Annotated in this window: 57 protein-coding genes (2 of these 57 only partly in view); 32 read left to right on the top strand and 25 right to left on the bottom strand. The window is 66.9% G+C overall.

Annotated elements, in window-relative coordinates; genetic code table 11:
- The 5 genes from BCO18175_RS03135 to BCO18175_RS03115 all read right to left on the bottom strand — a co-directional run.
- Positions 1-76, bottom strand: partial view of a CaiB/BaiF CoA transferase family protein gene (locus BCO18175_RS03135; protein ID WP_174979320.1) — the beginning only. 1,163 nt of this gene lie to the left of the window's left edge; 76 of the gene's 1,239 nt are visible here — the first part of the coding sequence; it begins with the start codon at positions 74-76; its stop codon lies beyond the left edge, outside the window.
- A 130-nt stretch (positions 77-206) separates the two neighbouring features.
- Entirely contained in the window at positions 207-1,373 is a 1,167-nt protein-coding gene (locus BCO18175_RS03130) for an acyl-CoA dehydrogenase family protein (RefSeq protein WP_174979319.1), read from the bottom strand.
- 23 nt (positions 1,374-1,396) lie between these two features.
- A complete protein-coding gene (locus tag BCO18175_RS03125) occupies positions 1,397-1,858 on the bottom strand; it encodes a MaoC family dehydratase (RefSeq protein ID WP_174979317.1) in 462 nt (153 codons plus the stop codon).
- A gap of 33 nt (positions 1,859-1,891) precedes the next feature.
- Complete coding sequence (locus BCO18175_RS03120; protein WP_174979315.1) at positions 1,892-2,779, bottom strand: HpcH/HpaI aldolase/citrate lyase family protein; 888 nt, start codon at positions 2,777-2,779, stop codon at positions 1,892-1,894.
- A 569-nt stretch (positions 2,780-3,348) separates the two neighbouring features.
- Positions 3,349-4,239: a LysR family transcriptional regulator gene (locus BCO18175_RS03115; RefSeq protein WP_254607948.1), complete on the bottom strand. Its 891-nt coding sequence runs from the start codon at positions 4,237-4,239 to the stop codon at positions 3,349-3,351.
- Between the two features lie 182 nt (positions 4,240-4,421).
- Here BCO18175_RS03115 and BCO18175_RS03110 point away from each other — a divergent pair, with 182 nt between their 5' ends.
- The 18 genes from BCO18175_RS03110 (at position 4,422) to BCO18175_RS03025 (ending at position 22,344) form a co-directional block, all read left to right on the top strand.
- Complete coding sequence (locus tag BCO18175_RS03110) at positions 4,422-5,843, top strand: MmgE/PrpD family protein (RefSeq protein WP_174979312.1); 1,422 nt, start codon at positions 4,422-4,424, stop codon at positions 5,841-5,843.
- A gap of 42 nt (positions 5,844-5,885) precedes the next feature.
- Positions 5,886-6,227 (top strand): DUF4286 family protein, encoded by a 342-nt coding sequence (locus BCO18175_RS03105; protein WP_174979310.1) that lies wholly within the window; start codon positions 5,886-5,888, stop codon positions 6,225-6,227.
- Positions 6,228-6,327: 100 nt separating this feature from the next.
- The gene (locus tag BCO18175_RS41100; RefSeq protein WP_438820481.1) at positions 6,328-6,567 is read left to right on the top strand and encodes a hypothetical protein; all 240 of its coding nucleotides are present in this window, start codon (positions 6,328-6,330) and stop codon (positions 6,565-6,567) included.
- A gap of 155 nt (positions 6,568-6,722) precedes the next feature.
- Entirely contained in the window at positions 6,723-7,532 is an 810-nt protein-coding gene (fabI, locus tag BCO18175_RS03095; RefSeq protein ID WP_438820480.1) for an enoyl-ACP reductase FabI, read from the top strand.
- A 61-nt stretch (positions 7,533-7,593) separates the two neighbouring features.
- A complete protein-coding gene (locus BCO18175_RS03090; RefSeq protein WP_174979309.1) occupies positions 7,594-9,936 on the top strand; it encodes a DUF3141 domain-containing protein in 2,343 nt (780 codons plus the stop codon).
- Between the two features lie 19 nt (positions 9,937-9,955).
- A complete protein-coding gene (locus tag BCO18175_RS03085) occupies positions 9,956-10,894 on the top strand; it encodes a phosphate acetyltransferase (RefSeq protein WP_174979307.1) in 939 nt (312 codons plus the stop codon).
- A 4-nt stretch (positions 10,895-10,898) separates the two neighbouring features.
- Positions 10,899-12,077: an acetate/propionate family kinase gene (locus tag BCO18175_RS03080; RefSeq protein ID WP_174979306.1), complete on the top strand. Its 1,179-nt coding sequence runs from the start codon at positions 10,899-10,901 to the stop codon at positions 12,075-12,077.
- Between the two features lie 29 nt (positions 12,078-12,106).
- Positions 12,107-12,361: an RNA-binding protein gene (locus BCO18175_RS03075; protein ID WP_174979304.1), complete on the top strand. Its 255-nt coding sequence runs from the start codon at positions 12,107-12,109 to the stop codon at positions 12,359-12,361.
- Positions 12,362-12,631: 270 nt separating this feature from the next.
- Positions 12,632-13,675 carry an alpha/beta fold hydrolase gene (locus BCO18175_RS03070; protein ID WP_174979302.1) on the top strand — a complete coding sequence of 348 codons (1,044 nt, stop codon included), beginning with the start codon at positions 12,632-12,634 and terminating at the stop codon, positions 13,673-13,675.
- Positions 13,675-14,217 carry a cytochrome P460 family protein gene (locus BCO18175_RS03065; protein WP_174979301.1) on the top strand — a complete coding sequence of 181 codons (543 nt, stop codon included), beginning with the start codon at positions 13,675-13,677 and terminating at the stop codon, positions 14,215-14,217. The genes BCO18175_RS03070 and BCO18175_RS03065 overlap by 1 nt, the downstream gene beginning before the upstream one ends.
- 304 nt (positions 14,218-14,521) lie before the next feature.
- Positions 14,522-14,848, top strand: a complete 327-nt coding sequence (locus BCO18175_RS03060) for a DUF4148 domain-containing protein (RefSeq protein ID WP_174979300.1) — start codon at positions 14,522-14,524, stop codon at positions 14,846-14,848.
- Between the two features lie 84 nt (positions 14,849-14,932).
- Positions 14,933-15,724: an alpha/beta fold hydrolase gene (locus BCO18175_RS03055; protein ID WP_174979299.1), complete on the top strand. Its 792-nt coding sequence runs from the start codon at positions 14,933-14,935 to the stop codon at positions 15,722-15,724.
- Positions 15,725-15,806: 82 nt separating this feature from the next.
- Positions 15,807-17,207 carry an amidase family protein gene (locus BCO18175_RS03050; protein ID WP_174979298.1) on the top strand — a complete coding sequence of 467 codons (1,401 nt, stop codon included), beginning with the start codon at positions 15,807-15,809 and terminating at the stop codon, positions 17,205-17,207.
- Positions 17,208-17,630: 423 nt separating this feature from the next.
- Positions 17,631-18,101, top strand: coding sequence for a rhodanese-like domain-containing protein (locus BCO18175_RS03045; RefSeq protein WP_174970542.1), 471 nt, complete (start codon positions 17,631-17,633; stop codon positions 18,099-18,101).
- Between the two features lie 28 nt (positions 18,102-18,129).
- Positions 18,130-19,068 (top strand): serine O-acetyltransferase EpsC, encoded by a 939-nt coding sequence (epsC, locus tag BCO18175_RS03040; RefSeq protein WP_174979297.1) that lies wholly within the window; start codon positions 18,130-18,132, stop codon positions 19,066-19,068.
- Positions 19,069-19,076: 8 nt separating this feature from the next.
- The gene (locus BCO18175_RS03035; RefSeq protein WP_174915704.1) at positions 19,077-19,298 is read left to right on the top strand and encodes a helix-turn-helix domain-containing protein; all 222 of its coding nucleotides are present in this window, start codon (positions 19,077-19,079) and stop codon (positions 19,296-19,298) included.
- 138 nt (positions 19,299-19,436) lie between these two features.
- Positions 19,437-20,369: a family 2A encapsulin nanocompartment shell protein gene (locus tag BCO18175_RS03030; RefSeq protein WP_021156739.1), complete on the top strand. Its 933-nt coding sequence runs from the start codon at positions 19,437-19,439 to the stop codon at positions 20,367-20,369.
- On the top strand, positions 20,344-22,344 hold the full coding sequence (locus BCO18175_RS03025; RefSeq protein ID WP_174979296.1) for a family 2A encapsulin nanocompartment cargo protein cysteine desulfurase: 2,001 nt from the start codon (positions 20,344-20,346) through the stop codon (positions 22,342-22,344). The genes BCO18175_RS03030 and BCO18175_RS03025 overlap by 26 nt, the downstream gene beginning before the upstream one ends.
- Positions 22,345-22,402: 58 nt before the next feature.
- Here BCO18175_RS03025 and BCO18175_RS03020 read toward each other — a convergent pair whose 3' ends face one another.
- From BCO18175_RS03020 to BCO18175_RS02985, 8 genes are all read right to left on the bottom strand, one after another.
- Positions 22,403-23,296, bottom strand: a complete 894-nt coding sequence (locus BCO18175_RS03020) for an amino acid kinase family protein (protein ID WP_174979294.1) — start codon at positions 23,294-23,296, stop codon at positions 22,403-22,405.
- 48 nt (positions 23,297-23,344) lie between these two features.
- The gene (locus tag BCO18175_RS03015) at positions 23,345-23,866 is read right to left on the bottom strand and encodes a PTS sugar transporter subunit IIA (RefSeq protein ID WP_174979293.1); all 522 of its coding nucleotides are present in this window, start codon (positions 23,864-23,866) and stop codon (positions 23,345-23,347) included.
- 132 nt (positions 23,867-23,998) lie between these two features.
- Complete coding sequence (locus BCO18175_RS03010; protein WP_241020478.1) at positions 23,999-24,217, bottom strand: hypothetical protein; 219 nt, start codon at positions 24,215-24,217, stop codon at positions 23,999-24,001.
- A gap of 58 nt (positions 24,218-24,275) precedes the next feature.
- Positions 24,276-24,647 carry a DUF6697 family protein gene (locus tag BCO18175_RS03005; RefSeq protein ID WP_174970552.1) on the bottom strand — a complete coding sequence of 124 codons (372 nt, stop codon included), beginning with the start codon at positions 24,645-24,647 and terminating at the stop codon, positions 24,276-24,278.
- A gap of 536 nt (positions 24,648-25,183) precedes the next feature.
- The gene (locus BCO18175_RS03000; RefSeq protein ID WP_174979290.1) at positions 25,184-25,798 is read right to left on the bottom strand and encodes a LysE family translocator; all 615 of its coding nucleotides are present in this window, start codon (positions 25,796-25,798) and stop codon (positions 25,184-25,186) included.
- A 179-nt stretch (positions 25,799-25,977) separates the two neighbouring features.
- Positions 25,978-27,618 carry a chaperonin GroEL gene (groL, locus tag BCO18175_RS02995; protein WP_047851824.1) on the bottom strand — a complete coding sequence of 547 codons (1,641 nt, stop codon included), beginning with the start codon at positions 27,616-27,618 and terminating at the stop codon, positions 25,978-25,980.
- A gap of 12 nt (positions 27,619-27,630) precedes the next feature.
- The gene (locus BCO18175_RS02990) at positions 27,631-27,921 is read right to left on the bottom strand and encodes a co-chaperone GroES (protein ID WP_011356207.1); all 291 of its coding nucleotides are present in this window, start codon (positions 27,919-27,921) and stop codon (positions 27,631-27,633) included.
- Positions 27,922-28,063: 142 nt separating this feature from the next.
- Entirely contained in the window at positions 28,064-29,347 is a 1,284-nt protein-coding gene (locus tag BCO18175_RS02985; protein ID WP_174979288.1) for an alpha/beta fold hydrolase, read from the bottom strand.
- A gap of 377 nt (positions 29,348-29,724) precedes the next feature.
- On the opposite strand from BCO18175_RS02985, the gene BCO18175_RS02980 reads away from it, so the two are divergent.
- Together BCO18175_RS02980 and BCO18175_RS02975 are read left to right on the top strand one after the other, a co-directional pair.
- Entirely contained in the window at positions 29,725-30,405 is a 681-nt protein-coding gene (locus BCO18175_RS02980; RefSeq protein ID WP_174979287.1) for a class II aldolase/adducin family protein, read from the top strand.
- Positions 30,406-30,525: 120 nt separating this feature from the next.
- Complete coding sequence (locus BCO18175_RS02975) at positions 30,526-31,644, top strand: sigma-54 interaction domain-containing protein (protein ID WP_174979285.1); 1,119 nt, start codon at positions 30,526-30,528, stop codon at positions 31,642-31,644.
- Here BCO18175_RS02975 and BCO18175_RS02970 read toward each other — a convergent pair.
- Genes BCO18175_RS02970 through BCO18175_RS02955 form a run of 4 tightly spaced genes read right to left on the bottom strand, consistent with a single transcriptional unit; the run spans position 31,635 to position 35,470 of the window.
- On the bottom strand, positions 31,635-32,423 hold the full coding sequence (locus tag BCO18175_RS02970) for an ABC transporter permease (protein ID WP_174979283.1): 789 nt from the start codon (positions 32,421-32,423) through the stop codon (positions 31,635-31,637). The genes BCO18175_RS02975 and BCO18175_RS02970 overlap by 10 nt on opposite strands.
- Positions 32,424-32,439: 16 nt before the next feature.
- Complete coding sequence (locus tag BCO18175_RS02965; protein WP_174979282.1) at positions 32,440-33,255, bottom strand: ABC transporter permease; 816 nt, start codon at positions 33,253-33,255, stop codon at positions 32,440-32,442.
- Positions 33,255-34,361, bottom strand: coding sequence for a PhnD/SsuA/transferrin family substrate-binding protein (locus tag BCO18175_RS02960; RefSeq protein WP_174979280.1), 1,107 nt, complete (start codon positions 34,359-34,361; stop codon positions 33,255-33,257). Before BCO18175_RS02960 ends, BCO18175_RS02965 begins: the two co-directional genes overlap by 1 nt.
- Positions 34,362-34,393: 32 nt before the next feature.
- Positions 34,394-35,470 (bottom strand): ABC transporter substrate-binding protein, encoded by a 1,077-nt coding sequence (locus BCO18175_RS02955; RefSeq protein WP_174979279.1) that lies wholly within the window; start codon positions 35,468-35,470, stop codon positions 34,394-34,396.
- A 455-nt stretch (positions 35,471-35,925) separates the two neighbouring features.
- On the opposite strand from BCO18175_RS02955, the gene BCO18175_RS02950 reads away from it, so the two are divergent.
- The 8 genes from BCO18175_RS02950 (at position 35,926) to BCO18175_RS02915 (ending at position 45,066) form a co-directional block, all read left to right on the top strand.
- Positions 35,926-37,098: an LLM class flavin-dependent oxidoreductase gene (locus BCO18175_RS02950; protein WP_174979277.1), complete on the top strand. Its 1,173-nt coding sequence runs from the start codon at positions 35,926-35,928 to the stop codon at positions 37,096-37,098.
- 50 nt (positions 37,099-37,148) lie between these two features.
- Positions 37,149-38,195 carry an ABC transporter substrate-binding protein gene (locus BCO18175_RS02945; RefSeq protein ID WP_174979276.1) on the top strand — a complete coding sequence of 349 codons (1,047 nt, stop codon included), beginning with the start codon at positions 37,149-37,151 and terminating at the stop codon, positions 38,193-38,195.
- 33 nt (positions 38,196-38,228) lie between these two features.
- Entirely contained in the window at positions 38,229-39,047 is an 819-nt protein-coding gene (locus BCO18175_RS02940) for an energy transducer TonB (protein WP_174979275.1), read from the top strand.
- Between the two features lie 41 nt (positions 39,048-39,088).
- Positions 39,089-39,805: a MotA/TolQ/ExbB proton channel family protein gene (locus tag BCO18175_RS02935; protein WP_174979273.1), complete on the top strand. Its 717-nt coding sequence runs from the start codon at positions 39,089-39,091 to the stop codon at positions 39,803-39,805.
- Positions 39,805-40,215, top strand: a complete 411-nt coding sequence (locus tag BCO18175_RS02930) for an ExbD/TolR family protein (RefSeq protein WP_174979272.1) — start codon at positions 39,805-39,807, stop codon at positions 40,213-40,215. The genes BCO18175_RS02935 and BCO18175_RS02930 overlap by 1 nt, the downstream gene beginning before the upstream one ends.
- A gap of 34 nt (positions 40,216-40,249) precedes the next feature.
- Positions 40,250-41,326, top strand: coding sequence for an ABC transporter substrate-binding protein (locus BCO18175_RS02925; protein WP_174979270.1), 1,077 nt, complete (start codon positions 40,250-40,252; stop codon positions 41,324-41,326).
- Entirely contained in the window at positions 41,323-42,540 is a 1,218-nt protein-coding gene (locus BCO18175_RS02920) for an MFS transporter (protein ID WP_174979269.1), read from the top strand. The genes BCO18175_RS02925 and BCO18175_RS02920 overlap by 4 nt, the downstream gene beginning before the upstream one ends.
- 213 nt (positions 42,541-42,753) lie before the next feature.
- On the top strand, positions 42,754-45,066 hold the full coding sequence (locus BCO18175_RS02915; protein WP_174979268.1) for a TonB-dependent receptor: 2,313 nt from the start codon (positions 42,754-42,756) through the stop codon (positions 45,064-45,066).
- A gap of 66 nt (positions 45,067-45,132) precedes the next feature.
- Here the strand turns inward: BCO18175_RS02915 and BCO18175_RS02910 are convergent, their stop codons facing one another.
- A complete protein-coding gene (locus BCO18175_RS02910; protein WP_174979266.1) occupies positions 45,133-46,092 on the bottom strand; it encodes a LysR substrate-binding domain-containing protein in 960 nt (319 codons plus the stop codon).
- A 184-nt stretch (positions 46,093-46,276) separates the two neighbouring features.
- Between BCO18175_RS02910 and BCO18175_RS02905 the strand changes: the two genes are divergently transcribed.
- From BCO18175_RS02905 to BCO18175_RS02895, 3 genes are read left to right on the top strand one after another with little or no spacing between them, the layout of a single operon-like run.
- Positions 46,277-47,398 (top strand): M20 aminoacylase family protein, encoded by a 1,122-nt coding sequence (locus BCO18175_RS02905; protein WP_174979603.1) that lies wholly within the window; start codon positions 46,277-46,279, stop codon positions 47,396-47,398.
- A gap of 50 nt (positions 47,399-47,448) precedes the next feature.
- The gene (locus BCO18175_RS02900) at positions 47,449-48,237 is read left to right on the top strand and encodes an ABC transporter substrate-binding protein (protein ID WP_174979264.1); all 789 of its coding nucleotides are present in this window, start codon (positions 47,449-47,451) and stop codon (positions 48,235-48,237) included.
- Between the two features lie 51 nt (positions 48,238-48,288).
- Positions 48,289-49,473, top strand: coding sequence for a porin (locus BCO18175_RS02895; RefSeq protein WP_174979262.1), 1,185 nt, complete (start codon positions 48,289-48,291; stop codon positions 49,471-49,473).
- A gap of 59 nt (positions 49,474-49,532) precedes the next feature.
- On the opposite strand, the gene BCO18175_RS02890 is transcribed toward BCO18175_RS02895, so the two are convergent.
- Positions 49,533-50,552, bottom strand: a complete 1,020-nt coding sequence (locus BCO18175_RS02890; RefSeq protein WP_174979261.1) for a zinc-dependent alcohol dehydrogenase family protein — start codon at positions 50,550-50,552, stop codon at positions 49,533-49,535.
- Positions 50,553-50,678: 126 nt separating this feature from the next.
- Between BCO18175_RS02890 and BCO18175_RS02885 the strand changes: the two genes are divergently transcribed.
- A complete protein-coding gene (locus tag BCO18175_RS02885; protein WP_174979259.1) occupies positions 50,679-51,590 on the top strand; it encodes a LysR family transcriptional regulator in 912 nt (303 codons plus the stop codon).
- 30 nt (positions 51,591-51,620) lie between these two features.
- Here BCO18175_RS02885 and csgH read toward each other — a convergent pair whose 3' ends face one another.
- The 6 genes from csgH to BCO18175_RS02855 form a co-directional block, all read right to left on the bottom strand.
- The gene (gene csgH, locus BCO18175_RS02880) at positions 51,621-51,941 is read right to left on the bottom strand and encodes a curli-like amyloid fiber formation chaperone CsgH (RefSeq protein WP_174979258.1); all 321 of its coding nucleotides are present in this window, start codon (positions 51,939-51,941) and stop codon (positions 51,621-51,623) included.
- A gap of 71 nt (positions 51,942-52,012) precedes the next feature.
- Positions 52,013-53,386 carry a beta strand repeat-containing protein gene (locus tag BCO18175_RS02875; RefSeq protein ID WP_174979256.1) on the bottom strand — a complete coding sequence of 458 codons (1,374 nt, stop codon included), beginning with the start codon at positions 53,384-53,386 and terminating at the stop codon, positions 52,013-52,015.
- 146 nt (positions 53,387-53,532) lie between these two features.
- Entirely contained in the window at positions 53,533-54,075 is a 543-nt protein-coding gene (locus BCO18175_RS02870; protein ID WP_174979255.1) for a hypothetical protein, read from the bottom strand.
- A gap of 28 nt (positions 54,076-54,103) precedes the next feature.
- Positions 54,104-55,042 (bottom strand): CsgG/HfaB family protein, encoded by a 939-nt coding sequence (locus BCO18175_RS02865; protein WP_174915690.1) that lies wholly within the window; start codon positions 55,040-55,042, stop codon positions 54,104-54,106.
- A 23-nt stretch (positions 55,043-55,065) separates the two neighbouring features.
- Positions 55,066-55,503: a curli assembly protein CsgF gene (locus tag BCO18175_RS02860; RefSeq protein ID WP_174915689.1), complete on the bottom strand. Its 438-nt coding sequence runs from the start codon at positions 55,501-55,503 to the stop codon at positions 55,066-55,068.
- A 30-nt stretch (positions 55,504-55,533) separates the two neighbouring features.
- On the bottom strand, positions 55,534-55,589 hold the 3' portion of the coding sequence (locus tag BCO18175_RS02855) for a CsgE family curli-type amyloid fiber assembly protein (RefSeq protein ID WP_174968091.1). Its footprint extends 526 nt past the window's final position; 56 of the gene's 582 nt are visible here — the last part of the coding sequence; the start codon falls outside the window, past its right edge — the gene reads right to left on this strand; it ends in the stop codon at positions 55,534-55,536.

Genomic DNA, 55,589 nt, shown 5'->3' with positions numbered 1-55,589 from the left:
GGGAGCCATAGGGGCCCGCGAGCGCGACGGTCAGGTCGAGGACGCGGACGCCTGCCAATGGTTTGGTAACCGACATACGTTGTCTCCGGAAAACCTGTGTGCGACCGATGCCCGCTCTTTCTTCGGCGGGCTCGCGTCATCGACCGGTTTTTCTATTGGAATGCGGGCAACCATCGATCGTCGGACCGACGGTTGGCCACGGCTCGTCAGTACGATTTGGGCAACCCGAGCTTGCGCTCGGCGATGTTCGACAGGATGAGTTGCGGGGTGACGGGCGCGATGTAGCCGATCCACGCCTCCCGCATGAACCGCTCGACGTGATACTCCTTTGCGTAGCCGAAGCCGCCGTGCGTGAGGATCGCGGTCTGGCATGCCTGCATGCAGGCCTCGGATGCCAGCAGCTTCGCGGCGTTCGCCTCGGAGCCGCAGGAAAGCCCCTTGTCGTAGAGTTCGGCGGCGGCCAGCATCATGTGGTTGGCCGCTTCCAGCTCGGCCCAGTTGCGGGCCAGCGGATGCTGGACGCCCTGATTCTGGCCGATCTGACGACCGAACACGACACGATCCTTCGCGTATTGGGTCGCAATCTTGAGTACGGCGCGGCCCATGCCGACTTGCTCGGCGGCAACGAAGACGCGTTCGGCGTTCATCCCGTGGAAGATGTAGCTCAGGCCCTTGCCTTCCTCGCCGATCAGTTCGTCCTTCGATACCGGCAGGTCGTCGATGAAGAGTTCGTTCGTATCGACTGCGGCGCGGCCGAGCTTGTCGATCTCGCGGATGTCGACATACCTGCGGTCGAGCTTCGTGTAAAACAGGCTCAGCCCTTCGCTGTGCTTCTTGACCTGATCAAGTGGCGTGGTGCGCGCGAGGATCAGCATGTGGTCGGCCACCTGCGCGGTCGAGATGAAGACCTTCTTGCCCGAGATCAGGTAGTTGCCGTCGGGCTGCTTCTTCGCGACGACTTTCAGCTTCGTGGTGTCGAGGCCGGTGTCCGGTTCGGTCACCGCGAAACACGCCTTGTGCTCGCCGCGGGTGAACGGCGGCAGCCACGCTTTCTTCTGCGCTTCCGAGCCGAAGTGCACGACCGGCTGCAGGCCGAAGATGTTCATGTGGATGGTGGACGCCGCCGCCTGGCCGCCGCATTCGGCTGCGGCGCGAAGAAAGAGGGCGGCTTCGGTCACGCCCAGGTTGGCGCCGCCAAACTCTTCCGGCATGCAGATGCCGAGCCAGCCGCCGCTCGCGACCGCGTCGAAGAACTCATGCGGAAATTCGTGGTTCTTGTCCTTGTTGCGCCAGTATTCGAGCGGAAACTTCGCGCAGATCTTTTGCGCGGCGTCGACGATCGCCTGCTGGTCGTCGCTGAGTTGATAGTTCATGGTCTTCTCCGGTAGGGGCGAATTCAGGCGTTGTTGGCGGGGCGCAGCAGCATCAGGCCGGTGCGCAACGCGGTGCACACGATCTCGTCGCGCTGGTTCTTCGCCACATGCTTGAACTTGACGATGCCGGAGTCGTTGCGGCTCTTCGACAGCCGCGTTTCGAGGATCTCGGTCTCGACGCGAATCGTGTCGCCGTGAAAAGTGGGCTTGGGGAACGCTATTTCGCCGAAGCCGAGATTGCCCAGCGTCGTGCCGAGCGTGGTTTCGTACACGGTGATGCCGGCCACCAGCGCGAGCAGGAACATGCTGTTCACGAGGCGCTGGCCGTAGAGGGATTGCTTGCTGTACTCGGCATCGATGTGCAGCGGCGCGCAGTTGTAGGTCATCGCCGAGAACAGCACGTTGTCCGTTTCGGTCACGGTGCGGCGGATCGCATGCTCGATCACCATGCCGGGCTTGAATTCTTCGAAGTAAAGGCCTGCCATTTTTTCTGTCTCCTTGGATGTTCGGGTAAGCGATCAGCGATTGAACGACTCGGCGAGCGCGATGATTTCGCGTGCCGTCTTCGCGTGGGCGATGTCGATGTGCTCGCCGTCGTAGATGCACGATGCGCGCCCTTCGGCCTGGGCGTGGTCCAGCGCGTCGATCATGCCCTGGTAGAACGCCACTTCCTCTTCGGTCGGGCTGTAGGTGCGGTTGACGATCTCGACGTTCGACGGATGCAGCACGAGTTCGCCGCTCATGCCGAGCTGGCGGTCGTTCGCGGACGAGACCCTGAGCCCGTCGAGGTCGCGCACCTGCTGCCACACACCGCCGATCGGCAGCTTGCCGGCTGCGCGTGCGGCCATCACGACGCGCGATTTCAGGTACTGGGTTTCGCGGCCTTCGAGGGACCACACGGTTTTCAGTGCGTGGGCCACGTCGGCGTTCTTCGCAGTGGCGCCGACGATCGCCGGCACGCGCTCGTGCTGCGCGATCTCGTACGCCAGTTGCAACGAGCGCGCGGTTTCCAGCAGCGGAATCACCCGGGTATGGCCGACCGGGACGCCCGCGCGGTACTCGGCTTCGGCCAGCATCGACGACACCGTGTGGATGTCTTCCGGGCCGCAGGGCTTCGAAATCACGACGCCTTCGAGCGCCGGGTTCACGATTGCCAGGATGTCGTCGAAGTCGTACAGGTGCGCGCTGCGGTTGATGCGTACCCACACACGCTGCTTCTGCTCGGCGAGCCACGCGAGCTTCGATCGGACGATTTCACGCGCCTCGACTTTCTGTGCGGGCGGCACGCTGTCCTCCAGATCGAGGATCAGCGCGTCGGCCCCGGATTCGACGGACTTCTCGATCCAGGTCGGCTTGTTACCGGGAACGAAGAGGAAGGAGCGGATGAGTTTCGTTTGCGTCAACATGGTTGCATTAGCCCAATTGATCGTCGGTCATCAGGTGATGGCCTGACGATTACGTCTGTTCAAAAGTCGGAACTCGTCGGCAGATGGCAACGTTCATGGGCTGTCTCCTGGGTGGGTGGCCTTGTACGCAGCCATCGCATCGGTCGTTGCGACTATTACATTCGCAAGTCAGGCAGCAAGAAAGGCGTTGAGGCTTATGAAAAAAATAAGCATCAGTTATGGCGCGAGGCGCTTGCCCGGTAGCTGAGCGGGAGACAAGGAGGGGGCGCAGGCGGGAAAGGGGCTCAGGATTTCAAGCCGTCCCGCGTGCTTTTTCCGAGGGGATTTCGGGGGAATCTCGACGACGATGCCTGGAACCGTGCGACCGATGTTCCGTCGCGGCCCGACACAGGGCGCGAGATCTCGTGGATGCACACATGAGCGTTCATGGCATTCGGCGCGTTGGCATGCCGTGTCGGCCACGACACCATGAGCGCCTTATGGAGCGTCCGACCGCATGAATCCGGTCTTCGTGCGAGTCATCGGACTACAGCTGGGGAGTCCGAATTTTTTCACATGCTGCCGGCGAGTCAGACCTGTTCTGACACCCAGTTGCGATAGGCGGTCTCTACCAGCTTGCGCAGCCAGATGTGACTGGCGTCGCGTTGAAATCGCTCGTGCCAGATCATGCGGGACGTGAGCGTTCCGACCTCGAACGGCACGGGGTGCAACCGGACCGGAAACAGGGCCGTCAACTGCCGGCCGGCAGGTTCTCCGACGGTGCAGATCGCATCCGTCTTCACCACGGTCTGGGCCGCGACGAAATCGCTGGACACGCTGGCCACTGCATTCCGGTGAATCCCGGTGGCCTGCAAACGCTCCGAGATCGGGTCGGTGGTGTCGGCGATCCGGCGTACGCTGACATGCCGCCCGTCGATGTAGTCCTGAAGGGTGAGCGGCGCCGCGGCCCATTTTCCCTGGGCTGACACCATGCACACCATGCGATGCTCGGCGAGCCGTTGCTGGCGCAGCGACGGCGCGGCGCCTGCGAGGCTGCCGGCCGCAAGGTCGACTTCGCCTTGCTCGAGCATGGACAGCAACTGGGAGTGGTGCACCCGGATCCCTCGTATCCGGCATCGCGGAGCATGCAGCGCAAATTCGGCCGCGACGCTTGGCAGGACGGCAAACTCCGCAACCTCGGACAGGCTGACGATGAATTCCTGTTCGGCCGTCGCGGGATCGAAGCCGTCCGGCGGGCGCGAGAGCATGTCCATGTCGCGAAGCAGGCGCGCAATGATGGGTTGCAGTGCGAGCATGCGCGGCGTCGGCTTCAGCATGTTTCCGCTACGCACGAACAACTCGTCACCGAAGTGCTCGCGCAGCCTGCGGAGATTCTGGCTGATGGCGGGTTGCGTCACGCCGAGCGCGACCGCGGCCTTCGATGCATTGCCGGTATCCAGGATCGCCTGCAGCGTCGCCACGAGGTTCAGGTCGATACGGCCTGAACGCCCGGATTGCCTCGACCTATACAAAGACATAAGTGCCGATTATGTGTTTCATAAGCATGGGTGCCTTTCTTGTCAGCGGGCTTGCGCATGTAATGGCAGCCAATGACCAGGGCGATGGTTGCGCACGGCAGTAGCCATCCATGACGGAGACACCCATGACTACGATCGTCGAGCAATTGGCGAACTTTAGCACCAACACGTCATTTGACGACATTCCGGCTCCGGTCGTGGACGAAGCCAAGCGACTGGTGCTCGACTCCATCGGATGCGCCCTTGCCGCCGTCGGCCATCCCAAGGGGCACATCGGCATCGAATATGGCAGATCGATGGCAGGCCAGGGGCAAGCCACGATCATCGGCACCCCGCATCGGGTCGCGGCACTGGGTGCCGCTGTCGCCAATGGAGAACTGATCAACGCACTGGACATGGACGCCGTTGTGCCGCCCGGCCACGTGACGCCGTATGTGCTGCCCGGTGCGCTGGCGATCGGCGAAACGACCGGGGCCTCGGGGCGTGACCTGATCCGCGCAATCGCCGTGTCGCATGAAATGTCCTGGCGCATCGGCAAGGCGATGGACTATTTGCGCGACGTGAAAGACGGCCGGCTCGACACCCCGAAAGTGTTCGGCTTCGCGAGTACGGTCTTCGGTGCAACGGCGGCCATCGGCATGCTGCAGCGGCAGCCGGCCGACGTGCTGGCGCATTCGTTGAGTATTGCCGGTTACGTCTCGCCGGTGCAGTCGATGATGGCCTTCTTTCACCACGCGCCGAGCACGACGATCAAGTACACGATGGCGGCGGCGCTGGTGCAGTCGGCGATGCTGGCGGCGAACATGGGGTTGCTGGGCCACCGGGGCGATTTTCAGCTGCTGGACGACGCGGAACATGGCTACGCCCGGTTCATCGGCACCCGGCGCTGGGTGCCGGAGCGGATCACGTCGGGCCTGGGCGAGAAATGGGACTTCATATCCGAGCAACTGTACAAGCTCTATCCGCACTGTCGCGTCCTGCACGGTCCCCTCGACTGCCTGATCGATATCGTCGAGCGCAACGACATTCAGCCTGACGAAATCGAACACATCGACCTGCTCGTGGAAGGATTCGTCGAGAAGCCGACCTGGCTGACGCAGGATATCCGGCACGTACATGACGGCCAGTTCAGCATTGCCCACGGCATGGCCATCGGCGCACATCGCCTGGTGCCGGGACGGGACTGGCAGGATCCCGCACATGTGTTCAGCCCGTCCGTGCTGAGCCTGATGAAGAAGGTCCGACACCGGGTGCATCCGGATTACCTCAAGGAATTGTCGTCGCATGCGTCGGCGCGTCCGTCACGCGTAGAGGTGACGGCGCGCGGCCAGACGTTCGTGGCCGAGCGTCTCTATCCCAAAGGAAGCCCGTCACCCGACCCGTCGAATCTGCTTTCTACCGACGAGCTGATCGCGAAGTTTCATCGGAACGCCGACGGCGTGATGCCGCGCGACCGCGCCGATGCCGTCGTCAACGCGGTGATGGCGCTGGATCGCGACTGCAACGTGCGCGGGTTGATGGCGTTGGTTGTTCCAGCCGCTGCGTAGACCGTCCGTGCACGGTCCAACATATTGACAAGGAGACTCGGCATGAAATTCACGTATCTCGTACTGACCAACCCGACTCCCGGGAACGAGGATGCATTCAATCGCTGGTACTCGGAGCAGCATGTGCCTGACGTATTGCGCGTACCCGGGGTTGTGAGCGCTCAACGCTTCAGGCGCACGGAGCAACAACGGGGATCGGGTGTGCAACCGTGGCAATACATGGCGCTTTATCAGTGCGATGCCGCCGAACCGCAAGTCGTCACGGACGGTATTCAGGCGCGGTACAACACGCACGAGATGCCGATCAGCGATACGTTGGCCGACGTGCGCTATGCCTGTTACTTTGAACCCGTTACCGACGTGGTCCTGAAGCAGGGCGATTGAGCCGCGGCGCTCGTCGCTGCCGACGTGATGCGTGGTGCCGGGCGCGCGGACGTGCACTTGCCCGGAGCACCATGCGGCCGGGAACATCCGGACGAACGCGGTGCTGCCGGGCCTCATCGACCGCCGGCAGGAAACGCCGGAGACCGTCGCGCGGCGGCAGCCGCTGATGAATTCATTTCCCCGCGTTCAGCCTCGTGAATTCACCGCGGCTTCGTTGCCTGTTGCTGGTGTCGTCCATCAAAGTGACCGTTTTATGGCGGAAGCAGCATGCCACTTCCGCACACGATTGAATGACATATCGATGAAATCCACTCCTCCCGATCGAAACATTCCATCGTAATTATCTGATTCAAAAGCGATTTTGATAAAAATCAAAAATATATCGCATGAATGGTCTGATGGTTTGAAACCCTCAATACAATGATTCGCGGCAGAAAGGCCAATCGGCCCTTTCACAGTTTCGCCCGGTGAAAAAATACGACCCGAGGTTTCGCGATGACGAACAACGACGTGCGCGAGTCAGGCTTGCCTTGCAATGGCATGTGGCCGCTTGAAGGTCGAAGGGGAGTCGTCGTCGGATTGGCGAACGAGCAGAGCATCGCCTGGGGATGTGCGCGCGCCTTTCACGCGGCAGGTGCCGAGCTGGCCGTGACCTGGCAATCCGACCGCGCGTTGCCGTACGTCGAGCCGCTGCTGGAACAGTTGAAGCCGGCGATCGCGATGCCCGTCGACGTGAGCCGGACCGACCAGATGCGCGAGCTGTTCGACACGATTGCCGAGAAGTGGGGCGGCCTCGATTTCCTGCTGCACGCCGTTGCCTATGCCCCCAGGGCCGACCTGCACGGGCGGGTCGTCGACAGTTCGCCGGAAGGGTTCGCCCTCGCGATGGATACCTCGTGCCACTCGTTCATCAGGATGGCAAAACTTGCCGAACCGTTGATGACGTCCGGCGGCAGCCTGATGGCGATGACCTACATCGGTGCCGACCAGGTCATCGCGGAGTACGGCGTGATGGGGCCGGTCAAGGCCGCGCTGGAGGCTTCCGTTCGCTACCTGGCCGTCGAACTAGGGCCGGCCGGCATTCGCGTGAACGCGGTTTCGCCCGGCGCATTGCCCACGCGAGCGGCCTCCGGGCTGCCGAACTTCGATCACCTGCTCGACGACACCGCACGGCGTGCGCCCTTGCGCCGGCCGCTCGATATCGACGACGTCGGTGCGCTGTGCACCTTTCTCGCCAGCGATGCCGCACGCGCGATGACCGGCGGCGTTCACTACATCGACGCGGGGATGCACGTGCTCGGCTGACGCGAGGCGGCCGCTCCCGGAATGCGTCGAGATTCACCTTGCCCCTCTGGAGAACAGTGTTATGGATGCTGCCACGCAACTGGCGCGCAGTCATGAGATCGCCGCGGAGATTGTCCACGTGCTGCACAAGCGTACGCAGCACGCGCTGGAACAGTACGGGAAACGGTTGGGCGAAGCACTCGACGGCAGCGACGGCCGCGACCCGGGCGTCACGCCCTTCGCCATGCCTTTCTCGCCGCTGAGCGCATGGCACTACGCGGTCGACACCGTACAGCGCTCATTGCTGTTCTGGGACACGCTGCGCGAGCGCGGCACGCAATACGTCGAGCGCACGGCCCAGGGGCTCAAGCCGGTGCTTCATTTCGACTACGACGTCGTGCTCGACGGCCGGCAGTTCGCACGGCCCGTCAATTACGCGCTCGTTCACATCCAGCCGCCGGACGGCGTGACCGTCGATGCCGCGAAGCGGCCTTACCTGATCATCGATCCGCGTGCGGGGCATGGCCCCGGTATCGGCGGCTTCAAGGACGATTCGCAAGTCGGCGTGGCGTTGCGCGCGGGGCATCCGGTGTACTTCGTCGTGTTCTTCCAGGAGCCCGAGCCCGGCCAGACGCTGCTCGACGTGTGCGCGGCGGAACAGGTGTTCGTCCGGAAGGTGCGGGAGCTGCATCCTGACAGCCTCAAGCCGGCCATCGTCGGCAACTGCCAGGGCGGCTGGGCCGCGATGATGCTCGCGAGCTCGTCGGCGGACGATACCGGCCCGATCGTCATCAACGGCGCGCCGATGTCGTACTGGAGCGGCGCGTGGAGCGAGGGGCCCGGCGACAATCCGATGCGCTATGCCGGCGGCATCCTCGGCGGCACCTGGCTCGCGTCGTTCTCGTCGGACCTGGGCAACGGCAAGTTCGACGGCGCGTATCTCGTACAGAACTTCGAGAACCTGAACCCGGCGAACACGTTGTGGGACAAGTATTACCACGTGTACGACAACATCGACACCGAGCCGCCGCGCTTTCTCGAGTTCGAGCGCTGGTGGGGCGGCTACTACCTGATGAACCGCGAGGAGATCGAGTGGATCACGCGCAACCTGTTCATCGGCAACAAGCTCTGGTCCGGCGAGGTGCGCGACGGCGCGGGCAAGGCGTTCGACCTGCGCGAGATCCGCTCGCCGATCATCCTGTTCGCGTCGATGGGCGACAACATCACGCCGCCGCAGCAAGCGTTCAACTGGGTCGCGGACATCTACGGCAGCACGGAGGAGATCAAGTCGCGCGGACAGGTCATCATCGGGTTGATGGAAGAGGACGTCGGGCATCTCGGCATCTTCGTGTCGGGCAAGGTCGCGAAAAAGGAGCATGCGCAGATCGTCAGCGTGCTGGATGCCGTCGAAACGCTGCCGCCCGGCCTCTATGCGATGTCGATCGAGGAGGTGAAAGGCGCCGACGGGAAGGTCGCTTACGAGGTCAGCTTCGCCGAGCACCGTCTCGAAGAGATCGCGCAACACTTCAACCGCTTCGGGCGCAAGGACGAACATGCGTTCGAGGCCGTTGCCGAGTTGTCCGAATTCACGCAGCGCGCCTATGAACTGTTGATGCAGCCGTTCGTGCAGCAGGCGTCGAACGAAACCACCGCACGCCTGTTGCGCGATTTTCATCCGCTGCGCTTTCAGCGCTGGGCGTTTTCGGACCTGAATCCGTGGCTGCGCTGGCTGAAGCCGGCTGCCGACACGGTCAAGGCCCATCGCCAGCCGGTCGACGATATCGCACCGTGGCGCGAGCTCGAGCGCCGTGGCTCGGACATCGTCAGCGCGTCGCTCGACTATTTCCGCGCGATCCGCGATGCCGGCACCGAGTCGCTGTTCTTCGCGATGTACACGCAGCCGTTCATGCTTCATTTCGCGGAGCAGAATCACGACCGTCACGCTGCTTCGCCGGTGGCGACGGATCCCCGCGACCTGCCGTTCGTGAAGGAGGCGCTCGCGTCGCTCGACCGGGGCGGCTACACCGAGGCGGTGGCGCGCGCGGCGTTCCTGCTCGAGCGCAGCGGCGAACCGTTTCCGCTGGCGCAGCTTGCGACCGAGCGTGAACTCGCCGAAACCTACGCCGAGTATCTGCCGGACCTGCCGCCCGACCAGTGGCGGCGCATCTATGGGGAGCAGGAAATCATCGCGACGTACGCGCCGCAACAGGCCGTCGCCACGCTGCCGGCGCTGCTTGCCCGGCCGGAGGACCGCCAGCGGCTGCTGACGTTGCTGGACAAGCTGCTGGGCGATCCGCGCGTGCAAGGCGCATCGGTGAGCGAGCAACAGTGGGCGGCGCTGCAACGCATACGCGCGGTGCTCGGTGCGCCGCCCGCGAAGCGGCCGGCCAACGGGCCGGTGGCAGCACTCGATCGTGTGCAGTGACGGACAGCAAGGAACCGCGATGGAAAACAGACACGAGAAATATCACCGCCTCATCGAACACTGCCGGACGCTGGCGCCGATGCCGACGGCCGTTGCGCATCCGTGTGACCGCAGCTCGCTCGAGGGGGCGCTGGAGGCGGCGCGCAAGGGGCTGATCGAACCGATCCTGGTCGGCCCGCGTGCACGAATCGAAGCGACCGCCGCGGAGTGCGGGCTGTCGATCAGCGATCACGAGATCGTCGATGCGCCGTACAGCGAGGCGTCGGCCGCGGCGGCGGTGCGGCTCGTACGCGATGGCCGGGCATCCGCGCTGATGAAGGGCAGCCTGCACACCGACGAACTCATGGCCGAAGTGGTGCGGCACGATGTCGGACTGCGCACGGGCCGGCGTATCAGCCATTGCTTCGTCATGGACGTGCCCGCGCACGCCGATCCGCTCATCGTGACCGACGCGGCGATCAATATCGCGCCGACGCTCGAGGAAAAGGTCGACATCCTGCAGAACGCGATCGATCTTGCACATGCGCTGGAATTCCCGCAGGTCTGTGTGGCGATCCTGTCAGCCATGGAGACGGTCAACCCGAAAGTGCCGTCGACGCTCGAAGCGGCCGCACTGTGCAAGATGGTGGATCGCCGGCAGATCACCGGCGCGCTCGTCGACGGTCCCCTCGCGCTCGACAACGCGATCGATCCCGAGGCCGCGCGCATCAAGCAGATCGATTCGCCGGTGGCCGGGCACGCGAACGTGCTGATGGTGCCGAACCTCGAAGCGGGCAACATGCTCGCTAAGAGCCTGTCGTTCCTGGCCGGCGCGGACGCGGCGGGGATCGTGCTCGGCGCGCGCGTGCCGATCATCCTGACGAGTCGCGCCGATTCGTTGATCACCCGGCTGGCTTCATGCGCGGTCGCGATGCTCGTCGCGAACGTGCAGCGCGAAGCAGCCACGCGCGCGGGGTGATGCCATGGCAGACGTGATTCTGGTATTGAATGCCGGCTCGTCGAGCATCAAGTTTTCCGCATTCGACGTGCAGCGCGACACGCTTGGGCTGATCGTACATGGTCAGGTCGACGGTCTGTACACGGCCACCGCGCACATCAGCGCTGTCGACCATCACGCGGAACGTCACGAGCAGCAATGGGCCGGCGGCGAGACGTTCGGCCATCAAGAAGGGCTCGCGCAGATCGCCGCGTTCCTGGAGGCTCACCAGGAAGGGCACCGTCTCGCGGCGGTGGGCCATCGCGTCGTGCACGGCGGGCAACGCTTCAGCGGCCCGGTGCGCGTCACGCCCGAGATCGTGGCCGAGCTGGAAAAGCTCACGCCGCTCGCGCCGTTGCATCAACCGCACAACCTCACGCCGATTCGCATCCTCGAAGCGGTGCAGCCCGGAATCGAGCAGGTCGCCTGCTTCGACACGGCGTTCCACTGCACGCAGCCGGTGGTGTCCCAAGCGTTCGCGCTGCCCGAGTCGATCACCAGCCGGGGCGTGCGCCGCTACGGCTTCCACGGGCTCTCGTACGAATACATCGCGAGCGTGCTGCCCGACGTTGCGCCCCAGGCGGCGCGCGGGCGCACGGTCGTCGCCCACCTCGGCAACGGCGCGAGCATGTGTGCGCTCGTTGCGGGCAAGAGCGTCGCGAGCACGATGGGGTTCACCGCCGTCGACGGGCTGCCGATGGGCACGCGTTGCGGCAACCTGGATCCCGGTGTCGTGCTCTTCCTGATGGATGAACTCGGGATGGACGTGCGCGCCGTCGAGGATCTGGTCTATCGGCGCTCCGGGCTGCTCGGGGTGTCCGGCATATCGAGCGACATGCGGACCCTGCTCGCGAGCGACGATCCGCACGCGCGCTTCGCGATCGAGCTGTACATCTACCGCATCTCGCGCGAACTCGGTTCGCTTGCCGCCGCCATGGAGGGTATTGACGCCATCGTCTTCACGGCGGGGATCGGCGAGCATGCGGCGCCGATTCGCGAAGGGGTGATGCGCCGTGCAGCCTGGCTCGGCGTCGAGATCGATGTCGAAGCGAACAATGCCGGCGGGCCGCTGGTCACGACGGCGTCGAGCCGCGTACCGGTGTGGGTGATCCCGACCAACGAAGAACTGATGATCGCGCACCATACGCGCCGGCTGATCCGGTGACGGGCAGGCGAACAAGGAAAGGAGCCGTGATGGCCGAACTGTTGCTGGTCAATGTCGAGGAACGCGCGCGCGATGATGAGGTCGGCGCGTTCCTGACACAGTATGGATTCCCGCTGTTCGATTCGATCGAGCGTGTGCCGGCCGGGATTGGTAACCCGATCGCGCTGCTCAGGTTCAGTACGCTGTCGTCGGTGGCGCTCTACACGCTGCGCGCGCGGATCGACCACATTTCGTGGCGGGGGCGGTCGATTCGTGCGCATATCCTGCCGGATCGGAAGGAGTGAACGGCTTCGTGCGTCAGCGTGGTTGAAGGGGGGAATGTGGGGCGACTCCCCCGCGAATAGGCATCTCCAGCCCGATTTTTGAATCGCCGTGTGTCGTGTTCGCACACAGATACGTTGGGATACAAAGCCTCCAGACGGTTCGGGTATAAATCCGGTGAAGCGATTCACACGGCAGCGCAGTGCCAGCGCCGCCGCTGAGAACGCCGATTCCCGAGCGCCCATACGCGCCGCGGGCCCCCTTCCTTAGCGATCGACAATGGAGAACGAGTCATGCCTGAAACCGTGAACACCCGCCGCCGCCTGATCCTCGGTACGACGCTGGCAAGCCTGAGCCTCGCCGACCTAGGCTTCAGCGCCCTCGCGCATGCACAGTCGGCGCCTGATGCAGCGCCTGCGAAGCGCACGGCCGGCGTCGCGTCGCTGGGCACGATCCACCAGATCGACGCGGGCGTGCTCAACGTCGGGTATGCAGACCTCGGGCCGAAGAACGGCCCCGTCGTGTTCCTGCTGCACGGCTGGCCGTACGACATCTACAGCTATGCGGAAGTTGCGCCGTTGCTCGTCGCGGCCGGCTATCGCGTGATCGTGCCGTACCTGCGCGGCTACGGGTCGACGACGTTCCGCTCGGCTGACACGGTGCGCAACGGCCAGCAGGCGGTGACGGCCGTCGACATCATCGCGTTGATGGATGCGCTGAAGATCGACCGCGCGGTGTTCGGCGGCTACGACTGGGGCGCGCGCACGGCCGACATCATCGCGGCGCTGTGGCCGCAGCGCGTGAAGGCGCTGGTATCGGTGAGCGGCTACCTGATCGGCAGCCAGGCGGCGAACGCCAAGCCGCTGCCGCCGCAGGCCGAGTTCCAGTGGTGGTATCAGTTCTACTTCACGACCGAGCGTGGCGTGCTGGGCTACACGGCGAACCGCGATGCGTTCAACAAACTGATCTGGCAACTCGCGTCGCCGAAGTGGCAGTTCTCCGACGAAACCTATGCGCGCACGGCCGCGTCGTTCCAGAACCCCGATCACGTGGCCGTCGTGATCCACAACTATCGCTGGCGCCTCGGGCTCGTGAAGGGCGAGGCGCAGTACGACGACATCGAGCGGCGTCTTGCGGCCGGGCCCGCGATCACCGTGCCGACGATCACGATGGAAGGCGACGCGAACGGCGCGCCGCATCCGGAACCGGCCGCGTACGCGAAGAAGTTCACGGGCAAGTACCAGCACCGGACGATTTCCGGCGGCATCGGCCACAACCTGCCGCAGGAAGCACCGCAGGCGTTCGCGGATGCGATCCTGCAAGTGGAGCATCTGTGATGCGGGCTCGCGTGGGAGTGGTGCGTCGCGGCGGCCGCCGTGCGTTCGTCGCGTGCGTGCTGCTGGCCTGCGCGCTGACGGTGAGCGGTCCGCCTGCGTTCGCGGAGCAGCCGAAGCCGGTTGCCGCCGCGTCCCCGATCTACGGCGTGACGATTCCGCCCGGCTACCGCAAGTGGGAAATGGTGGCGCCGGCCGAGGAAGCCGCACCGCTCGATGAACTCCGTGTGGTGCTCGGCAATCCCGTCGCGATCCGTGCGCTCGAAAAGGCAACGCTGCCGTTTCCGGACGGCACGATCCTCGTGAAGCTCGCGTACAAGCGCAAGCAGTCCGACGAGTTCGCGCCGGCCACGGTGCCGGGCCAGGCGACGACCGTGCAGGTGATGGTGAAGGACTCGCGCCGCTATGCGTCGACGGGAGGTTGGGGGTTCGGGCGCTTCATCAACGGCGTGCCGGCCGATATCGGCCAGCATCAGACGTGCTTTGCGTGCCACCAGGCGCGTGTGAAGAACCACGATTACGTGTTCACGCGGCTTGCGCCGTGACGTGCGTGGTGTGACGAGTTGGACGGAAAGGCGTGCCGTGCGTGGCACGCCTTTTTTCATGGCGGGTGCGCTTTTGGGGAGCACCTCGGCAGAGCGCGCCAGTGGCCGATGCGGTAGCCGGGTTTGTATCGCACTGTATCTGCGGCCGTTCCTGAAAAACTGGCATGCAGAAAGCACTGGTTTCGGAAACATGGCAGATACGTGGGCGGGTTCTACTGTCGACATGCAGGAAACGTTCGATGCCAGACGATCTGGATCGGATGCCGAATGATCGATTGACCACCTTCCTTCAAGGAGAACCCTCATGAAAGCTGCTCGAATCCTCGCCGTTGCCGTCCTCGCCGCCATCCCCGCATTGTCGTTCGCCGATACCGGCCACGGCCTCACGCGTGCCGACGTGCGCGCCGAACTCGTTCGCCTGGAGCAGGCCGGCTACAACCCGGCCCGCAGCGAGCCGCATTACCCGGAAGACGTCGCGGCTGCGCTGCAGGTCGCGCGCTCCGACCAGAACGGTCCGTCGAAGTCGCAAGACGACAACGTGGCGGATGCGTCGGCGCCTGCCGGCCATCGTGGCGCGACGCAAGCGCGCTCCACGCAGAACGCCGCCGACGACCTGTACGCGCATTCGTGATTTGCCGCCGCGCTTGCTGCCAGCGGGCGCGGCCACCACTGCAACACTTCATGTGATAAACACAACAGAGCAAGGAGCATGACGATGGCCGGTTTGATGAAACGCGTTCTGGTATCCGCCGCGGTGATCGGCGGACTGTTCGGTGCGGTCGCGGCGCAGGCCGTGCCGAAGGACGACCTGAAGGGCACGAACGTCGTGCTCGTGCACGGCGCGTTCGCCGATGGGTCGAGCTGGAACCGCGTGATTCCGCTGCTCGAGGCGCGCGGGCTGCACGTGGTGTCGGTGCAGAATCCGCTGAGCTCGCTCGCCGACGATGCGGCCGCGACGAAGCGCACGATCGACGCGCAGAAGGGGCCGGTCGTGCTGGTCGGCCATTCGTGGGCCGGCGTCGTGATCAGCGATGCGGGCAACGACGACAAGGTGAAATCGCTCGTGTACGTCGCCGCGTTCGCGCCCGATAGCGGCCAGTCGATCGCCGACGTCACGCAGGGGCTGCCGGCGCCCGCCTGGGCCGGTGAACTGCGCAAGGACGCGGGCGGCTTCGCGACGCTGTCGGACAAGGCGATTGCGCAGGATTTCGCGCCGGACCTGTCGCCCGCGCAGCAGCGCATCGTTGCGGCGACCCAGGGGCCGTGGTATGGCGGGTGCATCTCGGAGAAGGTCACGCAGGCCGCGTGGCATGCGAAGCCGTCGACGTTCGTCGTCGCGACGCAGGACCGGATGATCGACCCGACGCTGCAGGAAGCGATGGCGAAGCGGATCGGTGCGACGGTCACGCGCGTGAACGGCAGCCATGTCGCGATGCTGAGCCAGCCGAAGGCCGTGGCCGATGCGATCATCGCGGCCGCCGAACGCGCGAAGCAGGATGCGCAGTGAGTGAATGCGGCGCCGCGTTTTCTCGTCATCGATGAGGCGCGGCGCCGTCAGTGATTGTGATGTCCTTCCACCAGGAGAAGTCATGACCGAACTCTGGCAACTGCCGGCAACCGAACTCGCAAAACGCGTGCGTCAGCGTGAAGTGTCCGCGCGCGAAGTGGCGGACGCCGTGCTCGATCGTCTCGATGCGGTGAATCCGGCGATCAACGCGGTGATCGAACACCGCCCCGACGACGTGCGGCGGCAGGCCGACGAAGTCGATCGCGCGATCGCACGTGGCGACGATCCGGGGCCGCTCGCGGGCGTGCCTGTCACCGTGAAGATCAACGTCGATCAGGCAGGCTTTGCGACGACCAACGGCACGCGCCTGCAGGAGAACCTGATCGCGCACGCCGACAGCCCGGTGGTCGGCAATATCCGGAACGCCGGCGCGATCCTGCTCGGCCGCACCAATTCGCCGACATTCGCGTTGCGCTGGTTCACGTCGAATCTCGTGCATGGCCACACGCGCAATCCGCGCAATCCATCGCTGACGCCGGGCGGATCGAGCGGCGGCGCGGCGGCAGCCGTGGCCGCCGGGATCGGCCCGCTTGCCGTCGGCACCGATATCGGCGGCTCGGTGCGTTATCCGGCCTACGCATGCGGCGTGCACGGCATTCGACCGTCGCTCGGACGTGTGCCGGCGTTCAATGCGTCGTCGCCCGAGCGTGCGATCGGCGCGCAGCTGATGTCGACGGCAGGGCCGATCGCACGCACGATCGACGATCTCTCGCTCGCGCTGCGTGCGTTCGCCGCGCCGGACCCGCGCGACCCGTGGCACGTGGCGGTGCCGTTCGACGGGCGCGAGGTGCCGAAGCGCGCGGCGCTGTGCGTGCGGCCGGGCGGCTTGCAGGTCGTGCCCGAGGTCGAGGCGGCATTGCGCGATGCCGCGCGGCGGCTGATCGATGCGGGCTGGATTGTCGACGAGATCGACGATACGCCGCCGATGCGCGAGGCTGCGCTGCTGCAGGAGCAGCTCTGGCTCGGCGACGGTTTCGATGCATTGACGAGCGCGGTCGTGAAAGACGGCGATCCGGGCGCGGCTGCCGTGATCGACGCCGTGCGTGGCAAGGTGCGCGATCTGCCGGCCGACGTGATCAGCCGCGCACTCGTCCGGCGCACGACGCTGACGCGGCAATGGCGGGTGTTTCTCGACGAATACGCCGTGCTGCTGCTGCCTGTTTCATCGGAACTGCCATTTCCCGACGATCTCGACAGGCAAGGGCAGGAAGGGTTCGATCGCGTGTGGGAGGCGCAGCTCACGTTGCGCGCGCTGCCGGCGATGGGGCTGCCGGGATTGGCCGTAACGACTTCGCTCGTGAATGGCGTGCCGGTCGGCGTGCAGGTGGTTGCCGCGCATCATCGCGAGGATCTGTGCCTGCTCGCGGGGCGCGATATCGAAGCACGCGGCGTGCCGGTCGCGCCGGTCGACCCGGTGGTGTGAGGCGTTGAAGCATGAGTGCATCGGCGATGCCCGTCCGGCGTCGTGCCGATGCATTCCGGCAGCCAGCTTGATTTCCTGAGTCGTCCACGCATGCGCGCCCGCACATGCATGCCATTTCGGATTCCGTTGCAACGCGCCGCACGCCGCGTTGATCGTCTCCCGCGATACCTTTCAAAGTCCTTCGATGCGTGACATCGAACGGTCACCATTCCGCCTGTCCTGCCCGCCGGCGAACCCGCCCCGATAGCGCACGTCTGCTATTGCATTCCCCGCGCCGCTGATTAGGAAATGAATTTTTATTGGTTCTGCTTGCCCGGCCGCACTCGCATAGTGGCGCTGACGGCTATAGACAGCACGCAAGCTGCAACGGCCGCTTTCCCGGTGTTTTTTGATCATACGAATCAACGAAAACAAGGAAGTGTCATGACGGTTGCATTGGAAGAACGAACCGCTGCGCAGCAGGCGCTCGAAGACGCGCGCGCGGCGGCTGCGGCGGCCGGCACGCCCTACGCGGGCGGCGTCGCGCCGGAAGCCGCGTGGGCGCTGTTCTCCGCCGGCGACGCATTGCTGGTGGACGTACGCACAGCCGAGGAACGGAAATTCGTCGGCCACGTGCCGGAGTCGCTGCATGTGCCGTGGGCGACGGGCACGAGCCTGACGCGCAACCCGCGCTTCGTGCGCGAACTGGAAGCGAAGACCGGCAAGGACGCCGTCGTGCTGTTGCTGTGCCGTAGCGGCAACCGCTCGGCGCAAGCGGCCGAGGCCGCGGCGAAGGGCGGTTTCACGCAGGTATTCAACGTGCTCGAAGGGTTCGAGGGCGACCTCGACGAGCGGCAGCATCGCGGCGGCAGCAACGGCTGGCGTTTTCGCGGCCTGCCGTGGGCGCAGGACTGATTCACGGCCGTTACAGGGAGAAAGCAGCATGGCCGCATTCGACATCGACGACATCGTTCAATCGCTGCAAAGCGTACGCCGCGCGTGGCGCGAGAAGCAGCGCCGCTCGCTCGAACCGGGCGGGCGCGACCTGCCGGCGCGCGAGGCGCTCGCGCAGATCATCGGTGCGCTGAAGGGCGTGCTGTTCCCGATGCGGCTCGGGCCGCCCGACCTGCGCCAGGAGAGCGAGAACTTTCACGTGGCCCATGCGCTCGATGCGGCGCTGAATGCGCTGCTCGCGCAAGTGAAGCTGGAATTGCGCTACGCGGCGCGGCAGCGCAGTGCCGAAGGGCCGGTCGATAACGTCGATGAGGTTGCGTCGACGGCCGTGCAGGCGTTTGCCGCGCGCCTGCCCGACATTCGCCGGCTGCTCGACAGCGACGTGCTGGCCGCATTCCACGGCGATCCGGCGGCCGGCAGCGTCGACGAGGTGCTGCTGTGCTACCCGGGCATCCTCGCGATGATCCACCACCGGCTCGCGCACGAGTTGTACGGGCTCGGCCTGCCGCTGCTGGCGCGGATCATCGCCGAGCAGGCGCATGCGGAAACAGGCATCGACATTCATCCGGGCGCGCGCATCGGCGCGGGCTTCTTCATCGATCACGGCACGGGTGTCGTGATCGGCGAGACGGCGATCATCGGCGAGCGCGTGCGCGTGTACCAGGCCGTCACGCTCGGTGCGAAGCGCTTTCCGCGCGATGCGGCGGGCCATCTGGAGAAGGGGCTCGCACGCCATCCGATCGTCGAGGACGATGTGGTGATCTATGCCGGCGCAACGATCCTCGGGCGCGTGACGATCGGGCGCGGCGCGGTGATCGGCGGCAACGTGTGGCTCACGCAGGACGTGCCGGCCGGCGCGAACATCACGCAGGCCGTGCTGCGCAGCGAAGCGAACGCCGCGCCGCGCGCGGCGGCGCGTGTCGCATAGGAGGCGCGATGAGCGACCTCATCCATCACTTCGGCGCCAATGTGCGCAAGCTGCGCGAAGCGCGCACGTGGTCGCAGGAGCAGCTTGCCGAGCATGCGGGGCTGAACCGCTCGTATGTCGGCGAGATCGAGCGCGGCGAGGCGATCGCGTCGATCGTCACGGCCGACAAGATCGCGCGCGCATTCGACGTATCGATCTCGACGCTGCTGCCGGGCGCGTACCTCACCTGAGGCCGCTTCGTTTCGTTTCCCTTTCGGTTGCACGCGACATGACGGCTATAGCATGTTGAGCCGGCAGGTGCGTGCTTCCGATAATCACCGAGCGTCATAAGCAATCCCGTTTTTCATCTTAAGAACCCGGAGCCACACATGTCGACCGTTGCAAGCGGCACGGCCGCGCTGAGCGATCACGCCGCCCGCCAACTAGCGAACGCTACCAAGACCGTCCCCCAGCTTTCCACGATCACGCCGCGCTGGTTGACCCACCTGCTGCAATGGGTGCCGGTCGAGGCCGGCATCTATCGCCTGAACCAGGTGAAGAACCCGGAAGCCGTTCGTGCCGCGTGCACGCAGCTCGAGGACGAAAGCGTGCTGCCGCAAACCTTCGTGCCGTACGAGGAACAGCCGCGCGAGTATTTCCTGAACGCGGTGAGCACGGTGCTCGACGTGCATACGCGGATCTCCGATCTTTACAGCAGTCCTCACGACCAGATCAAGGAACAGCTGCGCCTGACGATCGAGACGATCAAGGAACTGCAGGAAAGCCAGCTGATCAACAACCCTGACTACGGGCTGCTCGCCAACGTGACCGACGACCAGCGGATCTTCCCGCTGACGGGTGCGCCGACGCCGGACGATCTCGACGAGCTGCTGACCAAGGTGTGGAAGGAGCCCGCGTTCTTCCTCACGCACCCGCTCGCGATCGCCGCGTTCGGCCGCGAATGCACGCGGCGCGGCGTGCCGCCGCCGACGGTCAGCCTGTTCGGTTCGCAGTTCCTCACGTGGCGCGGCATTCCGCTGATCCCGTCGGACAAGGTGCCGGTCGCGGACGGCAAGACCAAGATCCTGCTGCTGCGCGTCGGCGACAAGCGTCAGGGCGTGGTCGGCCTGTATCAGCCGGGCGTCGCGGGCGAGCAGGGCCCGGGCCTGTCGGTGCGCTTCATGGGGATCAACAACCAGGCGATCGCGTCGTACCTGATCTCGCTGTATTGCTCGCTCGCGGTCCATTCGCCGGATGCGCTGGCTGTCCTCGATGACGTCGAAATCGCCAAGTTCCATGACTATCCCGACACCTACCGTTAATCCCGGCGTGGCCGGCGGCGACGCGCACGAGCTGCCGCACGCGCCGCTGCCGGCAGGCTTGCCCGATCCCGCGACGCTTGCGCGGCTCGCGTCCGAGTTCTTCGCGACGCCGCCCGGGCAGGCCACCGCGCCCGGGCTGTCGGCGGGCAGCGGCGCGGTCGGCGGCGTGCCGTCGGCATTGCCGGCCGCGGCGCCGATCCTCGCGTCGGTGAGCAACCCGGTACCGGGCGGCTCGCCGCTCGCAGGGCCGGGCGGCGCGGGCACCGGCGTGCCGGGTCTCGCGCTCCCGCAAGGGAAAGTGCCCGGTGCGAACCTCGCGCCGTCCGCGCCGACGCACGTGCTGTCGCTCGGCAACCGCGCACCCGCGCTCGCGCCGCATGCGGCCGCGCAGAACGGGCTGCCCGACAACGCCGTGTCGATCGCGCCCGCGCTCGAACCGCGCGTCGGCGGTGCGGCGCTCGGCGTGCCGCAGGTGAATGCACCGGTACCGGAAGGCACGGCGAAGGCATCGCCGTACTACTTCACCGACGGTTCGCTGCAGGGCTGGCAGGCGACGCCGCAGGACATCGTGGTGCCGTCGAACGGTCTTGCATCGCCGGAAGCGTTCGGGCTGCCGGGTGACGATGCGCTGCGCGAGCTGCTCGCCGTGCATCGCGACGTGCCGGTGTCACGCGCGTCGGGCGCCGACGTGCCGCGTTACTTCATCGACGATGCGCACGCAGCCGAGCCGCAGGGCCAGCTGCATCGCGGCGCGCACCCGCCGTTCGATGTGAACGCGATCCGCCGCGATTTCCCGATCCTGCAGGAGCGCGTGAACGGCAAGCAGCTCGTGTGGTTCGACAATGCGGCGACGACGCACAAGCCGCAGGCCGTGATCGATCGGCTCGCGTATTTCTATGCGCACGAGAACTCGAACATTCACCGCGCCGCGCATGCACTGGCCGGCCGTGCGACGGATGCGTACGAGCATGCGCGGGACACCGTGCGGCGTTTCATCGGCGCATCGTCGCCTGATGAAATCGTGTTCGTGCGCGGCACGACCGAGGCGATCAACCTGATCGCGAAGACGTGGGGCGTGCAGAACGTCGGCGAAGGCGACGAGATCATCGTGTCGCATCTCGAACATCACGCGAACATCGTGCCGTGGCAGCAGCTTGCTGCGCAGAAAGGCGCGAAGCTGCGCGTGATTCCGGTCGACGATTCGGGGCAGGTGCTGCTCGACGAATACCGGAAGCTGCTCAACGACCGCACGAAGATCGTATCCGTCACGCAGGTGTCGAACGCGCTCGGTACGGTCGTGCCGGTGAAGGAAATCGTCGAGCTTGCGCATCGTGCCGGCGCGAAGGCGCTCGTCGACGGCGCGCAGTCGATCTCGCACATGCGCGTGGACGTGCAGGCGCTCGATGCGGATTTCTTCGTGTTCTCCGGGCACAAGATCTACGGGCCGACCGGGATCGGCGTCGTGTACGGCAAGCGCGCGATTCTCGACGACATGCCGCCGTGGCAGGGGGGCGGCAACATGATCGCGGACGTGACGTTCGAGCGTACGGTGTTCCAGCCGCCGCCAAACCGGTTCGAGGCCGGCACCGGCAACATCGCGGATGCGGTGGGGCTGGGTGCCGCGCTCGACTACGTGAACCGGGTCGGCATCGAGAACATCGCGCGCTACGAGCACGACCTGCTTGCGTATGCGACGAGCGTGCTCGCACCGGTGCCGGGCGTGCGGCTCGTCGGCACCGCGCGCGACAAGGCGAGCGTGCTGTCGTTCGTGCTGAAGGGCTACGAGACCGAGGAGGTCGGGCAGGCGCTGAACGAAGAGGGCATCGCGGTGCGCTCGGGGCATCACTGCGCGCAGCCGATCCTGCGGCGTTTCGGGCTGGAGGCAACGGTGCGGCCGTCGCTCGCGTTCTACAACACGTGCGACGAAGTCGATGCGCTGGTGAGCGTCGTGCGGCGTCTTGCGACGCGGCGTTGACGTCATTCGCTTGCGGCGGCCCTCGTGGTCGCCGCAAGCGTTTCGTTGCTAAAAAAAGTCAGAACCGCACGACCTGCTTCTGCTCGACGTTGAAGCCGTCACGCAGCACGCTCGCCGAATCCGCGAAGTAGCGGCGGGTTTCCGACAGCAGGTCGGTGTTGCCGCGACGGCAGAACACCACGCCCGATCCTTCTTCCGTCAGCAGTTCGTCGATCAGCGATTCGGGTTGCCCGATATCGGCGAGATGGACGTTCTGCACGCCGTGTGCGAGCGCATCGAGCGCTTCCCGCACGCAGGGCGCCGCGGTGGCCGCCGGGTGCTCGGCCAGCCACTGCTCGAGTTCGGTGATGCCGTAGAGTCCGGCTAGCTCGCCGAGTTCGCGCAGCAGCGCGCTTTCGACCATCATCACCAGCGTCACGGCACCCGTGCGTTGCGCGAAGAGGCTGCCGAGCCGTTCCGGGCGCAACAGGTGATCATGGCCTGCGTCATCCGGAGCGACCGGCATCACGACGGGCACCAGACCGTTCGCAAGAAACGCGGTCAACGCGGCGCCGTCGAATCGCGCGACTTCGCACGTATCGGTGCGGTCGGAATCGGCGCCCGCAACCAGCATGCCGCCGTCGTGGCCGTCGATGCCGATCGCCTTCGCGCCATGGCTGCCGATCAGGCGCACCAGTTCATGATTGACGCCCGCCATCGCCGCGTGAACGGCGTGGACCGATTGCGCACCGGACGCGGCCGGACCACCCTGGACGACGATCGGACGAACGCCGGTGAGTGCGAGCAGCGCGACATCCTGCGCGAACGCCTGACGGGCGCGCGCATCGTTCGCGGCGCCGCCTTCGACGATGACGACGGTCTGCCCGTGCAGGGCCTGCATGAACGGCAGCGAGCGGGCCAGGCCGGCCACGCGACGCGACGTAAGAGTGGGACTTTCAGGGTCTGGGAACATGGGAATCCGAATGGATGAAGGGAGTGCCTGTCGCCGCACGGCGTGGCATCAATGCGCGCGTTGCATCAGCTGGTGAATCTCGTTGGGCGTCAACGCGTCGCGCGATGCCTGCCGGAACGCGCGGTCGCTGAAACACCGGGCCGCGTCGGCGAGCAGTTCGAGATGCGCGCGATCGTCTTCTTTCGGCAGGATCAGCACGATGAATTCGTGCACAGGCTTGCGGTCCGGCGCGTTGAACGCGAACGGGTACAGCGCGCGCACGAACAGCGCGGCGGCCGCGCCGAGCCCGTCGACACGCGCATGCGGAATCGCGACGCCCTGGCCGAGGCCGGTCGAGCCGAGCTGTTCACGCTTGATCAGTTCGGTCCTGATGCGTTCCGCGGAAACGCCGCTGCTGCGCTCGATATATCGCGCGACGAGGTCGAACAACTGGATCGGGCTTTCGACCGGGACATCGAGCAGGATGTTGTCCGGCGGACAGGCGTCGGCCAGTCGGGTCGCGAACGGTGCACCGCCGCGTCGGTAGGGAAGGTCGGGTTGGCCGCCGGCGGCGGCCTGCTGCGTTTGCATGCGGATCTCTCCGTGTCGGGATGACAGGGAAATCCTAGACAAAACCGCGTAAAGACGGTGTCAGATACGCGGGGGCCCGGTATTAAAATTGTGTATCGATTGCCGCTGGAACCGGACCCGATACGTACTTCTTCAGGTGCCTGACAACACGAACGGCAGCGTCGTCAGCAGAAAGACCGAAATGCCGATGACCGGCGCGCCGAACGCGATCGCCGCGAACGCCACCGCGGCGCTGGTCAGCACGAGCGTTCTCGACACCCGTCGGTGCCGGTCGTGTGCAGCCGCCCTGTCATCGCGGATTGCATCGGTCCGCGCACCGATCACGTGTTTCCAGAACGTCAGGCCAAGCATGATTGCTCCTGTATGAAAGACGAACGGGTTGTGGCGCGCTATGCGCCCGCCAAGCGGGTCAGCAGCGCTGGAGCTTGAGCACGCGCGAGATCTGCCCGGGCGTGAAGCTGCTGTTGCGCACGTACGGCGCGCAGTCGAGCGGTGCGGTGAGCGATTCACTGACGACGTACTGGCCGACGAAGCGGTACGCGTCCGTTGCCATGCGGATGAACACCGGAATCGCATCGCGTTGCGCGGCGAGCGTCCTGCCGGCCGCCCGCGCGGACGCGCTGCCGTCGCAGAGGATCACGTCGGGCGCGTGCGGGTTGAGGTCCGTGCGCAGGCAGGCGGCCACGACCTTGCCGTTCTTCGTCGGCAGGAACGCCTGTTTGCTGCCGCCGCATGCGGTGTGGATGAATTCGCGGGTGTACTGCTTGTCGATCTCGAACATGACCGGGCTCCGGTATCGGAAACTTCCGTTGGTTAAATCAGGTATGCAAAGCAATGAGGCTGGATCGACGTGCGGGATACGGGCATGCCAGTCGATCGTTGCCGGGGCGGCGGATCGATGGCGCGTCGTGACGGGGTTTTCCGCGCGAACACGCTTGCATCGCGCGATGCGCGGCCAGCGCATCGACGTCATGTTCAAGCGTGCACGGGAAGGACTACGGCGCGCACCGTCCGCCTGCTGGCAGGACGGTGGCTCGGGAAAAGAGAGACGCAGGCGTCCTGCCTGTCAGGCAGAAAAGCAACTCGGAGGGCGAGGACTTCGGATGCGCATGTGCGTACTCGGTGATGGATTGCGAACACATTCTAGTGAACGCATGCGCGGGCGCAAGTAAAAAGGTCGTAAAGGTTACGCGGCCCGTGCGGGATGACGCCATGTACTACGTGCACTGCCGGAGGTGCTGGGTTGTACAGTCGGCATGGCGGGGAAGCGGTGGGGGTTCGAAGCCTGTGTGCCTGTGTGAGCGGAACCGCAGCCGATCAACGTCCGGCGAGCATCCGTCCGCCGACACCCATCAGCAGCAAGCCGGCCGTCGTATCGAGCACGGCCTTGCGACGGACCAGCAGCCCGCGCACCGACGGGTGCGAGGCGAGCAGCGCCATCGTGCAATACCACGCGGCCGATATCGCCACCGACAGCGTGACGACTGCGAGATCAAGCCATGCCGGCGCATGGGCCGGCACCATCAGCGCGAAGATGCTCCCGTAGAACGCGACCGATTTCGGATTCGTCATGCTGACGACATAGCCCTTCTTCGCGGCGTGCCAGTCGGACGCGGCGACCATAGCGGCAACGGGCAACGGCTTGCGCGCGGTCAGGATCATCTTCAGGCCGAGCCAGATCAGGTAGGCCGCGCCCGCCAGCCGCAGCGCCGTGTGTACCCATGCGACATGCGTGACGAGCAGGCTGAGCCCGGCGATCGCGATCGCCGCCCAGGTGCCGGACGCGGCGGCCAGGCCAAGGCCCGTCATCACACCGGCGCGGCGCGACTCGACCGCGGTCGACGTGACGATCACGAAGTTCGGGCCGGGGCTGGCGACGCTCAGCAAAAGGACGCCGGCAAGCGGAAGCAAGGTAGTGAGGGTGGTCGACATGGCGTGGCGGGCAGTGCGACGGGACGGGCTTTCATCTTACCCGAGCGCGCTGGCGGGCCGGCGCGTCGCGCTGTTTCGCCGATCCAATGCGAAAACGCGTGACGACTTTCGTCGCCACGCGTTGCATTACTGCGTATGGCATGCACACATGCCGGCGAACCGGCACACGCGCCGTACCGTCAGAAATCGAACCCAGGGCCACCCGCACCCGGGCCGCCAGGTGCCGCCGCCGGCGCCGCATCCTTCGGCGCTTCGAACACGGTCGCATCGGTCGTCAGCAACAGCCCCGCGACCGACGCCGCGTTCTGCAGCGCCGTGCGCGTGACCTTGGTCGGATCGAGCACACCCGATTCGACGAGGTCGCCGTATTCGCCCGTCTGCGCGTTGTACCCGAAGTTGCCCGAGCCTTCGGCCACCTTCGCGACGACGACGCTCGCTTCCTCGCCCGCGTTCGTGACGATCTGGCGCAGCGGTTCCTCGAGCGCGCGCAGCACGATCTTGATGCCCGCGTTCTGGTCGGCGTTCACGCCCTGCAACTCACGGATCGCCTGCCGCACGCGGATCAGCGCGACGCCGCCGCCCGGTACGATGCCTTCCTCGACGGCGGCACGCGTCGCGTGCAGCGCGTCGTCTACGCGGTCCTTCTTCTCCTTCACTTCGATCTCGGTGGCGCCGCCGACCTTGATCACCGCGACACCGCCCGCAAGCTTCGCGACGCGTTCCTGCAGCTTTTCACGGTCGTAGTCGGAGGTTGCTTCCTCGATCTGCACGCGGATCTGCTTCACGCGCGCTTCGATGTTCTTCGCATCGCCCGCGCCGTCGATCACGGTCGTGTTTTCCTTGCCGACCTCGATGCGCTTCGCCTGGCCGAGTTCGGCGAGCGTCGCTTTTTCGAGCGTCAACCCCGTTTCCTCGGCGATCACCTGCCCGCCGGTGAGGATCGCGATGTCCTCGAGCAGTGCCTTGCGGCGGTCGCCGAAGCCCGGCGCCTTCACGGCCACCGTCTTCAGGATTCCGCGGATGTTGTTCACGACCAGCGTCGCGAGCGCTTCGCCTTCGACATCTTCCGCGATGATCAGCAGCGGCCGGCCCGACTTCGCGACCTGTTCGAGCACCGGCAGCAGGTCGCGGATGTTCGAGATCTTCTTGTCGTGCAGCAGGATGTACGGGCTTTCGATCTCGGCGATCTGCTTGTCGGGATTGTTGATGAAGTACGGCGACAGGTAGCCGCGATCGAACTGCAGCCCCTCGACGACATCGAGCTCGTCCGCGAGCGACTTGCCGTCCTCGACGGTGATCACGCCTTCCTTGCCGACACGGTCGATCGCTTCCGCGATGCGCTGGCCGATCGATTCCTCGCCGTTCGCGGAGATCGTCGCGACCTGCGCGATTTCCTTGCTCGTGGTGGTCGGCCGGCTGATTTTCTTCAGCTCGTCGACGGCCGCCGCGACGGCCTTGTCGATGCCGCGCTTCAGGTCGAGCGGATTGAGCCCGGCCGCGACGTATTTCTGGCCTTCACGGACGATTGCCTGCGCGAGCACGGTAGCCGTCGTGGTGCCGTCGCCGGCTGCGTCGCTGGTGCGCGACGCGACTTCCTTCACGAGTTGCGCGCCGATGTTCTGCAGCTTGTCCGCGAGTTCGATTTCCTTCGCGACCGATACGCCGTCCTTCGTGACGACCGGTGCGCCGAAGCTGCGTTCGAGCACGACGTTGCGGCCCTTCGGCCCGAGCGTGACCTTCACCGCGTTCGCGAGAATGTTCACGCCTTCCGTCAGCTTGGCCCGTGCGACGTCGCTGAAAATGATTTCCTTCGCTGCCATGATTGCGCTCCGTTATTGATTGACGACCGCGACGATGTCTTCTTCGCGCAGTACGAGAAACTCGTTGCCGTCCACCTTGACGGCCTGGCCCGCGTACTTGCCGAACAGCACGCGCTCGCCGACCTGCAGGTCGGGCACGATGCGCTGGCCGTCCGCATCCTTGCGGCCGGGGCCGACGGCGATCACTTCACCCTGGTCGGGCTTTTCCGCGGCGCTGTCGGGGATCACGATCCCCGACGCGGTGGTGGTTTCCTGGTCGAGTCGCTTCACGATCACGCGGTCGTGCAAGGGGCGTAGGCTCATTTGTTCGTCCTGTGCTGTTCTGTCGAGATTGGCTGGCACTCTTTAGCAGAGAGTGCTGACGAGTATAAAAATGCGCGGCGACGCGATCCAATAACGGATTCGGAAATGCATTCGCGCCGGCGTGCAAAGCGCGTGGCACCCGCTACCGCGACACGGCCTCCTGTGCGGCGGGCGTGCAGACAGGGCGGATCGTCTCGCCGGCGAGCACGCGCTTCACGAACGGAATCGAATCGGCGAGCGACGCGTTCACGGTGCCGTTGTGTTCGCGGCCCGCATACAGGTGCGCCTCGACTGTCGTACCCGCCGCACACGCATCCTTCGCGAGCGCGAGTTCGAGCGGCGCGAGCCCGTCGTCCGCGCCCGCGCCGATGAAGACGGGCGAGGCGATCTTCAGCGTCGGGACCTTCAGGTATTCATCCCACCATGCCTTCAGCCGTGCATCGCCGCCGGGCTTCACGGTGTTCGCGTGCGTGAGGTGCGCGAGCGCCGCGTCGTCCTCGAGCGACGCGAGGCAACTGATGCGCGCCTGTTCGAGGATCGGCAACGCCTGCTCGGTCAGCACCTCGTCCGCGCGCAGCGACGGGTCGATCTGCTGGGCGGAGAGCACCGAGTAGAACTGATACGCGAGCGTCGGATCGACGCGATCGGGATCGCGCCGGTAGGCGCTCTCGAACTTCGGCAGCGACGCGAGCGTGGCAGGCGATGCGTTGTAGATCGTGCCGGTTGCAACGGTCGCGCGGATCACGAGTTCGGGTGCATAGGCGGGCGCGTAGCCGGCCGCCGCGAACACGGCCGAGCCGCCTTGCGACTGGCCGACGAGCACGACCTCGTTCGCGAGGCCCGGTACGCCGCCGAGCACCGCGCGCACGCTGTCGAGCAGCGTGTAGCTGTTCGAGCGGTTGTTGAGCTGCGGATTCGGGCCGGGCGTGCCGAGCCCCTGATAGTCGGTCGCGACGACCGCGAACCCTTGCTGAAGCCATGCGTTCAGGTAGCGCACGTCGCGGTACGAGCGGCCGAACCACGACGGCGCGCAGATGTCGGCCATCCCGAACGTGCCGTGCGCCCACGCGACGATCGGCCAGCCGCCCGCCGGTGGCGTGCCGCGCGGCACGAACAGCGTACCCGACACGGCGATCGGCGTGCGGCCGCCGACGCCGTCGGTCGATGCATAGAGGATGCGCAGCTGGCGCCCGGCGCGCGCGAGCCCGAGCGTCGCCGGAAGCGGCTCGGCGCGTAGCAGCACGCCGGGCGTCGCCGGAATGTCGCGGTCCCACGTGTAGAACGCGGACACGCGGCCGTCGCCCTGCAACGGATCCGGCGCAGGAACGCGGCCGGGTGAAGCCGCGTGCGAAAGGAGAGACGATACGGCGAGCGCCGAAGCCAGCAGCGTGCGCGCGGTGTAGCCGCGCAGGGGGAGGAGCGTCATGGTCGGATGGGTGTCGGTGAAGTCGGATCGGACGCGCCGGACATTGCGCGGCGCGGGCCGACCACGACGCAAGTTTCGAACCAGTGTGCGCGGCGCGAGGCATGACGGGCTATCGCGTCGCACGGCATGTCCCGCACGCATGCGCCGGCTGCGTGTTCCGCAGCAAACGGAGCCGGCGGGCTGTTGCTCCCGCAACAGAGGCATACGCATGGATCGCACGGAGCGCATCGAGCGCGGCGCGCACACACCGTGGTGCGGGCATCCGGACCGAAAGTGCGCGGCTGGCACGATTGCTGCTGATCCGGAGGCCGTGCGTCGCAGCGCTACGGCGCTGCAATGCGAACCCGTCCTTCCACCCGATCAAGGAAACCGTCCTCATGTCCGTCACCTCAACCATCGACAGCGGCGAACTCGTGGCATTCGTCGAGCGCGCCACGCGCGAATTCACGCAGGCCGAGCGCGTGCTGAAGGACACGCGCACGCTGTCGGCGACCAACACGTTCCAGGCGTTCCAGCGCGTGCCGGGCACGGAACTCGTCGTCGCGCTGTCGGCGCCGAGCCCGTGGGCCGCTTCCCAAGAGATCCATCCGGTCGTCGTGACGCTCGACGGCGACGTGCTGCATGGCGACGCGCGCGCGGGCGGCAACGGGCCGCGCTATGCGGACGTGTTCCGCGAGGTGCCGGAAGTCGGCGTCGTGATCCACGTGCATGGCCCGTACCTCGGCGCCTGGGCCAGCGCGCATCGGCCGCTGCCGATCCGCTATGCACCGGCCGCGCGCTACACGCGTGCCCGCGAGATTCCGGTGTATGTCGATCGTCGTCCCGGCGAGCCGCGCTTCATCGTCGACACGATCCGGCGCGACCCCGAGGTGCCGGCGATCATCGAGGCGAACGGCGGCGCGACCTTCTGGGGAAAATCGATCCTCGACGTGTCGAAGTACATCCTGATCCTCGAGGAGGCCGCGTATTTCCAGGCGCTCGCGGAACCGCTCGGCGGCTCGCTCGAATTCGGGCCGGGCGCGCTCGAACAGCAATGGAAGATGACCGGCCTCGCATGAGATCGAGTAGTGGCCGGCGCAATCCGGCCGCTGTCATACCGATAGCTCGATGAATTGGTTCGTGGCCGGCGTGCGCCTTGCTATCGTCGAACCTTCCCCGTTCAACACGCCGGTCGTGCCATGGCCATCTTCAGCTTGCCGGACCCGACTTCGCATGCGATCACGATCCGTGCGAAGGCGCTGACGTTCGACGATCCCAAATCGCGGGTGCTGCTCGAGCGCATCCAGCTCGTCGCGCCAAGCGACGCGACCGTGCTCGTCACCGGCGAGAGCGGCACCGGCAAGGAGCTGATCGCACGCCTCGTGCATTCGCTGAGCGAGCGCCATGACGGCCCGTTCGTCGCGGTCAACTGCGGCGCGTTCTCCGAGACGCTGATCGAAAGCGAGCTGTTCGGCCACGAACGCGGCGCGTTTACCGGCGCGATCAACAGCCAGCCCGGCTGGTTCGAATCCGCGAATCGCGGCACGCTGTTTCTCGACGAGGTGGGCGACCTGCCGCTGTCCGCGCAGGTGAAGCTGCTGCGCGTGCTGCAGGAGCGCGAAGTGACACCGGTCGGCTCGCGCAAGACCGTGAAGATCGATGTGCGGCTCGTCGCGGCGACCAACGTGAATCTCGAAGCCGCGGTGCGCGCGGGCAATTTCCGCGAGGATCTCTACTACCGGCTCAACGTCGTGAAACTGAGCCTGTTGCCGCTGCGCGAGCGCCCGGGTGACATCGCGCCGCTGATCGAACACTTCATCGACACCTATGCGAAACGACTGCGCGTGGCCGCGCCGACGCTGACGGACGCCGCGCGCGCCCGGCTGCATGCCCATGCGTGGCCCGGCAACATCCGCGAACTCGAGAACGTGATCCACCACGCGGTGCTGATCTGCGCGGGCGGCGCGATCGACGTGAGCGACCTGCAGTTCTCCGCGCTGTCGCTTGCGCCCGACGCGGGCGACTCGCGCGCCGCGGCGGCGGCACCGCCGCGCCGTGCACGCGATGTGGCGGAGGCAACCGATGCGCTGCGCCACGCGGTGATCGAACTGCTGGATCTCGGCACGCCGGCGCTGTGGCAGCACATCGAGGACACCGTTTACCGCAGCGTGTTCGACTACAGCGAGCACAACCAGCTGCGCATGTCGCGTCTGCTCGACCAGTCGCGCAACATCGTGCGCGCGCGGCTCGCGCAGCTCGGCATCCTGAAGCCGCGCGACGCGAGCGACGCCGACGCGCGGCTGCGCCGTCAGGCGTGATCGCGCCAGCGCAGCGCGCGCTGCGCTATTTGCTCGCATAGCGCACTCATGCCGACGGCGAGCGCCGTCACGCCCAGCACGCAGACCAGCAACACGTCGGCGCGCGCACCGGCCTGCGCGTTCTGCATCAGGCTGCCGACACCCGCGCCCGCGTTGAACAGCAGCTCGCTGCTGGTCGCGGTGATCCACGCGAACGGCACGGCCTGCAGCACGCCCGCGAACAGGTCGGGCAGCGCGCCCGGAATCAGCACGTCGCGCCACAGGCCGGCGCGCGTCAGGCGATACGACTGCGCGAGTTCGACATAGCGCGGATCGACGCGGCGCAGCCCGTCGAAGCTCGCGGTGGTCATCGGGTAAAACGCGGCGAGCGCGATGATGAACACTTTCGCGAATTCGCCGGTGCCGGCCCATAAACTCAGTAGTGGAATCAGTCCGAGCAGCGGCACGTAGCGCAGCGCCTGGAACGCGGGCTCGCCGAGCTTGCGCACGAGCGGCGAGCGCGCCATCGCCGCGCCGAACACGAGCCCGAGTACGACGCCGGCCGCCAGGCCGACTGTCGTGCGGCGCAGGCTCGCGCCGAGATCGGTCGCGAGTTCGCCGCTGCGTGCGAGTTCGACGAGCGCGGCGCCAACCTGTTGCAACGGTACGAACGCGTATTGATGGGCCGCATCGCCGGACGATGCGTATTGCCATGCGGCGACCAGCAGGGCAGGTACGACGAGGCCGCGCGCACGACGGCGCAGCGCGGCGAACGAGAAGAGGGGCGTAGCGAAGGTCATTCAGAAGCCTGTTCGTTCAGTGTGCGGGCGTTTGCCAGCGCAATGCGTAGCGTTGCACGAGCGCGATCGACCGGTCGATCGTGAAGCCGATCAGCCCGATCACCGCGACGTCGATGAGCACGACGTCGAGGCGCAGCATCTGCCGCGCCAGTTCCATCATCTGGCCGATCCCGCTGTCGGCGCTGAGCAGCTCGACCGCGACGAGCGCGAGCCATGCGCGCGCGAGCGCGATCCGCACGCCGGTCAGCAGCGGCGGCAACGCGGCCGGCAGCAGCACGTCGCGCAGCAGCGCGAAGCGGCCGAGCCCGTAGTGCCGCGCCATCTCGACGAGATCGCGCGGCGCGTCGTGCACGCCCGTGTACGCGGTCAGCGCGACCGGGAAGAACACGGCCTTGCCGACGACCACGAGCTTCAGCGGCTCGTCGACGCCGATCAGCAGGATCAGCAACGGAATCAGCGTGAGCGTCGGCACCTGCCGCAGCAGGTCGAACGTCGGCCGCAGGTAGTCGGCGAACAGCCGGCTGCGCGCGAGCAGGATGCCGAATGCGGCGCCGCCCGTCGCGCCGATCGCGAAGCCGAGCACGAGGCGATGCAGCGTGATCAGCAGGTTGTCGCGCAGTTCGCCGGTGTCGAGCAGCGTGCGCAGCGTCGCCGCGAGCCGCTCGGGCGGCACGACGAGCTGCGGCGGAAACCAGCGCTGCGCGCTCGCGAGCCACCACAGCGCGACGAATGCGACAGGCGTGGCCCACCACAGCGCGAGCCCGCCGATCCGTGCGATGCCGGGCAGGCGGAGCGTGCGCGCGCCGTTCGACGCGAGGGCGTGCGTCGGCATCAGCGGCTCGCGACGCGCGCGGCGTCGGCGCGCCAGTAGCCGTCGAGGCCGAGCTGCTTGAGTGCGGTCGACACGAACGTCGGCGCGAGCAGCGCATTCACGTCGACCGGCGTGGACGTCAGGCCGGCCTGGCGGCTGTATGCGACGACGTCGCGGTAGTGGCCGGTCAGCGCGGGTGTGAAGAGCGGCGTCCATTGCTCCTTCCACGGTGTCGCCTCGTCCGCGTATTCGCGGCGCACGACGCTTTCCGGTTGGCCGGACGCGCTCAGGATCTTCACGTATGCGTCGCGGTTCTGCGGCTGCGAGATCCAGTGCGCGGCACGCACGTAGGCCGTCGCGACGAGCTGCGTGATGTCGGGGTAGCGCCGCACGAAATCGTCGGATGCCCACAGTTCCGCGCGCATCTTCCAGTCGTCGGGCGCGGTCTTGGTCGACCAGATGATCTTGCCGACGTTCTTGTCGACGAGCGAATACGCGTCGGACAGCGTGAAGAAGCCGTCGACGCGGCCGGCCGCGACGGCCGCCGCACCGGCCTGCGGGTCGAGGTTGTAGATCTTGAAGTCCGACAGCTTCAGCCCGTTCTCGGCGAGCAGCTTGCTGAACGTGACTTCCCACGGCCGGCCGCGATTGAGCGCGATGCGCTTGCCCTTCAGATCGACGATCGACTTCGCGGTCGAACCGGCCGGCACGACGAGATACGTGTTGCTGCCGACGCCGCCCGGCACGATCAGCCGCGTATGGGTGCCCGACGCGTTGACGACGACCGACGGCAGGTCGCCGTAGCCCGCGAAATCGATACTGCCGTTCGTGAACGCCTCGTTCACGAGCGTGCCGACCGCCGCGGTCGACACCGGCACCCATTGCAGCTTCACATGCCGCGCGGCGAGCGCCTTCTCGAGCGACTTGTCGGCGTCGATCAGCGCGGACGCACCCGCGTATTGCGTCTTGCCGGCGCTCGAATAGGCGACGACGGCGATCCGCACGACCTTGGGCGCATCGTCCGCATGCGCGGCCGGTGCGGCGAGCGATGCCACGGCGAGCGGCAGCGCGGCGAGCAGCGTACGCAGCGGGCGGCGCAGCGACGCGAGGGAGAGCGTGTGTTTCATGATGGTCCGGAACAGTGGGCGGAAAAAGGGGCTCACGCGCGCTTCTGCAGCGACGGCCGCAGCACGTCGGCGAGCGGGCGCGGGTCGATCCAGTCGGCGACGTCGAAGTCGGCTTCCAGAAAACCCTGGTCGTGCAGGAACGTCTTGAAGTCGTCGAGCGCGGCGATCGATTCGTCGTCGAGGTTGACGCCGAGATGCCGGTGCAACTGGTTGCCGTACGCGGCGCGGACCCAGTCGATCGACGACGCGGTTTCGCCGGCCACGTAATGCGCGGTCTCGTCGGGATGCGTGCCGGCCCATTCGCCGGCCGCGACCACAAGCTTCAGGAAGCCGGCGACGATGTCCGGATGATTCGCGAGCACGTCAGCGTTGACGGTCAGCGGGCGCGGCGTGCCGTTGTTGTTGCGGATCGAGCGCTCCGGATGAAAGCCGATGTCGATCACGACGTGCGCGCCGATCAGCTGCGCGATCTCGAGGCCGGTCGAGCCCTTCACGTAGATCGCGTCGACTTCGCCGCGCAGCAGCGCGCCGGCTTCGGCCGCGTACAGCGCGCGGCTCGAAAAGCCGTGCGGCGATGCGAACAGGTCCGCCGCGCGCGCCGGGCCGACGGCCTGCAGCGTGCGCGCGCGCACGTCGACGAGTTCGACGTCGCGCGTGGTGAGCCCGTCGAGGCTCAGTGCGTTGCCGAAGCCGCGCAGCGCCGACGCGCGAAAGATGTCGATGCGGTCGTCGGGGCGGCTCGGGATCGCGATGCGCCGCCCGCGCAATGCCTTCACGGAGCGGATGCCCGACTCGGGCCGGGCGAGGATCAACTGCGATTCGTCGACCCACGACAACCCGATCACGCGCGTGTTCGCGCCGTTCGAGCGCGCCCACATCGCGGGGATGCTGCCGCCCTGGCGGAACGACTGCGCGAGGGTGTGATCGCTGATCGACGACACGTCGTGCCGCGTGGCGCCGCGCGGCGAGCGGATCGCGACGCCGTCGGCCGACGTTTCGCCGTTGAGCCAGCCGAGATGCACGGCGATGCCGAGCGGCGTCGGCACGGGCGATCGGGCGTACCAGAACGTCTGCTGCTTGTCCGATGACGAATCGGGCCTGTCTGTCATGGGTGAGATTTCCTCTCTGCGTAAGCATGGTCGAAGCGCGGTCGCGCACGGTGTCGGTGTCGCACGCGCGGGCCGGTCAACGTTGCAAGTTCCGGGCCAGTGAATGGAAACGGCGCGGCCGCACGCGGCGCGGGCGTCGCGCGGGAGGTGCGATGCGCGTGCCGATGCATGGCCTGTTGCGCCAGCAACAGTCGCGTCGGCCGCTGTTGCGCGCGCAGCAGCGGTGTGGTCGGCGCAGCAGCGCGATACGGGCGTGTCGCGACGGCATGGGCAACCGCGAGCGGGTGCGATCCGATTGCCGCTGACGCCCGGTGTGCAAGGCGCCGGGCAGGTTCGCCGGCGGCCACGCACGCGCCGTGTCGAGCGCGTTGGCACACCGCGTGCTTTACAGCGCAGCACACGCGCGGCACGCCGATGCCGCACGCAATCCGAATGGCCCGACCAGGAGAACCCCGATGGCTGTTGAATTTCTGTGGCGCCTGCCGATGCATGGCGACGGCCGGCGCGCACACGACCTGCATACGCGCGGCGAATGGAACCGCCAGCGCGCATCGCGCGTCGCGCCGAAAGTCGACGACGACGATTTCGGCTACATCGACTATCTGTCGCAGGTCGCGCGCGCGGCCGATATCGCCGGCTTCCACGGCGCACTGATTCCGATCTTCCGCTTCACCGAGGAGCCGTGGGTCGTGGCCGCCGCGCTGGCGCGCGAGACGCGCCGGCTGCGGCTGCTGATCGCGCTGCAGCCGCATTTCGTGCACCCCGTCTACGCGGCGCAGATGGCGGCGAGCCTGCAGCGGATCAGCCGCGGCCGCGTCGAGTGGAACGTCGTCACGGGCGGTGGCGGCCCCGACCAGCGTGCGTACGGCGACTTCATCGATCACGACAGCCGCTATGCGCGTACCGACGAATTCCTCGATGTCGTGAAGGGCGTCGCGGCCGGCGAGCCGTTCACGTTCGACGGCCGCTTCTACCGCGTCGAAGCCGGCGGCCTGCTGCCGCCGCTGAGCGGCCAGAAGCCGCCGCGCATCTACCTGGCCGGCGCGAGCGACGCCGCGCTCGCGGTCGCCGCGAAGCACGGCGACGTGCACCTGAGCTGGGGCGAACCGCTCGCGAAACAGAAGGAAGTGATCGATGCGGCGCGCCGCGCGCTCGATCGCCAGAACGCCGAGCGCGACCTGCGCTTCGGCATGCGCATCGACATCCTGGCGCGCGAGACCGAGGAGCAGGCGTGGGCCGAGTTGCGGCAGATGTTCGCGACGGTGGGCGACGCGACGCGCAACGGCTTCGGCGGGCGCGGCGAATCGTCGGAATCGGTCGGCGCGAAACGCCAGTTCGCGCTGCACCAGGGCCACACGCAGCACTTCGACGACCTGATCGTCGGCCCGAACCTGTGGGCCGGGATGTCGCAGATTCGCGGTGGCCCCGGCTGCGTGATCGTCGGCAGCCACGAGCAGGTGGCCGAGCGGCTCGCGGAATACGTCGACATCGGCGTCTCGACGTTCATCCTCGCGAGCAACCCGCATCTCGAAGAGGCGTACCGCGTGGGCGAGGAGGTGCTGCCGCTCGTCGACGGCGCGCTGAACGCGCGCGGCACGCAGGCGGCGCTGCGCGTGGCCGGCGCATGAGCGCGACGGCATTGCCGCGCCATCCAACGACATCGACAAGGACATTCACCATGACGACACTCGCTGCGCAGGCCACGGCCTGCGACGCACTCTGGTACACGCGCTGCCCGGTGCCGACCGCGCTCGGCATCGCCGTGCATCGCGGCTGGTTCGACGAGGAGTTCGGGCCGGAAGGCATCACGCTGAATTCGCTGCAGGAGACGGCCGACGCCGGCAAGCGCGAATCGCATTTCGATCACAGCCTGCCGCACTCGTTCCGGCAGGGCGGCAACATTCCCGCGCTGTGGGCGCGGGCACGCGGCGCCGACACACGCGTGATCGGCCTGTCGTGGACCAACGAGTTCCAGGCGATCGTCACGCTGCCCGATCGCGGCATCCGCTCGGTGCGCGATCTGCGCGGCCGGCGGCTCGGGTTGCCGCGCCATCCGATCAGCATCGACTTCTGGCGCGCAGCCGCGCTGAAGGGCTTCCTGAGCGCACTCGAACTGGAAGGGCTCGGGCATGGTGACGCCGAATGGGTCGACCTGCCCGACGAACGCGAACGTCGCACCGGGCCCGCCTCGTTCACGCGCGGTCCGCACGAGTACGGGCTCGAGATCGCGGCGCTCGTGCGCGGCGAGGTCGACGCGGTGTTCGTGAAAGGTGTCGAGGGGCTCGAAACCGTGCACCTGATCGACGCGCAGGTCGTCATCGATCTCGGCGCGCACCCCGATCCGCTCGTGCGGATCGGCAACGGCACGCCGCGCACGCTGACCGTTGACCGCGCACTGATCGACGCGCGCCCCGATCTCGTGAGCCGCTTCCTGTCGGTGGTGGTGGGCGCGGGCGACTGGGCCGCGCGTCATCCGGCGGAGACGGTCGCCTATATCGGCCGCGAGACGCGCGCGTCCGACGAGTGGGTGCGCTATGCGTACGGCTCGGACGTGCACCGCCATCTGGAGACGGGGCTCGCGCAGACGTCGATCGACGGGCTGGTCGCGTTCAAGGACTTCCTCGTCGAGTGGGGCTTTCTCGAACAGGATTTCGATGCGCGCGCCTGGATCGACCCGGCGCCGTTCACGCGCATCGACCGGCAACGCCATGCGTGGGTCGCGTAGCGCGCCGCGGCGCGTCATTGCAAGGAGTCGAGCATGACAGGTCTGACGATCGAATACGGCGTGCCGCCGGCGCGCCGGCATGCGGCGCGCGCAGCGCCGCGCGCGGGCGCGAGCGGGGTCGCGGGCAGCGCGGCGGCGGCGCGTCCGCCGTCCGCTTTGCCCTCGGCACGGCACGATGCGCGAGCGGCGAAGCCGGGCGCGTGGCGCGTCACGGGTGCGATTGCGCTCGCGGTCACGGCACTGCATGCGGGTGTCGCGCTGCTGGCCGCGCGCGCGCCTGCCGCGCCGCCGGTGCAGCCGCCGCGGCCGCTGCCGATGACGGTCGAACTGACGCGGCCGCCCGAACCGTTGCCGCAGGCCGCGCATCCGCCGCCACCGGCGGTACCGCCGAAGCCGCTGAAGCAGGCGCCGACCCCGCCGAAGCCGCGTGCGGCCGTCGCGCATCCGGCGCCTGCGCCGGCTGCCGCGCAGCAAGTTACCCGCGAGGCGGCCCCCGCCACGGCGGCGCCGGCCGTCGCCGCGCCCGCCGCGCCGGCTCCCGCGCCGGCCGCGCCCGCCGCACCCGTGCGCGAAACCGCACCGATCGGCGACGCGGCCTACCTGCGCAACCCGGCGCCCGACTATCCGGCGTTCGCGCAGGACCAGGGCTGGGAAGGGCGCGTCGTGCTGCGCGTGCACGTGCTCGCGAACGGCACCCCCGATTCCGTCGAGGTCCGCACGAGCAGCGGCCGCCGCATGCTCGACAACGCGGCGGTGGCCGCGGTGAAGCGCTGGACGTTCGTGCCCGCGAAGCGCGGCGACGAAGCGGTCGACGGCTGGGTCAACGTGCCGATCGATTTCAAGCTGGGCTGACCCGCCGGGCGGCCCGCCACATTTTTCAAGGAACTCACATCATGAACGGTATCCCGACCACCTTCATCGTCCAGGGCGCGCTCTGGCTGCTCGTCGTCTTTTCCGTCGTCACGTGGACGCTGATCGTCGTGAAGGCGATCCAGAGCCTGCGGGCGAGCGCGCGCAACCGGCGCTACACGAGCGCGTTCTGGGCCGCGAACAGTTTTCACGAAGCGGCCGCGCTCGACGGCGCGAACAGCCCGGTGGGCGAACTCGCCGCGACGGGCTTCGACGCGCTGCGGCGCGCCGACGAGAGCAGCGCGCACGATCTCGAACACAGCTGGAGCCGCCACGACCTGCTCGAACGGCATCTGCGGCAGCAGATCCACAACGCGCGCCGGCGCGAGGAGGCGGGGCTGGCGGTGCTCGCGTCGATCGGCAGCACCGCGCCGTTCGTCGGCCTGTTCGGCACCGTGTTCGGCATCATCCACGCGCTGACCGCGATCACGCACAGCGCGTCCGCGAGCATCGACGTCGTCGCCGGGCCGATCGGCGAGGCGCTCGTCGCGACCGGAGTCGGCATCGCGGTCGCCGTGCCGGCCGTGCTCGCGTACAACTTCTTCGTGCGCCGCGTGAAGGCCGCGTCGGCCGACCTCGATGCGTTCGCGACCGATTTCGTCACGCTCGCGCAGAAAGCCGGCTTCCGCGTGCCGGCCGCAGCCGTCGCGCCCGCGCCGGCACGCCGTGCCGGCGACACCCGTCAGGAGGCGTTCGCATAATGGCTTTCTCTTCTTCCTCCGACAACGACGACGTGCTCAGCGAAATCAACATCACGCCGCTCGTCGACGTGATGCTCGTGCTGCTCGTCGCGTTCATCGTCACGGCCCCGCTGCTCAACAACGCGGTGCACGTGAATCTGCCGAACACCGTCGCCACGACGCCGGCCGATCGCAAGCCGAACGTCACCGTGAGCGTCGACGACAAGGGCATCGTGTATCTCGACAAGCGCGCGGTCGCACTGGCCGCCGTGCCGGCCGAGCTGGCCGCGCTGAAGGCCGGCCGGCCCGACGTCGCGCTCGACCTGCAGGCCGACGAGCACGTGCCATACGGCACCGTCGCGAAACTGATGGCCGCGATCGAGCATGCGGGCATCACGCGACTGTCGGTGCTCACCGCACCGCGCGGTTGACGCGGGGTTCACGATTCCTTTTCCGAACGCATCCATGAGCATCACGGCTTCCCCCAACGTCCAGTCGATCTGGTACACGCGCTGTCCGGTGCCGACGCCGCTCGGCATCGCCGCGCATCTCGGCTGGCTCGACAGCGAATTCGCCGGCGACGGCATCACCGTGCGCGCGCTGCAGGAGAGCCAGCACGCGGCGCTGCATCACGCGCACGTCGATCATTCGCTCGACAACGCATTCCGGCAGGGCGGCAGCATTCCCGCGCTGTGGGCGCGTGCGGCCGGCGCGGACACGCGCGTGGTCGCGCTGACCTGGGTCGACGAGGCGCAGGCGATCGTCGCGCTGCCGGAAAGCGGCCTGAAGCGGCCGAAGGACCTGCGCGGGCGCCGCATCGGCCTGCCGCGCCGCGACGGCGAGCGCATCGACATCTTTCGTGCGGCGGCGCTGCGCGGTTTCGTCAGTGCGCTGTCGCTCGACGGGCTCGGCCCCGCCGACGTCGAATGGGTCGACGTGCCCGCGTCGAACCTGCGCGCGCCGGTGTCGACACCGGCGACGCGCGACGCGGCATTCAGCCATCCCGCGAGCCTGTCGAGCCGCCGGCTCTATGCGGCCGAAGCGGCCGCGCTCGTGCGCGGCGAGGTCGACGCGATCTACGTGAAGGGTTCGCTCGGGCTCGAAACCGCGCACCTGATCGGCGCGCAGCCGGTCGTCGACATCGGCTTTCATCCCGATCCGCAGATCCGCATCAACAACGGATCGCCGCGGCCGCTGACCGTCAATGCGGCGACGCTCGAACGCCATCCCGGCATCGTCAGCCGCTTCCTCGCGCGCGTGACCGATGTCGAAGGCTGGGCGCGCGAGCACGAGCAGGAAGTGCTCGGCTATCTCGGCCGCGAGACGGGATCGGGCCACGACTGGCTGCGGCTCGCGTACGGCGCCGACGTGCACCGGCGGCTGCGCACGGATCTCGACGAAGCGTCGATCGCCGCGCTCGACGATTTCAAGCGCTTCCTCGTCGAATGGCGCTTCCTGCCGGCCGACTTCGACGTGCGCGCGTGGATCGACCGGCGCGCGCTCGACGGCATCGCGACGCTGTCTCGCGACGCCGCGCGGTGAGCGCGCCGACACGCGTCGCCGACGCATGGCGGCGCGAGCGCTTCACCGGTGGCTTCATGCTGCTGGCGCTCGCGAGCGGCACGACGATCAGCATGGCGCAGCTCGCGACGACGCTGTACGCGCTCGCGCTCGGCGTCGACAGCGCGCGCCTCGGCATCATCGCCGCGATGGAGCCGCTCGGCATCGCGTTGATGACGCTGCCGGCCGGGTTGCTCGTCGCGCGCTACGGCGCGCGGCGCGTCTACTTCGTCGCGAGCATGGGGCCGATGCTGCTCAATCTCGTCGTGCCGTTCACCGGTGCATGGCCGCTGATCGCGCTCACGCAAGTGTTGATCGGGTTGTGCATCCCGTTCCGGATCGTGTCGATCAACGGCGTGTTCCTCGCGCGTCTCGCGCAGATCGGCCTCGCGCGCGCCGGCTGGTACCGCGCGGCGATGTCGGTCGGAACCGGCATGGTCGGGCCGTGGCTCGCGAGCTGGCTGATCGGCGCGCATGGTGCGGTCGCGACGTTCTGCGCGGCATCGGCGAGTTTCGCGGGCATGGCGCTGTTCAGCCGGACGCTGCTCGGCGACGCGGAGCCTGTGCCGCGCGGTGTGCAACCTGAATCCAGTGGCCTGCGCGCATTGCTGGCGCTCGCATGGAGTCACGATGTGCGCGAGCAGCTCGTGCTGGAAGCCGTGAACAGCGCGACCCGCTCGCTCGCCGGCGCGTATACGGTGGTGCTGGCGATCCAGTCGCTCGGGCTGTCGCAGACGAAAGCCGTCGCGTTGCTGACGCTGCAGGGCGTTGTCTCGGTGATCGCGCTGTTCGGGCTCGGGCATGTCGCGCAACGGATGACGGCGCGCCGCTGCCACGCGCTCAGTCTTGCCGGCGGTGTGGCGGGGTTGCTTGCGCTGGGCCTTGCACATGACGCATGGATCGTCGGCGCGGGTCTCGCCGCGCTGTGTGCCGGATCGTCACTGCTGCATCTCGTCAACATGCAGCGTCTCGGCCGTCACCCGGCCGACAAGAGCCAGGTGTCGAGCCTCTACAACCTCGCGTCGATGACGGGCGCGTTCTGCGGCCCGCTCGCCGGCAGCGCGCTCGTGCCGAGCGTCGGGTTGCCGGGCGTGTTTCTGTGCTGGCTGCCCGTCGTCGTGCTGGTTGCGTTCGCGTTGCGCGTGTCGACGGGGCGGCGCGAGGCGTCGCAGTCCGTGACTGCAAAGCTCTCCTGACGACCATCGGATCGGGTATTGCGGGATCCACACGGTGTTGCGTGACAAGCAGTTTGCTTCCCGTCACAGATGCGCATGCAGCAACACCTGCACCACACGCATGCCGGAAGCCCCGTGCGACGGGCTTCTCGATGCTGGCATCCGAATTGCAATAGGTAACCCGTGCGTCGCGCACGCACGTGCGTTCAACCGATCAAACAGGATGACTCATCGATGTTCAGGAAAAAACTAATCGTCACCGCGCTGGGGGGACTGCTGACGGGCGGGGCCGTATCGTTGCCCGCATGGGCGGAAGATGGCGCGGCGACGGCGGCACCGGACGCGAAACCGGCGCAACAGGGCGCGGACGATACCGCCGTGGCCGCACCGAAGGCGGCACGCGCGAACCGCGGCACGGCCGCACGCGAAACGAACCTCGGCACGGTGACGGTGACCGCGCGCCGGCGCAAGGAGAGCATCCAGGACGTGCCGGTCGCGGTGAGCGCGCTGAGTGGCGACGCGATCAGGAACAACGAGCTGCGCGTGGTGAACGACGTGACGAAGTATGTGCCGAACTTCACCGGCCAGTCGACCGAAGGCCGCGAGCGGCCGCGCTGGTTCCTGCGCGGCGTCGGCAGTAACGATCCGTCGGACCTGTCGCTGAGCCCGATCGGCGTGTACTTCGACGACGTCTACATCAACAGCGTGTTCGGGCAGGGCTTCCCGCTGTTCGACCTCGACCGCATCGAAGTGCTGCGCGGCCCGCAGGGCACGCTGTGGGGCAAGAATACCGTCGGCGGCGCGCTCAGCATCACGTCGCAGAAGCCGACCTTCGACGTGAGCGGCTACGGCAAGATCGGGCTCGGCCAGTACAACAGCCGACTCGCGGAAGCCGCGATCGGCGGGCCGATCGGCAAGAACGACGTGCTGGCCGCGCGCGTGTCGGTGTATCACGAGAACGCCGACAGCTTCTACACGAACACCGTGCAGCAGGGGCGCTTCGGCGGCTTCCACGACAATGCGGTGCGCTTCCAGGTGCTGGCCGTGCCGACGTCGGATACCGACTTCCTGTTCAACATCCACGGCCGCAACTACACGGGCGGCGGCAATGCGTGGCACGCACAGGGCGCGGGGCCGGGCGGCGCGAACCAGTTCGGTTTCGTCGGGTCGAGCGATCCGTACACGGTGTCGCTCAACGCGCCGTCGAGCGATCACATCTCGACCTGGGGCACGTCGCTCACCGCGCACTGGCGCATCAACCCGGCGGTGACGCTGACGTCGATCACCGCGTTCGAAGGGCTGCACCGCTGGTACCAGGACGACGAGGACTATTCGGCGTTCGACGCCGCGCGCTCGCATGACCGCCTGTCGAGCCGCCAGTTCTCGCAGGAATTCCGGCTCGAATCGCCGCAGAACGACCGGCTGAGCTGGCTCGTCGGTACGCACCTGTTCACCGAGCAACTGGCCGAGCAGGGTGCCGGCGGCGGCCTGCCGGGCTCGCCGTCGCCCGCGTTCTACCACCTGACCGACCTCACGCAGCACACGCAGAGCGCGGCGATCTTCGGCAGCGTGAAGTACCGGTTCACCGACCGCTTCAACGTGACGGGCGGGCTGCGTTACACGATCGAGCGCAAGAACATCAACCTGACCGGGCTGCAGGACACCGGCAACGTGACGTTCAGCAATCCGGGCAGCTGGTGGGATCCGTCGTCGGTGTCGTCGCCGCTGGCGGTCAGCGCGCGGCAGAACCAGACGAACACGTGGCGCGCGCCGACCTGGGACCTCACGCCAGAATATGCGCTCAGCAGCAACGTGCGAGCGTATTTCCGCTATGCGCGCGGCTTCCGTTCGGGCGGCTACAACGGCAACGCGTACACGCAGAGCACGGTGTCGACCGTGTCGCCGGAGTACCTGACCGACTATGAAGTCGGCATCAAGAGCGAGTGGTTCGACAAGCGGCTGATCGTCAACGCGAGCGTGTTCCACTACGACTATCGCGACATCCAGGTGTTCGCGCTCGCGCCGAACCCGTTCGGCGGCCCGCCGGTGTCGACGCTGTCGAATGCGGGGCAGGGGCGTGCGGACGGCTTCGAGCTGGAACTGAAGGCGCAGCCGGTCAACAGCCTCTACCTGTTCGCGAACCTCGGGATGCTGAATACGCGCTATACGGAGTTCCGCAACGTGCCGACCGCCGTCGGCAACTCGTTCGCGCGCTCGCCGCATACGACGCTCAACGCGGGCTTCGACTATCGCGTGCCGGTGTCGTTCGGCACGCTGACGGCCGGCGGCGACGTGAACTATCGCAGCCGCGAATACTTCAGCGCGACGCGGCAGACGATGCCGCAGCTCTGGCAGGGCGGTTACACGGTGCTGAACGCGCACGTGTCCTACACGACGCCGAACCAGAAGTACATCGTGACGGGCTACGTGACGAACCTGACCAACAAGGTCTACAAGAAGCTCGAGCTGTTGCCGTCGTATGGCGCGTATCCGGTGCTGTACGGCGATCCGCGCACGGTCGGGATCACGCTGACCGCGAAGATCTGACGGACGCCTCGAGCAGGAGCATGAGACGCGTGCGGCGACGCGGCGACGGGCCGTGCTTGCCGCGCGTCAGATCAGCAGCGACAGCGTCCTGAACAGCGCGAGATCCGCCTTGCGTGCCGATCGCGCATGGCGGCGGATCACGTGCAGCAGGCAGTCGATGAAGCAGCGCGCCGCATCGCTCAGCGTGCTGCTGCGCCGCGTGACGATCCCGAGGTCGCGCGGCTCGAAGGTCTCCTTCAGCGGCAACGCGCGCATCCGTTCGCCGAACGACGGCACGGCCGCGAGGATCGTCGGGCACCACGTGCACATGTCGGCCTGTTCGAGCATCGTCTGCAGCATCGCCACCGACTGCGCGCGCACGATGCGCCGTTCGTCGATTTCGGCACCGTGGCGCGTGAACAGGTAGTCGACGAGCGCGGCCTGCCCGTCGGCCGCGAAATTCAGTACCCAGTCGTGGTCGAGCAGGTCGTGGATCGACCGTGCGTGCTCGCGCGGATGGCCGGCGCGCACCATTACCGAGGTTTCGTAGCGCAGCGTCGGCTCGAACGCGAACTCCTGCGTGCCGCCCGGTTGCACGTGCCCGAGCGCGAAGTCCATGCTGCCGTCGCGCAACAGCGGCTGCGCGACGGCCATCAGCGCTTCGTAGAGTTCGAGGCGCACGTCGGGCATCCGCTCACGAAAGCGCAGCACCGTTTCCGCGAGGAAGGTCATCGTGAGCCACGGCGTGACGCCGATGCTCAGCCGGCCCTCGACGCGGCCGCGCATGCGTTCGAGATCGCTCTGCGCGTGTTCGAGCTGTTTCAGCACGAGCTTCGCGTGCGTGAGCAGCGTCTTTCCGTATTCGGTGAAGCCGATCCCCTCCGGCGCGCGGACCAGCAGCGGCAGGCGCTCGCTGGCCTCCAGCTCGCGCAGCGCGCGCGTGACGGCGGCCTGCGACAGCCCGAGCGTGCGCGCCGCGCCGCGGATGCTCCCGGCCTCCGCGCTCGCGACGAGCGCCTGCAGTTGATGCAGCTTGATCGTGCTCATGGTGCGATACCCGACAACGAAAGGTTGTCATCATAACGAAACCGAGGCTGTTCGCCGGGATTTTCGCTGCCTACGATGCGGCCACGATCGGTCATTCGGGCGATCGGCAACCGGAGTGCATCGAGGAGAATCGGGGTTGGACCACAAACCTATTCAGACGGAAATGGCGGCCATCGAGACGGAAATGATCGCGCTGCGCCGCCGGCTGCACGCGCATCCGGAGCTCGGCTTCGAGGAACATGCGACGAGCGACCTCGTGGCCGATTTCCTGACAACGTGGGGTTATCGGGTGACGCGCGGGCTCGGCGGCACGGGCGTGGTCGGTACATTGACGCGCGGCCCCGGGAAACGGCTCGGGCTGCGCGCGGACATGGACGCGCTGCCGATCCGCGAGACGACCGGGCTGCCGCATGCAAGCCGGTACGACGGCGTGATGCACGCGTGCGGCCACGACGGTCATACGGCGATGCTGCTCGCGGCGGCGCGCTGCCTGGCCGAGCGCGCCCGCTTCACGGGCACGCTGAACCTGATATTCCAGCCGGCCGAGGAAGGGCTCGGCGGCGCGAAGCGGATGATCGACGACGGGTTGTTCGAGCGGTTTCCGTGCGATGCGGTGTTCGCGATGCACAACGTGCCGGGCCTGCCGGCCGGCGTGCTCGGTTTTTGCGACGGCCCGGCGATGGCGTCGGCCGACGAGGTGCGCGTGCGCGTGACCGGGCGCGGCGGGCATGGCGCGGCGCCGCATACGACGATCGATCCGGTGGTCGTGTGTGCGTCGATCGTGATGGCGCTGCAGACCGTCGTGTCGCGCAACGTGAACCCGCAGGACCTGGCAATCGTGACGGCCGGTTCGATCCATGCGGGCACCGCGTCGAACGTGATCCCGCCGCATGCGGATCTGGAACTCAGCGTGCGTGCGCTGTCGCCGGACGTGCGCGCACTGCTCGAACGGCGCATTCGCGAGATCGTGCACGGGCAGGCCGCGAGCTACGGCGCGACGGCCGAGATCGACTACCGGCACGAGTACCCGGTGCTCGTCAATCACGCGGCGGAAACCGCGTTTGCGCGCGACGTCGCCCGCGAATGGGGCGGCGACGCCGCACTGATCCCGCATCTGCGGCCGATCGCGGCCAGCGAGGATTTCGCGTTCATGCTGAACGCATGCCCCGGCAGCTACCTGTCGATCGGCAACGGCGACGGCGCCGCCGGATGCGGGCTGCACCATCCCGGCTACGACTTCAACGACGCGTGCCTCGCCACGGGCGCGAGCTACTGGATTGCGCTGGCGGAACGCTACCTCGCGTGACGGCCTCGCACGGATTTGACTGACGATTCACACAAGGAAGGAGACTGGCAATGAAGCAGTGGAAACGGATGGCGGCGCTCGCGGTGGCGCTGGCGGCAGGGGCGGCGCATGCGGGCGACTGGGCGGGCAAGGAGATCCGCCTCGCGGTCGATCCGACTTACCCGCCGCTCGAATACAAGCTGCCCGACGGCACGCTGACGGGCTTCGGGATCGACATCACGAACGCGTTGTGCGCGGAGCTGCATGCGCGCTGCGTGTGGGTCGAGTCGAGCTTCGACGGGATGATTCCCGGGTTGCTCGCGCGCAAGTTCGACGTGATTGCGTCGTCGATGACGATCACGCCGAAGCGGCAGCAGCAGATCGCATTCACGAACCGCATCTCGAATGCGCCGGCGCGCCTCGTCGCGCGCAAGGGTTCGCCGCTTCTGCCGACGGCCGACGCGCTGAAGGGCAAGCGCGTGGGCGTCGAGCAGGGTTCCGCGCAGGCCGACTACGCGATCGCGAACTGGCAGCGGGCCGGCGTGCAGATCGTGTCGTACCAGAACCAGGACCAGGTCTATGCCGATCTCGTGACGGGCCGGCTCGATGCGGCGTTCCAGGCATCGATCGCGGCGAACGACGGCTTCCTGAAGAAGCCGCAGGGCAAGGATTTCGCGTTCGTCGGCGGCGCGATCGACGACGTGAAGTACTTCGGGCAGGGCGACGGGCTCGGGCTGCGCAAGCAGGACAACGACCTGCGCGACGCGTTCAACCGCGCGCTTGCGACGATCCTCGCGAACGGCACGTACCAGCGCATCAACAAGAAGTACTTCGATTTCGACATCTACGGCGCGAAGTAAGCGGCGACGCCCGTCAGGGGGCGGTAACGACAATATAAATAAGGATTACGGATGAACTGGAGATTGTTTTTCGTCGCGATTCCGGCGCTGTGCGCAGCGCCCGCGTTCGCGCAAGGCAGCGTCACGCTGTACGGCCTCGTCGATGCGGGCATCGACTACACGAACAACGTCGGCGGCCACAGTGCGTGGCAGATGGCGAGCGGCTTCGCGCAGGGCAGCCGCTGGGGGTTGAAGGGCACCGAGGATCTGGGCGGCGGCTACAGTGCGCTGTTCCAGATCGAGAACGGCTTCAATGTGAACAGCGGCACGCTCGCGCAGGGCGGCCGCATGTTCGGGCGGCAGGCCTACGTCGGGCTCGGCAGCGCGCGTTTCGGCACGCTGACGCTCGGCCGGCAATACGATGCAGTGGTCGACTATCTCGCGCCGACGACCGCGAACGGCAGCTGGGGCGTCTATCCGTTCTCGCATCCGCTCGACAACGACAACACCGGCAACACGTTTCGCGTGAACAACACGGTGAAATATGCGAGCCCGGATTTCGCCGGCTTCTCGTTCGGCGGCACGTACAGTTTCAGCAACGACACGGGCTTCGCGAACAACCGGCAGTGGAGCGTCGGCGCGCAGTACGAGCAGGGCGGGTTGCTCGTCGGCGCGGCGTTCCTGAATGCGGACAACCCGGGGGCGACGTCGGGCGGCGCGATCGCGGGTTCGGGATCGGTCGGCGCCGATGCGAACTTCGCGTCGGCACGGCTGCGGATCTTCGGTGCGGGCATCAACTACACGGCGGGGCCCGCGACGGTCGGGTTCGCGTACACGAACAGCAACGTCACGCGTCCGACCGCGAACGTCGGCTACCTGTTCGGCGACGAAACGATCGGGCCGGTGACCGGCCCGCTCGCGGGCGGCACGGTGTCGTCGATCAAGTACCAGAACTTCGAGGTGAACGGCAAATACCAGTTCACGCCCGCGCTGTTCGTCGGCGCGCAGTACGTGTACACGACGGTGCGCTATGACGCGACGACGGGCACCGCGAAGCCGAAGATCCATTCGCTAGGGTTGATGGCCGACTACAACCTGTCGAAGCGCACGGACGTGTACCTGATGGGCGCGTACCAGCGGATCGCGGGCGATGCGACGGGTTCATCGCTCGACCAGGCCTATGTTCCCGGCGCGGCGGATCTGTCGTCGACGTCGAAGCAACTGATGGTGCACGCGGGGATCCGTCACAAGTTCTGACGGCGCGATGAGGGGAAGGGCGGCGGGCGCGGCACTGCACCGCCCGCCGTCCGTCACGCTTACTGCGCGACGCGAATCACGACCTTGCCGAAGTGCTGCCCCGACTGCAGGTACGCATACGCCTGCGGCACTTCGTCAAAGCCGAACACGCGATCGACCACCGGCTTGATCTGCTTCGCGTCGACGAGCCGCACGACGTCGTCGAGCATCGCGCGGCTGCCGACCATGATCCCGTGCAGCTGCCGGATCCCGCCGATCAGCGACAGCAGCCCGAGGTCGGGGCCGGCGAAGCTGCTGAGGCCGCCGATCACCGACACGATCCCGCCCATCTTCGTCGCGGCGACCGAGCGCGGCAGCGTGTCCTTGCCGCCGACTTCGACGACCAGATCCGCCCCTGCGCCGCCGGTGAGCCGCAGCACTTCGTTTTGCCATTCGGGCGTTGCACGATAGTTGATGGTTGCGTCCGCACCGAGTGCGCGGGCGCGCTCGAGCTTTTCGTCGCTCGACGACGTGATGATCGTGCGCAGCCCCGCCGCATGCGCGAGCTGCAGCGCGACGATCGACACGCCGCCCGTGCCGAGCAGCACGACGGTCGCGCCGGGCCCCAGGCGGCCGTCGGCGAACAGCGCGTTCCACGCGGTGATGCCCGCGCACGACAGCGTCGCCGCTTCGTCGTAGTTCAGATGCGCGGGAATCGCGACCAGCGCGGCTTCATCGGACACGAAGTGTTCGGCCAGCACGCCATCGAATTGCGCGCCGGGCGACCCTGACGCTTTCTGCGGCGTCGGCGGCCCGTCGATCCAGTGCGGGAAGTACGTGTTGATCACGCGATCGCCCGGCTTGAAGCGTGTGACGTCGCGGCCGGTTTCGATGACTTCGCCGGCGCCGTCGGCAACCGGAATCATCGCGTCCGTGCCGATGCCGAGATAGTCACCGCGGGCGAACATCAGGTCGCGATAGTTCAGTCCGGCCGAGTGGATCTTCACGACGACGTCGGTCGGCCCGACCGCGCGGCGTGTCGCGTCGATGCGCCGAAGCCTGGCCACGCCGTCGCCCGGTTTCACTTGCCATGCGTGCATGTCGACTCCTTTTCGAGATAGAGCGGACTATCATAGTGTTGCGCACAGGGACGCATTGGCGAGAATTCGGCCAACGACTGTCGCCTGTGTGGACACAAACCTGTGACCCAACCGGAGCGGAATGGCATGGACGAGCGGCTGAGAGGCGTTGCCGAATTTGTCGACGTGGTGGAGTCGGGCAGCTTCGCTGCTGCGGCGCTGCGGCTGGGCGTCACGCGCTCGGCCGTCGCGAAGGTCGTCGCGCGGCTCGAACGCCGTCTCGGCACACGGCTCCTGCAGCGCACGACACGTCAGCTCGGCCTGACCGACGAAGGGCTTGTCTATTACGAGCAGTGCCGGCGGCTGCTGGCCGAACTCGGCGAGACGGAGGCCGCGCTCGACGCGGGGCAGCGCGAGCCGGCGGGGCGGCTGCGCGTCAGCGTGCCCGTGCTGTTCGGTCGGCAATGCGTGGCGCCCGTCATGCGGCGCCTCGTGGAGCGCCATCCGCGGCTCGAAATCGACGTGTCGTTCAGCGATCGCGTGGCCGACCTGGTCAACGACGGGTTCGACATCGCCGTGCGCATCGGCGAGCTTGCCGATACGAGCGCGCTCGTCGGCCGGAAGCTCGGCGTGCAGCGCATGGGCATCTGCGCGTCGCCCGCGTATCTCGAACGTCATGGCCGACCGGCAGGACTCGACGCACTCGCGTCGCACGTCGGCATCGCATATTCGCGCGGCGGGCAACCGACGCCGTGGCGGGTTGTCGGCGCGGACGGCGCGGTGCACGATCATCGCCCGACGGGCCGCCTGCGGCTCGACGACCTGCAGGCGATTGCCGATGCGGCCGCCGCCGACGCGGGCCTCGCGTGGCTGCCGTGCTGGCTGATGGCGCCTTACCTGCGCGACGGCCGCCTCGCGCTCGTGCTGGACAGCAACAGCGTATCGGGTGCCGAAGTGTTCGCGGTGCGGCCGGCATCGCGCCAGGTGCCGTCGAAGGTGCGCGTCGTCATCGATGCGCTCGTCGACGAGATACCGCGCATGCTGGCGTCGGACGATTGAGGCGGGCGCGACAGGCCTGCGCCGCGCCGTTTAACTCGGTGCTCGATGCGGATTGCAGTCCACCGAATACTCCGCTTGTTCGCCATTGACGTGCAGCACCAGTGTCGCCATGCAGATATCGCCCGAACCGACGCTCAGCCGCAGCGTCGCGAGCGGCTGATCCTCGCCGCCCGCGAGTCGCGATTCGCCGGAGCGCGTCAGCGAGGCCGAGCCCGCACCGCCGGTTTTCGTGATGCGCAGGCTGTACGACACGTCGACCGGTGCGGCCGCCCGCACGTGCGGCACGATATTCACGCCGCCGGCACTGGCGGCGATGTCGAAATAGGCGTTGAGATCGTGAATGCCAACCATGATCGTCCCCTGTCGAATGAAAAAAAGGCCGAACGGGCATCCGTCCGGCCTTTTCGCTACGCCGGCGGTGCTTAGTGCTGCTTGACCGAGACGGTGTTGTTGAAGCCGCTCTGGTTGATGCTCGCGTAGTTCCCGTTGCCTTGCTGCAGCAGCGAGGCGTTGTTGTTGTAGCCGATCTGCGTCACGTAGCCCTGGTTGCCGGTGCCCGAGACTTGCGATGCGTTGATGACGTTGAAGCCACCGATTTCCGAGAGGCTCAGCACGTCATTCGCACCCGTCTGGGACGCATTGGCGTAGTTGCCGATGTCACCCGACTGGCTCACCGTCGCCAGCGAACCCGCTGCCGACTGTGCCACGTACGCCTGGTTGTAAGCCGAACCCTGCGTAATGGCTGCCGTCGAACCGGCCGAGCCGCTTTGCGTGATCGCCGCCGTGTTGCCCGCGGCGGTTTGCGTAATGGACGCGCTGTTGCCGTAGCCGAACTGCTGCGTGATCGTCGCGGTGTTCGACGCGGCCGACTGGTTGATCGTCGCGTTGTCGCCGAACTCGAACCACTGATTGACCGTTGCGTTGTTGTTGTCCGCGGTTTGCGTGATCGAGGTCGTGTTGGCGAGTGCCGCGAACTGGTTCACCGTTGCGTTGTTGCCGCTCAGGCCGCCCGATTGCGAGATCGTCGTCTGGTTGTTGGCGCCGGCCGTCGACGTCACGTTGGCGGTTTCGGTGCCGCTCTGGGTCGTCGTGACGTTGTCGCCGATCTCGGCGAACTGCGTCACGTTCGCGTTGGTCGTGCCGCCCGTTTGCGTGATCGACGTCGTGTTGCCGCCGCCCCAGGTCGTCTGGACATTCGCGGTGCCGTTGTTGCCGGTCTGCGTGATGCCGACGGTGTTGGCGAAGGTGTCGGTCTGCGCGACCGTCGCGTTGTTGCCGATCGCCGACTGGCTCGGCGAGCCCTGGTTGATCGTCACGCTGTTCCAGCCGCCGCCCTGCTGCGAGATCGATGCGCTATCGATGTAGCTGTACTGGTTGATCGTGTTGGTGTCGTATTGCGGGCCGCCCGTGTACGCCGACGTCGTTTGCGTGATGTTCGCCGAGAAATCGCCGCCGCCGGACTGCGTCACGTAGTTCCGCTCGTTCGACGTGCCCGTTTGCGACACGTTCACGCTCGAGTACGGCTGCGCCCACCAGGAGTTCTGCTGGATCACGGTCGTATCGCCGCTGCCGCCTTGCGTCGTCACGTTGGCGACGAACCCGTAGCGCGGATCGTTGCCGTATGCCGACTGGGTAATCGACACCGAATCCCCGGACGTTGCCGTCTGTTCGACGGTTGCCGAGTTGAAGTTGCCGGTTTGCCCGATGTTCACGGTGTTACCCGACGAATCGGCCTGTGCGGCAGCCGATGCGAGCATCAGCACGGCGATTGCGATTGCAGACTTGGTCACCTTCATTTGTTGCTCCTGATTCGAAAGAAAATTCGCCGGAAAAGTCGGTCTTTTACCGGCACCCCCGCCAATTGAGGGCGCTCTCACGCCCCACACCTCACACCCCACACCTCACACCACTACAAGCAAAGCACTTGCATCCTGCGTAACCGTTACCGCGTCACCACCGTGGCGCGCGCACCGTTGCCGGTCTGGATCACCTGGATGCCGGTGTTCGATCCGCCCTGCACGATGTTCAACGCGTTGTTGCTGCCGTTCTGCGTGACGCGCGCCGACAGCGACGTGCCGACCTGCGTCGAATCGACCGAATTGCCGGCACCGTTCTGTTGCACCTGCAACGTGTTGCCGTTGCCGCGCTGCGTCGCCTTCAACGTATTGCCGAAGCCGCCCTGCGCTGCCGCGATCCAGTTCTGCGCACCGGTCTGCCGCGCGACGATCGAATTGCCGTCGCCGGCCTGCCAGATCAGCGCCCCGTTATGGCCCGCCTGGTCCAGCGACGCGGCGTTGCCGACGCCGCTCTGCCGGACGGCAACAATGTTGCCGCTGTAGTCGAATGCCGGTTCGGGCGGGCCGAGATCGTTGAGCGGCACGGGTGCCGCCGACGCAGCCTGCATGGCCGCTGCTGCCCACATGGTCGCGAGCACCCGCCGCACTGCGCGGGCGCGCCCGTTCCGATCATGCTGTCGATTCATCATGTGTTCTCCGCTGGCCGGCCGATGCCGGTTAATGAGTGGACGCGACCGCACGATCGATCTTCTGCGGGTCGTACGCGGTGTTGGCGTCCTCCATGTCCTGCGCGTATTGCCGGTCTTCCTGCAGATACCGCTGCATCGTCGGGTCGTACCAGTCCTGGTCGCTTTTCAGTGCCCAGGTCTGGTTCGCGACGCCCTGGACGATCAGGTGCGTGAGCGCCGATTCGATCGCTTCGTTCACGCAGATCTGCGCGGGTTCGTTGCGGGTCAGCCCGGCTTCCGCTTGCAGCAGGTCCTTGAAGCCGACGAAGCGATAGATGCCCGTATCGACCTGATAGGAGTAGACGGTCTTGGTCGTCGAGACGCTGTTGAGCACCTGGCCCGTGCGGATGTCGATCGCACGCAGGTTGACGGTGACCTGGTCGATCCGGTATTGCGTCGACCCGCTGATCCCGAGGTAGGCGACGCCGGCCCCGCCGGTCCGGACGTTCGTGTCGTAGCCGACGATGCCGCCTTCGAGCACGATGTTCGCCGGCATGAGCGGCGCCATCGCATCGTTCTGCGCCTTCTTCACATCCGCGCCGTCGGTGGCGCGCATGATCTTGCGTTCGGTCAGCAGATCCTGCAGGTTCTCGCGTTCCACCGGCGTGAACCAGCCGGAGTCGCGCATCGCCTTGACGAGGAACGACGCGCCGCCCTGCGTGACCTGCGACGAAAAGGAGCTGTCCGGCGACGCCTTGTATTGCCCGGTCAGGTCGCGAAAGCCGTACACGGCCGCGACGATCTTGCCCTTCGGCGGCGGGAGATGCGTGAGGTCGCGCGTGGTGCGTGTCGGCGGTGTCAGCGTGGCATTGCTCAACGCGGGCATCGGCCGCGTGACGCAGCCGACCAGCGACAGCAGCAGCACTGCGCCCATTGCGATTCGTGTCATCCCCGTGTTGAAGCGTGCGCGTTCAGCGTTTTTCTTCATGATTCGCTCAGTTGTTTTTTGATTTATTGGCCGTTGCTGACGATGAAGGTCGAGGTCGCGCCCGTCGTCTTGTCGGTGGTCGTCACTTGCAGGTTGCCGTTGCCGGCCGAACTCACGACGATCGTGAAATTGCCCGTGCTGATCGTCCCCGGCTTGAGCTCGCCGTTGGTGCCGACGATCGAGTTCGTCACCGAGCCGGCGACGCGCGACAGGATCGCCTGCTGCAGCTGCGCATTGAACTGGTCGAGGGACGACGTGGACGTCGGCGACGAATAGGCAGACAGCGACGGATCCGTATGCTTGTTCTGCGCATTGGCCTCGTTGAGCAGGTTGGGGCCGTTGGCCGGGTTGCCGCCGAAGTTCGGGTTGTTCGGCTGATAAACCAGCGTCGACGACCACGCATAGGGCGAAGCCGCGGTCATCGCGACCAGCGCGATCAAACTCAATCTGATTCGATTCATTTTCACAAACCCCTGATTTTGATTAATCGACTAAATCTCGTCTTTCGCCAGATCCGAATCGGGAAACAGCAAATTCGATAGATCGT

The sequence above is a fragment of the Burkholderia lata genome, from assembly GCF_902499335.1.
Lineage (GTDB): Bacteria > Pseudomonadota > Gammaproteobacteria > Burkholderiales > Burkholderiaceae > Burkholderia > Burkholderia lata_B.
This window is presented reverse-complemented; position numbering and strand designations above follow the sequence as displayed.

Excerpts from the sequence above, each read along its gene's own strand:
- BCO18175_RS03130 (WP_174979319.1), bottom strand. The coding sequence starts at position 1,373 with ATGAACTATCAACTCAGCGACGACCAGCAGGCGATCGTCGACGCCGCG.
- BCO18175_RS03125 (WP_174979317.1), bottom strand. The coding sequence starts at position 1,858 with ATGGCAGGCCTTTACTTCGAAGAATTCAAGCCCGGCATGGTGATCGAG.
- BCO18175_RS03120 (WP_174979315.1), bottom strand. The coding sequence starts at position 2,779 with ATGTTGACGCAAACGAAACTCATCCGCTCCTTCCTCTTCGTTCCCGGT.
- BCO18175_RS03110 (WP_174979312.1), top strand. The coding sequence starts at position 4,422 with ATGACTACGATCGTCGAGCAATTGGCGAACTTTAGCACCAACACGTCA.
- BCO18175_RS03105 (WP_174979310.1), top strand. The coding sequence starts at position 5,886 with ATGAAATTCACGTATCTCGTACTGACCAACCCGACTCCCGGGAACGAG.
- fabI (WP_438820480.1), top strand. The coding sequence starts at position 6,723 with ATGACGAACAACGACGTGCGCGAGTCAGGCTTGCCTTGCAATGGCATG.
- BCO18175_RS03090 (WP_174979309.1), top strand. The coding sequence starts at position 7,594 with ATGGATGCTGCCACGCAACTGGCGCGCAGTCATGAGATCGCCGCGGAG.
- BCO18175_RS03085 (WP_174979307.1), top strand. The coding sequence starts at position 9,956 with ATGGAAAACAGACACGAGAAATATCACCGCCTCATCGAACACTGCCGG.
- BCO18175_RS03080 (WP_174979306.1), top strand. The coding sequence starts at position 10,899 with ATGGCAGACGTGATTCTGGTATTGAATGCCGGCTCGTCGAGCATCAAG.
- BCO18175_RS03075 (WP_174979304.1), top strand. The coding sequence starts at position 12,107 with ATGGCCGAACTGTTGCTGGTCAATGTCGAGGAACGCGCGCGCGATGAT.
- BCO18175_RS03070 (WP_174979302.1), top strand. The coding sequence starts at position 12,632 with ATGCCTGAAACCGTGAACACCCGCCGCCGCCTGATCCTCGGTACGACG.
- BCO18175_RS03065 (WP_174979301.1), top strand. The coding sequence starts at position 13,675 with ATGCGGGCTCGCGTGGGAGTGGTGCGTCGCGGCGGCCGCCGTGCGTTC.
- BCO18175_RS03060 (WP_174979300.1), top strand. The coding sequence starts at position 14,522 with ATGAAAGCTGCTCGAATCCTCGCCGTTGCCGTCCTCGCCGCCATCCCC.
- BCO18175_RS03055 (WP_174979299.1), top strand. The coding sequence starts at position 14,933 with ATGGCCGGTTTGATGAAACGCGTTCTGGTATCCGCCGCGGTGATCGGC.
- BCO18175_RS03050 (WP_174979298.1), top strand. The coding sequence starts at position 15,807 with ATGACCGAACTCTGGCAACTGCCGGCAACCGAACTCGCAAAACGCGTG.
- BCO18175_RS03045 (WP_174970542.1), top strand. The coding sequence starts at position 17,631 with ATGACGGTTGCATTGGAAGAACGAACCGCTGCGCAGCAGGCGCTCGAA.
- epsC (WP_174979297.1), top strand. The coding sequence starts at position 18,130 with ATGGCCGCATTCGACATCGACGACATCGTTCAATCGCTGCAAAGCGTA.
- BCO18175_RS03035 (WP_174915704.1), top strand. The coding sequence starts at position 19,077 with ATGAGCGACCTCATCCATCACTTCGGCGCCAATGTGCGCAAGCTGCGC.
- BCO18175_RS03030 (WP_021156739.1), top strand. The coding sequence starts at position 19,437 with ATGTCGACCGTTGCAAGCGGCACGGCCGCGCTGAGCGATCACGCCGCC.
- BCO18175_RS03025 (WP_174979296.1), top strand. The coding sequence starts at position 20,344 with ATGACTATCCCGACACCTACCGTTAATCCCGGCGTGGCCGGCGGCGAC.
- BCO18175_RS03020 (WP_174979294.1), bottom strand. The coding sequence starts at position 23,296 with ATGTTCCCAGACCCTGAAAGTCCCACTCTTACGTCGCGTCGCGTGGCC.
- BCO18175_RS03015 (WP_174979293.1), bottom strand. The coding sequence starts at position 23,866 with ATGCAAACGCAGCAGGCCGCCGCCGGCGGCCAACCCGACCTTCCCTAC.
- BCO18175_RS03010 (WP_241020478.1), bottom strand. The coding sequence starts at position 24,217 with ATGCTTGGCCTGACGTTCTGGAAACACGTGATCGGTGCGCGGACCGAT.
- BCO18175_RS03005 (WP_174970552.1), bottom strand. The coding sequence starts at position 24,647 with ATGTTCGAGATCGACAAGCAGTACACCCGCGAATTCATCCACACCGCA.
- BCO18175_RS03000 (WP_174979290.1), bottom strand. The coding sequence starts at position 25,798 with ATGTCGACCACCCTCACTACCTTGCTTCCGCTTGCCGGCGTCCTTTTG.
- groL (WP_047851824.1), bottom strand. The coding sequence starts at position 27,618 with ATGGCAGCGAAGGAAATCATTTTCAGCGACGTCGCACGGGCCAAGCTG.
- BCO18175_RS02990 (WP_011356207.1), bottom strand. The coding sequence starts at position 27,921 with ATGAGCCTACGCCCCTTGCACGACCGCGTGATCGTGAAGCGACTCGAC.
- BCO18175_RS02985 (WP_174979288.1), bottom strand. The coding sequence starts at position 29,347 with ATGACGCTCCTCCCCCTGCGCGGCTACACCGCGCGCACGCTGCTGGCT.
- BCO18175_RS02980 (WP_174979287.1), top strand. The coding sequence starts at position 29,725 with ATGTCCGTCACCTCAACCATCGACAGCGGCGAACTCGTGGCATTCGTC.
- BCO18175_RS02975 (WP_174979285.1), top strand. The coding sequence starts at position 30,526 with ATGGCCATCTTCAGCTTGCCGGACCCGACTTCGCATGCGATCACGATC.
- BCO18175_RS02970 (WP_174979283.1), bottom strand. The coding sequence starts at position 32,423 with ATGACCTTCGCTACGCCCCTCTTCTCGTTCGCCGCGCTGCGCCGTCGT.
- BCO18175_RS02965 (WP_174979282.1), bottom strand. The coding sequence starts at position 33,255 with ATGCCGACGCACGCCCTCGCGTCGAACGGCGCGCGCACGCTCCGCCTG.
- BCO18175_RS02960 (WP_174979280.1), bottom strand. The coding sequence starts at position 34,361 with ATGAAACACACGCTCTCCCTCGCGTCGCTGCGCCGCCCGCTGCGTACG.
- BCO18175_RS02955 (WP_174979279.1), bottom strand. The coding sequence starts at position 35,470 with ATGACAGACAGGCCCGATTCGTCATCGGACAAGCAGCAGACGTTCTGG.
- BCO18175_RS02950 (WP_174979277.1), top strand. The coding sequence starts at position 35,926 with ATGGCTGTTGAATTTCTGTGGCGCCTGCCGATGCATGGCGACGGCCGG.
- BCO18175_RS02945 (WP_174979276.1), top strand. The coding sequence starts at position 37,149 with ATGACGACACTCGCTGCGCAGGCCACGGCCTGCGACGCACTCTGGTAC.
- BCO18175_RS02940 (WP_174979275.1), top strand. The coding sequence starts at position 38,229 with ATGACAGGTCTGACGATCGAATACGGCGTGCCGCCGGCGCGCCGGCAT.
- BCO18175_RS02935 (WP_174979273.1), top strand. The coding sequence starts at position 39,089 with ATGAACGGTATCCCGACCACCTTCATCGTCCAGGGCGCGCTCTGGCTG.
- BCO18175_RS02930 (WP_174979272.1), top strand. The coding sequence starts at position 39,805 with ATGGCTTTCTCTTCTTCCTCCGACAACGACGACGTGCTCAGCGAAATC.
- BCO18175_RS02925 (WP_174979270.1), top strand. The coding sequence starts at position 40,250 with ATGAGCATCACGGCTTCCCCCAACGTCCAGTCGATCTGGTACACGCGC.
- BCO18175_RS02915 (WP_174979268.1), top strand. The coding sequence starts at position 42,754 with ATGTTCAGGAAAAAACTAATCGTCACCGCGCTGGGGGGACTGCTGACG.
- BCO18175_RS02910 (WP_174979266.1), bottom strand. The coding sequence starts at position 46,092 with ATGAGCACGATCAAGCTGCATCAACTGCAGGCGCTCGTCGCGAGCGCG.
- BCO18175_RS02905 (WP_174979603.1), top strand. The coding sequence starts at position 46,277 with ATGATCGCGCTGCGCCGCCGGCTGCACGCGCATCCGGAGCTCGGCTTC.
- BCO18175_RS02900 (WP_174979264.1), top strand. The coding sequence starts at position 47,449 with ATGAAGCAGTGGAAACGGATGGCGGCGCTCGCGGTGGCGCTGGCGGCA.
- BCO18175_RS02895 (WP_174979262.1), top strand. The coding sequence starts at position 48,289 with ATGAACTGGAGATTGTTTTTCGTCGCGATTCCGGCGCTGTGCGCAGCG.
- BCO18175_RS02890 (WP_174979261.1), bottom strand. The coding sequence starts at position 50,552 with ATGCACGCATGGCAAGTGAAACCGGGCGACGGCGTGGCCAGGCTTCGG.
- BCO18175_RS02885 (WP_174979259.1), top strand. The coding sequence starts at position 50,679 with ATGGACGAGCGGCTGAGAGGCGTTGCCGAATTTGTCGACGTGGTGGAG.
- csgH (WP_174979258.1), bottom strand. The coding sequence starts at position 51,941 with ATGGTTGGCATTCACGATCTCAACGCCTATTTCGACATCGCCGCCAGT.
- BCO18175_RS02875 (WP_174979256.1), bottom strand. The coding sequence starts at position 53,386 with ATGAAGGTGACCAAGTCTGCAATCGCAATCGCCGTGCTGATGCTCGCA.
- BCO18175_RS02870 (WP_174979255.1), bottom strand. The coding sequence starts at position 54,075 with ATGATGAATCGACAGCATGATCGGAACGGGCGCGCCCGCGCAGTGCGG.
- BCO18175_RS02865 (WP_174915690.1), bottom strand. The coding sequence starts at position 55,042 with ATGAAGAAAAACGCTGAACGCGCACGCTTCAACACGGGGATGACACGA.
- BCO18175_RS02860 (WP_174915689.1), bottom strand. The coding sequence starts at position 55,503 with ATGAATCGAATCAGATTGAGTTTGATCGCGCTGGTCGCGATGACCGCG.